Annotated in this window: 39 protein-coding genes, 1 tRNA gene and 1 riboswitch (1 of these 41 running past the window's edge); of the genes, 19 read left to right on the top strand and 21 right to left on the bottom strand. The window is 61.8% G+C overall.

Annotated elements, in window-relative coordinates; genetic code table 11:
- Nucleotides 1-1604, top strand: the 3' portion of a protein-coding gene (locus tag ACQ4WP_RS24205; protein WP_436525086.1) for a phosphoethanolamine transferase. 322 nt of this gene lie to the left of the window's left edge; only the last 1604 of its 1926 coding nucleotides appear in the window; its start codon lies beyond the left edge, outside the window; its stop codon occupies nucleotides 1602-1604.
- Nucleotides 1605-1614: 10 nt separating this feature from the next.
- Here the strand turns inward: ACQ4WP_RS24205 and ACQ4WP_RS24200 are convergent, their stop codons facing one another.
- The gene (locus tag ACQ4WP_RS24200) at nucleotides 1615-3180 is read right to left on the bottom strand and encodes a MutS-related protein (RefSeq protein ID WP_436525084.1); all 1566 of its coding nucleotides are present in this window, start codon (nucleotides 3178-3180) and stop codon (nucleotides 1615-1617) included.
- Between the two features lie 207 nt (nucleotides 3181-3387).
- On the opposite strand from ACQ4WP_RS24200, the gene ACQ4WP_RS24195 reads away from it, so the two are divergent.
- From ACQ4WP_RS24195 to ACQ4WP_RS24160, 8 genes are all read left to right on the top strand, one after another.
- Complete coding sequence (locus ACQ4WP_RS24195; protein ID WP_436525082.1) at nucleotides 3388-4653, top strand: efflux RND transporter periplasmic adaptor subunit; 1266 nt, start codon at nucleotides 3388-3390, stop codon at nucleotides 4651-4653.
- Between the two features lie 33 nt (nucleotides 4654-4686).
- Complete coding sequence (locus tag ACQ4WP_RS24190; RefSeq protein ID WP_426074964.1) at nucleotides 4687-5403, top strand: ABC transporter ATP-binding protein; 717 nt, start codon at nucleotides 4687-4689, stop codon at nucleotides 5401-5403.
- 9 nt (nucleotides 5404-5412) lie between these two features.
- Complete coding sequence (locus ACQ4WP_RS24185; RefSeq protein ID WP_436525079.1) at nucleotides 5413-6735, top strand: ABC transporter permease; 1323 nt, start codon at nucleotides 5413-5415, stop codon at nucleotides 6733-6735.
- 28 nt (nucleotides 6736-6763) lie between these two features.
- Complete coding sequence (locus ACQ4WP_RS24180) at nucleotides 6764-8002, top strand: ABC transporter permease (protein ID WP_436525077.1); 1239 nt, start codon at nucleotides 6764-6766, stop codon at nucleotides 8000-8002.
- 28 nt (nucleotides 8003-8030) lie between these two features.
- Nucleotides 8031-9383, top strand: coding sequence for a sigma-54-dependent transcriptional regulator (locus tag ACQ4WP_RS24175; protein ID WP_436525075.1), 1353 nt, complete (start codon nucleotides 8031-8033; stop codon nucleotides 9381-9383).
- Nucleotides 9384-9397: 14 nt separating this feature from the next.
- The gene (locus ACQ4WP_RS24170) at nucleotides 9398-10714 is read left to right on the top strand and encodes a sensor histidine kinase (protein ID WP_436525073.1); all 1317 of its coding nucleotides are present in this window, start codon (nucleotides 9398-9400) and stop codon (nucleotides 10712-10714) included.
- Between the two features lie 238 nt (nucleotides 10715-10952).
- Nucleotides 10953-11477, top strand: a complete 525-nt coding sequence (locus ACQ4WP_RS24165) for an FxDxF family PEP-CTERM protein (protein ID WP_436525071.1) — start codon at nucleotides 10953-10955, stop codon at nucleotides 11475-11477.
- Between the two features lie 58 nt (nucleotides 11478-11535).
- A complete protein-coding gene (locus ACQ4WP_RS24160; RefSeq protein WP_436525069.1) occupies nucleotides 11536-12315 on the top strand; it encodes a spermine/spermidine synthase domain-containing protein in 780 nt (259 codons plus the stop codon).
- An 11-nt stretch (nucleotides 12316-12326) separates the two neighbouring features.
- On the opposite strand, the gene ACQ4WP_RS24155 is transcribed toward ACQ4WP_RS24160, so the two are convergent.
- Nucleotides 12327-12932 carry an imm11 family protein gene (locus ACQ4WP_RS24155; protein ID WP_436525067.1) on the bottom strand — a complete coding sequence of 202 codons (606 nt, stop codon included), beginning with the start codon at nucleotides 12930-12932 and terminating at the stop codon, nucleotides 12327-12329.
- Nucleotides 12933-12963: 31 nt separating this feature from the next.
- Nucleotides 12964-14481 (bottom strand): MocR-like pyridoxine biosynthesis transcription factor PdxR, encoded by a 1518-nt coding sequence (gene pdxR, locus ACQ4WP_RS24150; RefSeq protein ID WP_436525065.1) that lies wholly within the window; start codon nucleotides 14479-14481, stop codon nucleotides 12964-12966.
- A gap of 104 nt (nucleotides 14482-14585) precedes the next feature.
- Here pdxR and ACQ4WP_RS24145 point away from each other — a divergent pair, with 104 nt between their 5' ends.
- Both ACQ4WP_RS24145 and ACQ4WP_RS24140 read left to right on the top strand, forming a co-directional pair.
- The gene (locus ACQ4WP_RS24145) at nucleotides 14586-15245 is read left to right on the top strand and encodes a pyridoxamine 5'-phosphate oxidase family protein (RefSeq protein ID WP_436525063.1); all 660 of its coding nucleotides are present in this window, start codon (nucleotides 14586-14588) and stop codon (nucleotides 15243-15245) included.
- A gap of 85 nt (nucleotides 15246-15330) precedes the next feature.
- Nucleotides 15331-16161 carry a class I SAM-dependent methyltransferase gene (locus ACQ4WP_RS24140; protein ID WP_436525061.1) on the top strand — a complete coding sequence of 277 codons (831 nt, stop codon included), beginning with the start codon at nucleotides 15331-15333 and terminating at the stop codon, nucleotides 16159-16161.
- A 41-nt stretch (nucleotides 16162-16202) separates the two neighbouring features.
- Here the strand turns inward: ACQ4WP_RS24140 and ACQ4WP_RS24135 are convergent, their stop codons facing one another.
- From ACQ4WP_RS24135 to ACQ4WP_RS24125, 3 genes are all read right to left on the bottom strand, one after another.
- On the bottom strand, nucleotides 16203-17840 hold the full coding sequence (locus ACQ4WP_RS24135; RefSeq protein WP_436525059.1) for a serine hydrolase: 1638 nt from the start codon (nucleotides 17838-17840) through the stop codon (nucleotides 16203-16205).
- A 22-nt stretch (nucleotides 17841-17862) separates the two neighbouring features.
- A complete protein-coding gene (locus ACQ4WP_RS24130) occupies nucleotides 17863-19722 on the bottom strand; it encodes a M1 family metallopeptidase (RefSeq protein WP_436525057.1) in 1860 nt (619 codons plus the stop codon).
- 116 nt (nucleotides 19723-19838) lie between these two features.
- Nucleotides 19839-22247 (bottom strand): M1 family aminopeptidase, encoded by a 2409-nt coding sequence (locus ACQ4WP_RS24125; protein WP_436525055.1) that lies wholly within the window; start codon nucleotides 22245-22247, stop codon nucleotides 19839-19841.
- 145 nt (nucleotides 22248-22392) lie between these two features.
- Nucleotides 22393-22575: riboswitch (yybP-ykoY riboswitch) on the top strand.
- An 8-nt stretch (nucleotides 22576-22583) separates the two neighbouring features.
- Here ACQ4WP_RS24125 and ACQ4WP_RS24120 point away from each other — a divergent pair.
- Together ACQ4WP_RS24120 and ACQ4WP_RS24115 are read left to right on the top strand one after the other, a co-directional pair.
- Nucleotides 22584-23159 (top strand): TMEM165/GDT1 family protein, encoded by a 576-nt coding sequence (locus ACQ4WP_RS24120; protein ID WP_100875287.1) that lies wholly within the window; start codon nucleotides 22584-22586, stop codon nucleotides 23157-23159.
- A 113-nt stretch (nucleotides 23160-23272) separates the two neighbouring features.
- Nucleotides 23273-23497: a hypothetical protein gene (locus ACQ4WP_RS24115; RefSeq protein WP_436525053.1), complete on the top strand. Its 225-nt coding sequence runs from the start codon at nucleotides 23273-23275 to the stop codon at nucleotides 23495-23497.
- Here ACQ4WP_RS24115 and ACQ4WP_RS24110 read toward each other — a convergent pair.
- Nucleotides 23494-32133, bottom strand: a complete 8640-nt coding sequence (locus ACQ4WP_RS24110) for a glycoside hydrolase family 94 protein (RefSeq protein ID WP_436525094.1) — start codon at nucleotides 32131-32133, stop codon at nucleotides 23494-23496. The genes ACQ4WP_RS24115 and ACQ4WP_RS24110 overlap by 4 nt on opposite strands.
- A 405-nt stretch (nucleotides 32134-32538) precedes the next feature.
- Nucleotides 32539-34575 carry an aminotransferase class V-fold PLP-dependent enzyme gene (locus ACQ4WP_RS24105; RefSeq protein ID WP_436525051.1) on the bottom strand — a complete coding sequence of 679 codons (2037 nt, stop codon included), beginning with the start codon at nucleotides 34573-34575 and terminating at the stop codon, nucleotides 32539-32541.
- Nucleotides 34576-34743: 168 nt separating this feature from the next.
- On the opposite strand from ACQ4WP_RS24105, the gene ACQ4WP_RS24100 reads away from it, so the two are divergent.
- Nucleotides 34744-35241, top strand: coding sequence for an Lrp/AsnC family transcriptional regulator (locus ACQ4WP_RS24100; RefSeq protein WP_034783259.1), 498 nt, complete (start codon nucleotides 34744-34746; stop codon nucleotides 35239-35241).
- Nucleotides 35242-35438: 197 nt separating this feature from the next.
- Nucleotides 35439-37445 (top strand): methyl-accepting chemotaxis protein, encoded by a 2007-nt coding sequence (locus ACQ4WP_RS24095; RefSeq protein WP_436525049.1) that lies wholly within the window; start codon nucleotides 35439-35441, stop codon nucleotides 37443-37445.
- Between the two features lie 5 nt (nucleotides 37446-37450).
- Here the strand turns inward: ACQ4WP_RS24095 and ACQ4WP_RS24090 are convergent, their stop codons facing one another.
- Nucleotides 37451-37963, bottom strand: coding sequence for a thioredoxin family protein (locus ACQ4WP_RS24090; RefSeq protein WP_436525047.1), 513 nt, complete (start codon nucleotides 37961-37963; stop codon nucleotides 37451-37453).
- A gap of 202 nt (nucleotides 37964-38165) precedes the next feature.
- Between ACQ4WP_RS24090 and ACQ4WP_RS24085 the strand changes: the two genes are divergently transcribed.
- The 4 genes from ACQ4WP_RS24085 to ACQ4WP_RS24070 all read left to right on the top strand — a co-directional run bounded on the left by ACQ4WP_RS24085 (nucleotide 38166) and on the right by ACQ4WP_RS24070 (nucleotide 42676).
- Nucleotides 38166-38387 carry a hypothetical protein gene (locus tag ACQ4WP_RS24085; protein ID WP_436525045.1) on the top strand — a complete coding sequence of 74 codons (222 nt, stop codon included), beginning with the start codon at nucleotides 38166-38168 and terminating at the stop codon, nucleotides 38385-38387.
- Between the two features lie 80 nt (nucleotides 38388-38467).
- A complete protein-coding gene (locus ACQ4WP_RS24080) occupies nucleotides 38468-39634 on the top strand; it encodes an HPP family protein (protein WP_436525043.1) in 1167 nt (388 codons plus the stop codon).
- Complete coding sequence (locus tag ACQ4WP_RS24075) at nucleotides 39631-40728, top strand: M48 family metallopeptidase (RefSeq protein ID WP_436525041.1); 1098 nt, start codon at nucleotides 39631-39633, stop codon at nucleotides 40726-40728. Before ACQ4WP_RS24080 ends, ACQ4WP_RS24075 begins: the two co-directional genes overlap by 4 nt.
- 136 nt (nucleotides 40729-40864) lie before the next feature.
- Entirely contained in the window at nucleotides 40865-42676 is a 1812-nt protein-coding gene (locus ACQ4WP_RS24070) for a DUF885 domain-containing protein (protein WP_436525039.1), read from the top strand.
- Nucleotides 42677-42748: 72 nt separating this feature from the next.
- On the opposite strand, the gene ACQ4WP_RS24065 is transcribed toward ACQ4WP_RS24070, so the two are convergent.
- The 12 genes from ACQ4WP_RS24065 to ACQ4WP_RS24010 all read right to left on the bottom strand — a co-directional run.
- Nucleotides 42749-43588, bottom strand: a complete 840-nt coding sequence (locus tag ACQ4WP_RS24065; protein ID WP_436525092.1) for an HDOD domain-containing protein — start codon at nucleotides 43586-43588, stop codon at nucleotides 42749-42751.
- Between the two features lie 76 nt (nucleotides 43589-43664).
- Entirely contained in the window at nucleotides 43665-44501 is an 837-nt protein-coding gene (locus ACQ4WP_RS24060) for an ArsR family transcriptional regulator (protein WP_436525037.1), read from the bottom strand.
- Nucleotides 44502-44981: 480 nt separating this feature from the next.
- On the bottom strand, nucleotides 44982-49223 hold the full coding sequence (gene rpoC, locus ACQ4WP_RS24055) for a DNA-directed RNA polymerase subunit beta' (RefSeq protein WP_436525035.1): 4242 nt from the start codon (nucleotides 49221-49223) through the stop codon (nucleotides 44982-44984).
- A 109-nt stretch (nucleotides 49224-49332) separates the two neighbouring features.
- Nucleotides 49333-53439: a DNA-directed RNA polymerase subunit beta gene (rpoB, locus tag ACQ4WP_RS24050; RefSeq protein ID WP_436525033.1), complete on the bottom strand. Its 4107-nt coding sequence runs from the start codon at nucleotides 53437-53439 to the stop codon at nucleotides 49333-49335.
- A gap of 244 nt (nucleotides 53440-53683) precedes the next feature.
- A complete protein-coding gene (gene rplL, locus ACQ4WP_RS24045) occupies nucleotides 53684-54055 on the bottom strand; it encodes a 50S ribosomal protein L7/L12 (protein WP_010394320.1) in 372 nt (123 codons plus the stop codon).
- A gap of 67 nt (nucleotides 54056-54122) precedes the next feature.
- Nucleotides 54123-54662: a 50S ribosomal protein L10 gene (gene rplJ, locus ACQ4WP_RS24040; protein ID WP_034753621.1), complete on the bottom strand. Its 540-nt coding sequence runs from the start codon at nucleotides 54660-54662 to the stop codon at nucleotides 54123-54125.
- 319 nt (nucleotides 54663-54981) lie between these two features.
- Nucleotides 54982-55677 carry a 50S ribosomal protein L1 gene (gene rplA / locus ACQ4WP_RS24035; protein ID WP_436525031.1) on the bottom strand — a complete coding sequence of 232 codons (696 nt, stop codon included), beginning with the start codon at nucleotides 55675-55677 and terminating at the stop codon, nucleotides 54982-54984.
- A complete protein-coding gene (rplK, locus tag ACQ4WP_RS24030) occupies nucleotides 55677-56111 on the bottom strand; it encodes a 50S ribosomal protein L11 (protein WP_034753131.1) in 435 nt (144 codons plus the stop codon). The genes rplA and rplK overlap by 1 nt, the downstream gene beginning before the upstream one ends.
- Nucleotides 56112-56225: 114 nt before the next feature.
- On the bottom strand, nucleotides 56226-56852 hold the full coding sequence (gene nusG, locus ACQ4WP_RS24025) for a transcription termination/antitermination protein NusG (protein ID WP_034753130.1): 627 nt from the start codon (nucleotides 56850-56852) through the stop codon (nucleotides 56226-56228).
- On the bottom strand, nucleotides 56852-57235 hold the full coding sequence (secE, locus tag ACQ4WP_RS24020; RefSeq protein WP_436525090.1) for a preprotein translocase subunit SecE: 384 nt from the start codon (nucleotides 57233-57235) through the stop codon (nucleotides 56852-56854). Before secE ends, nusG begins: the two co-directional genes overlap by 1 nt.
- 32 nt (nucleotides 57236-57267) lie before the next feature.
- Nucleotides 57268-57343: transfer RNA gene (locus ACQ4WP_RS24015), tRNA-Trp, on the bottom strand.
- A gap of 66 nt (nucleotides 57344-57409) precedes the next feature.
- A partial coding sequence (locus ACQ4WP_RS24010; RefSeq protein WP_495542766.1) for an EF-Tu C-terminal domain-related protein occupies nucleotides 57410-57671 on the bottom strand: 262 nt, incomplete at its 5' end.

The raw sequence follows: 57671 nt of genomic DNA, 5'->3' as shown, positions 1-57671 counted from the left end.
AAGTGTGGCTGATGGGCGCTGTCATGCTGGGCGTGATCGCCTGGTGTGCTGTCAGCTGGTTGGCGGCCACGCGCGCACGCGACCTGGACTGGCGTGGCAAGACGCGCCCGGCCGCCTTCCTGCTGCTGGTCCTGCTGGGTGGCTTCTGGCTGTATGGCTACGAATTCGGTTTCGAAGCCAAGGCCCTGCATCGCGCCGCCGCGCCGGCCAAAGCCAGCACGCCGGCGGCCAGCGGCAAGGCGGGCGCCTCCGGCTTCGGCGACGCCAGCTCGGCCGACGACGAGGCGACAGAGGAAGATGACGAGAGCAGTAAGCCGGAGAACGCCAGCATCGCCGGCGCCGATGAAACGGGCCTGGGCTGGCCCAGCCTGCCCCACTGGGCGCGCCTGCCCTACGCGTTCGACACCGTCAGCAATTCCTGGCCCTTCGGCCTGGCCGCGCGCGGCTTCGATTTCTACAAGGAACGCAAATACCTGGCCGAGCTGGGACAGAAAAGCAGCAGCTTCCGTTTCGGCGCGCACCAGCAACATCCCGATCCCCATCCGGAAGTGGTGGTCATGGTGATCGGCGAATCGTCGCGCTACGACCGCTGGAGCCTGAACGGTTACGAGCGCGACACCAATCCCCTGCTGAAACAGGAAAGCAACCTGGTGCCGCTGGCCGACGTCATCACGGCCGTCTCGGCCACGCGCCTGTCCGTGCCTGTCATCATCTCGCGCAAGCCGGCCACGCAAAGCCTCAAGGATGGCTTCTCGGAAAAATCCTTCCTCACCGCCTACAAGGAAGCGGGCTTCAAGACCTACTGGCTGTCGAACCAGATCTCGTTCGGCCAGTTCGACACGCCCGTGTCCGTGTTTGCCAAGGAAGCGGACGTGGTGCAATTCCTGAACCTGGGCGGCTTTACCAACAATTCGAATTTCGACCAGATCCTGTTCGATCCGTTCAAGAACGCGCTGGCCGACCCGGCACCGAAAAAACTCATCGTGCTGCACACCCTGGGCAGCCACTGGAACTACAGCCAGCGCTATCCCAAGCAATTCGACAAGTGGCAACCGTCGCTGTTCGGCGTCGACAAGCCCGTCTACACGGACACGGCCATCAAGCCGCAGCTGAACAACAGCTACGACAGTTCCATCCTGTACACGGACTGGTTCCTGTCGAACGTGATCGGCATGCTGAAGGACGATGGCCAGCGAACCGCCCTGCGCAGCTCGCTCGTCTACGTGGCCGATCACGGCCAGACCCTGTACGACGGCACCTGCCGCCTGGCCTTCCACGGCCACAACACGCAGTTCGAATTCCACGTGCCCGCCTTCGTCTGGTATTCACCGCAATTCCAGCAGCACTATCCGGACAAGGTAACGCAGCTGCAACGCCATCAAAAAGCACGCCTGTCGACGGAAAACATGTTCCATACCCTGCTCGACCTGGGCGACATCCGCTTTGCCGGCGAACAGCCCGAATGGAGCATCGCCAGCCCCCGCTTCAAGCAGCACAAGCGCTACGTCGACAGCTACGGCTGGACCAACTACGACAACGCCATCATCCGCGGCGATTGCCGCGAAGTGATCGACAAGAGCACGCCGGAAAAGCAGGAAAAGTAGCGCGCGGCCATCAGGCCCGTTCGAGCACGCCGCCGCAATCGGCCGGTTGTGCCATGTGCGTGCTGAGCCAGTCGAAGACGCGCCCGGCCTTGTCCGCGATACCGGCGTCAAAACCGCGCTGCGCCAGCAGGGCGATGCCATTCGTGGCCTGCAGCACGCCAGGCGCGAGCAGCAGCGCGCCAGCGTCGCTGCGACGCACGCACCACGGCGCCAGGCAGTCTTCCAGTAACGGTCCCAGCACCAGGTTGTGCGACGAGACGATCACCAGGTGGCGCGCGGCCAGGGAATGCAGCACGGCGGCGGCCGCCGCCACCGATTCGAGGTGGTTCGTGCCGCGGAAAATCTCATCGATCAGGAACAAGGCCGGCGCCCCCGCTTCGGCCAGCGCCAGCAATTCGCGCGCGCGCCGCAGCTCGGCGATATATAAACTCTCGCCGCCATCGAGCGAGTCTTCATTCTGCATGCTCGCATACACGGCCAGGCGCGGCACATCAGCGCTGTCCGCATGACAAAAGCCAAAGGCCCGCGCGCAGACCAGGTTCAAGCCGATGCAACGCAACAAAGTGCTCTTGCCGATACCGTTCTGGCCGGAGATGAAGACCCCCTTGCCATGCACGCCGAACGACAGCGGCGCGGCGTTCTCCAGCAAGGGATGCAGCATGCCCTGCAAGGCCAGCGCGCGCGGTGCCGCAGTGCCCGCCCAGCAAAACACGGGCGCCGCACGCAGCTGCCGCGCCAGTGCCAGGTCCGCCTCCAGCTGGGCCACCTGGGTAAAGCTGTCGCGCAGGAAGGCCAGCTGCTGCGCCACCAGCTGGCGCGTGCGGAAATAGCGCTTGACGTTTTTCAGCAGGAGCCAGTCGCCATACTCGACCAGCAGCGTATCGATGAAGGGCACGTAATGCATTAGCGAGCGCTCGATGGCGCGCGTCAGCTTCGCCGCCTGCGCGCCGCCGGCAGCCAATGGCAAGGCTGCCGGCACATCGAGCCGCACCAGCGCGACACGGGTTTTCAGCAGGTGACGCAAGGTATCGAGCGTACGTTCCCATAGCTTGGCACTTTCGTAAAAACGCACCTGCACGGTCATCAGCGCAACACAGGCAGCCAGCACGCCAAACAGCACTGGCCAACCCACCAGCCAGCTGGCGGCGATGGCCAGCAACAAGGCCAGCGGCACCAGCCATAGCCAGGCACTCCACCAGGGTGCCGATGCCAGCGCCGCACCGAACAGGGTCTCACTCACTTCCGTATCGGCCTGACGCAAGGGCAGGCAGGCGCGCTGCAGGCTGGCCGCCTGGGCCGGATCGGCCAGCAATCGCCGGACGCGCGCAATGGAGGCAGGATCGGCCTGACCACTGCTCAAGCGTCGGTGCAGCTCCTGCTGGCCGAAGATACTGGTCTCGCGCGCCAGCTGCGCCGCATACTGGTCGAGCAGCAGCTCGTTCCAGGTCTGGCCATCGAGCGATGGCGCCTCGCCCGTCAACCGCTGCAGCATCGCCACGTCGCTGCGCGCGAAAGGATAATCGAGCGGCGGCGCAGAGGCACGGGCAGGGAAAAGTTGCTGGAGGAATGGATGCATGGCGCCTGGGGATGAGTCAAAAAAGGAGTCGTCACAGCAGATGCAGGCGATTGTCAATTTATCAAGTGCAACCTGCGCGAACGGACATGCTGGACAGCGCGGACACGGCGGACAGCCGGACGCCAAAAATTTTTCCCATTCAAATCAACGGCTTAATAACTGGCACGGATCGTGCATTGGAAAAGGCATCCTTCACGAGACCTGACCATGATCCGCGATACCTCCTCCCAAGACGCCGTACTGTCCGCCCCGCCGGGCCAGCGCCACAAGCAGCGCGCCCTGTTGCTGGTCGGCGCCGTCATCGTCATCGGCACCGCCATCGCTGTCGTTGCCGGCTGGCGCAACAGCGAGCATTCCGTCAACAGCAGCCGCCTGCGCATCGCCGACGTCACGCGCGGCACCCTGATCCGCGACGCAGCCGTCACCGGCCGCGTGGTTGCCTCGATCAGCCCCACCCTGTATTCGACCACGGTGGCCACCGTCACGCTGAAAGCAAAGGCGGGCGACACCGTGAAGAAAGGCGACATCCTGGCCGTGCTGGAGTCGCCGGACCTGTCCGACGCCCTCAAGCGCGAACAATCGAGCGTGCAGCAGTTGGAGGCGGAAGTGGCGCGCCAGCAGATTTTGGCCAAGAAGCAGAAACTGCTGGCGCGCCGTGAAGCCGATACGGCCGAAATCGAGCGCCTGTCCGCACAGCGCACGCTCGAACGCTATGAAAGCGTGGCGCAGGTGGGCATCATCGCCAAGATCGATTACCAGAAGGCCAAGGATGCCTTGAATTCGGCCGATATCCGCAGCAAGCACGCTTCCCAGGCGGCGGGGCTGGAAAGCGAAGACGTGACCCTGGCCCTGAAAACAAAAAGCAATGAACTCGAACGCCAGCGCCTGGTGCGCGACAACGCCCAGCGCAGGGTGGATGAACTGACCGTGCGCGCGCCCGTCAACGGCTTTATCGGCACCCTGTCGGTGGCCAACCGCAGCGTGGTGCAAGCCAATACGGCGCTGATGACCCTGGTCGACCTGTCGCAGCTGGAAGTCGAGCTAGAGGTGCCGGAAACCTACGTCGCCGACATGGGCCTGGGAATGCGCGCCGAGATCGAAACGGGCGTCATCAGGGCGACCGGCAAGTTGTCGGCGCTGTCGCCCGAAGTGGTGAAAAACCAGGTGCTGGCGCGCGTGCGTTTCGATGGCGCGCAGCCGGCCGGCCTGCGCCAGAACCAGCGCGTGGCGGCGCGCCTCCTGATCGATGAAAAGCCGAATGTGCTAATGCTGGCGCGCGGCTCCTTCGTCGAAGCCGAAGGTGGCCGTTTCGCCTACGTCGTGCGCGACGGCGTGGCCATCCGCACGCCGATCAAACTGGGCGCGACCAGCGTCTCGGCCGTGGAAATCCTCGACGGCTTGAAACTGGGCGACAAGGTGGTGGTCGCCGGTACGGAAAACTTCGCGAACGCCGCCCGCGTCTCGCTCAACTGAATCTCCTTCATCTCACTCTACAAGAGGCCCTCCATGCTGCGCATGCAAAACCTGAGCAAAGTCTATCGCACCCACATGATCGAAACGCACGCGCTGCGCGGCTTCGACATCCATGTGCAACAAGGTGAATTCGTCACCGTCACGGGGCCGTCCGGTTCGGGCAAGACGAGTTTTCTGAACATCGCCGGCCTGCTCGAAGAATTCACCGACGGTGAATACATACTCGACGGCGTCAACGTCAGGGGCATGGACGACAATGCCCGTTCGCGCCTGCGCAATGAAAAACTCGGTTTCATCTTCCAGGGCTTCAATCTGATTCCCGACCTGTCGCTGTTCGACAATGTCGACGTACCGCTGCGCTACCGGGGCTTCAACCGCGCCGAACGCAAGGAACGCATCGAGGAGGCGCTGGCCAAGGTGGGCCTGGCGTCGCGCATGAAACACTATCCGGCCGAATTGTCGGGCGGCCAGCAACAGCGCGTGGCGATCGCGCGCGCGCTGGCCGGCTCGCCCAAGCTGCTGCTGGCCGATGAACCGACCGGCAATCTGGACACGCAGATGGCGCGCGGCGTGATGGAGCTGCTGGAAGAAATCAATGCGCAGGGCACCACCATCCTGATGGTCACGCACGATCCGGAACTGGCACTGCGCAGCCAGCGCAATGTACACATCATCGACGGCCAGGTGTCGGACCTGGTGCAACACGGCGCCACGCTGTCGGCCAGGCCGCAGCACGCCGTGACCGCGTAAGGAGAGAACATGTTCCGCTACTATTTCAAGCTGGGCCTGCGCAGCCTGCGCCGCAACCGCGCCCTGACCGCATTGATGATACTGACGCTGGCCGTCGGCGTCGCCGCCAGCGTCTCCACCGTCACCATCCTGCACGCCATGTCCGGCGATCCGCTGCCGCACAAAAGCGACCGCCTGTTCGTGCCGATGATCGACGTCGTCCCCTTAAAAAGTTATGTGCCGGGCGCCAAGCCCACCTTCGGCCAGGCGCAGCTGGCCTATACCGACGCGAAGAATTTCATGGCCAGCAACATGGGCGTGCGCCGCACCGTCATGTACGGCGTGGCCGGCCCGGTCGAGCCGGCACGCACGGATGTCGGCGCCTTCCAGGCCCAGGGCCTGGCGCCCACGCGCGATTTTTTCGCCATGTTCGAAGTCCCCTTTCTGTATGGTCAGCCATGGAGCGAAGCCGATGACGCCAGCGGCGCCGACGTCATCGTGCTGAGCCGATCGCTGGCGGAAAAACTGCTGGGTACGGTCAATCCCGTGGGACGGCGTGTGATGGTGCTGGGACAGCCATATCTGGTCAGCGGCGTGCTCGATCACTGGGATCCCGTGCCGCGCATACACCGCATCATCGGCAGCAAGGGCGCCTTTGGCACGGAAGATGAATTCTTCATTCCGTTTGCCAGCGCCATCCGCCATGAGACGCGGCATGACGGCGGTATGGCCTGCAGCGGCGTCGACCGCGGCCCCGGTTTCCAGGGCACCCTGGCCTCGGACTGCACCTGGCTGCAGTTCTGGTTCGAGATGGAAAGCGCCGACCAGCGTGGCGAGCTGCAGGCATATCTCGACAGCTATGCTGCCGAGCAGCGCAAGCTGGGCCGCATGCCGCGCCACGCGCCCAACGCGCTGTACAACGTCAAGGAATGGATGGTTTTCCTGAACGTGGTCGACAACGACAACAAGCTGGCGGCCTGGCTGGCCTTCGGCTTCCTGCTGCTATGCCTGGTCAATACCATCGGCCTGCTGCTGGCGAAATTTTCCGTACGCGCCAGTGAAGTGGGGATCCGCCGTGCGCTGGGCGCCACGCGGCGCGACATCTTTCGCCAGTTCCTGATCGAGACGGGCGTCATCGGCCTGGCCGGCGGCGTACTGGGCCTGCTGCTGGCGTATGCCGCGCTGGCCGTCGTGCGTTCGCAATCGAAGGAACTGGGCACCGTGGCGCACATGGATGTCCCGATGCTGCTGCTGACGTTTGCCGTCTCCGTGCTGGCCGCCCTGCTGGCGGGTTTGCTGCCCACCTGGCGCGCTTGCCAGGTGACGCCGGCGATACAGCTCAAATCCCAATGACATTCACCGTACCGCAATGAGGTTCAACATGGAAATCCGCCCCATCCTGTCGGCACTGATGCGCAGCAAAACCGGCGCCGTACTCGTCGCCGTGCAGGTCGCCATCAGCCTGGCCATCCTGGCCAATGCCCTGCATATCGTTAACCTGCGCCAGGCGATCGCCGCCCGCCCCACCGGCGTGGCCGCTGAAAACGACATTTTTTATGTCAATATCCAGAGCATGGACAAAGGTAGCCACCAGCGCCAGCTGGCCGACCAGAAACGCCAGGCCGCCTTGCTGCGCGGCCTGCCCGGCGTGCTCTCCGTGGCGCAGACCTCGCAGGCCGTGCTGTCGCGTTCCGGCAGCAGCACCAATGTCTCCATCAAGCGTGGACAGCCCACGGCCAGCGCCACCACGTCGATGTATTTCACGCCTGACTCGCTGGTCAAGACATACGGACTGAAGCTGGTGGAAGGCCGTGATTTCCATCCCGATGAGGTGCCGGAAATCGATGAAAACGTCGATGAAATCTTTCCCAAGGTGGTCATCGTGACGCTCGCAGCGGCGCAAAAGATCTGGCCTGGCGAAAGCAGCTTTGTCGGCAAGACCCTGCTCAACGGCACCGGTGACAATGACGACGAGATGCGCGTGATCGGCGTGGTGGAGCGGTTGCAGACACAGGTCGGCCAGGTCAGCGCGCAGGGCGAGCATTCGCTGATCCTGCCGGCGCGCCTGACGGGTTCGCGCGACTCGCTGCTGTACGCCGTGCGCGCCGAGCCTGGCCAGCGCGACCGCCTGATGAGGGAGGCCGAGCAAGCCATCCGCACTTCCACCAGCGAGCGCCTGCTGGTGCGCACCGATACGCTGGAAAAGCACCGCACGTCACGCTACCGGGCCGACCGTGGCCTGTCCTGGATGCTGATCGCCGTGTCGACCCTGCTGCTGCTGGTGACCGCCAGCGGCATCGTCGGCATTGCCAGCTTGTGGGTGACGCAGCGCAGGAAGCAGATCGGCGTACGCCGCGCACTGGGGGCGCGCCGCATCGACATCCTGCGCTACTTCCTGATGGAGAACTTCATGATCACCAGCGTCGGCGTGGCGTGCGGCGTGCTGCTGGCGCTGGGCTTGAATCAGCTGCTGGTGAGCCAGCTGGAAATGGCGCGCCTGCCGTTGCCCTACCTGCTGGCCGGCGCAAGCGTATTCTGGCTGCTGGGCCTGGGCGCCGTGTACGGCCCGGCATGGCGCGCGGCCAGCATTTCGCCGGCCACTGCCACCCGCAGTACCTGAGCCCGCACCTGAGTGATATGCTGCACGCATGCCTACCGTACTGATTATTGACGACAATGCCGCCGTGGCCATCGCGCTGGACGTGCTGTTCTCTCTGCATGAGATCGACGCCGTGCGCGCCGCCTCGCCCGAGGAAGGCCTGCACCTGCTCGAACGCCACGCCATCGACCTGGTGGTGCAGGACATGAACTTCACGGCCGACACCACTTCGGGCGAGGAAGGCAGCGCGCTGTTCCACGCCATCCGCGCGCGCTACCCCGACCTGCCCGTCATCCTGCTGACGGCATGGACACAGCTCGACGCTGCCGTCGAGCTAATCAAGTCCGGCGCGGCCGACTACCTGGCCAAGCCATGGGATGACCGGCGCCTGATCGCCAGCGTGCAGAACCTGCTGGAACTGGGACAGGCCAACCGTGCGCTGCGACAGCGCATGGTGGCCGAGCAGCGCCAGCGCCACGCCCTGGAACACGACTTCGACTTGCGCGGCATGGTGTGGCAAGACCCGGCCACGGAACGCGTCGTGCACCTGGCGTGCCAAGTGGCGCGGGCCGACGTGCCCGTGCTCATTTCCGGGCCGAACGGCAGCGGCAAGGAGCGCATCGCCGCCATCGTGCAAGCCAATTCGCAGGTCGCCAGCGGCCCCTTCGTCGTGCTCAATTGCGGCGCCGTGCCGGTCGAGCTGATCGAGGCGGAACTGTTCGGCGCCGAGGCGGGTGCCTATACCGGCATCACGCGCGCGCGCGATGGCAAGTTCGACGCGGCCGACGGCGGCACGCTGTTCCTCGACGAGATCGGCAACCTGCCGCTGGCCGGACAAATGAAACTGCTGCGCGTGCTGGAAACAGGACGCTTCGAGCGCCTCGGCTCGAACCGCGAGCGGCAAGTGAAAGTGCGCGTCATCAGCGCCAGCAACGCCGACCTGCCGGCAATGATCAAGGCGGGCACGTTTCGCGAAGACCTGTTCTACCGCTTGAACGTGATCGAACTGCGCCTGCCGCCGCTGGCCCAGCGCCCGCTTGACATTCTGGTCCTGGCGCGGCATTTCCTGGGCAGCGAAAAAACGCTGGATGCGCAGGCGCAGGCCACCCTGCTGGCGCACGGCTGGCCGGGCAATGTGCGCGAACTGAAAAACGTCATGCAGCGCGCCAGCCTGCTGACGGCAGGACCGGTAATCCACGCGCCGGAAACGGGCTTGCCACTGGCGGGTGCGCCATCGCTGCGCGCGCCGCAGGATGCCGCCGCGACGGAACCGGACCGCGACAGCGTCGTCGCCGCCCTGGCGCGCGCGCACGGCGTGGTGGCGCAGGCAGCGCAGGAACTGGGGCTGTCACGCCAGGCGCTGTACCGGCGCATGGAACGCCTGGGCATCGCGCGCGGCTGATGGCAGACCGCCCCATGCGCCTCTCCCTGCTCACGCGCTGGACGGCGCTGATCGTCACCTTGCTGGTGCTGGGCATAGTCATCGCCCTGCTGCTGGCGCATGTCCTGCCTGGCCAGCCGCTGCTGGTGCTGGCGGGTACCCTGCTGTGCGTGCTGCCGGTGGCCATCATTACCATCCGCGCGCAGCTGCAAGCGATGCTGTCGCTGTTTCGCGCCTTGAGCGGCACGGTCGCCAGCTACCAGGACGGCGACTTCGGCTTCAGCTTGCGCTGGCCGCAGAACGATGAACTGGCCGACTTGGTGGCGGCCCACAATGCGCTGGGCGACGTGCTGCGCAAGCAGCGCCTGGACCTGGTGCAGCGCGAACTGCTGCTCGACACCATGGTGCAAAACACGCCGGTGGCCATGCTGCTGGTGGCCGAGGGCAGCGCCATCGTGTACGCCAACCTGGCCGCGCGCCAGTTGCTGCACCACGGCCGCCGGCTCGAAGGACGCCACCTGGCAGACATCGTGCGCGAGGCGGCACCGGCCCTGGCCGAAGCGCTGGCGCGCCGCAACGACGGCTTGTTTACCAGCGGCGAGGGGGAACAGGAAGAGGTGTATCACCTGGCGCGGCGCAGCTTCAGCCTGAACGGGCGCAAGCACGAACTGCTGCTGTTGCGCCAACTGACCCTGGAACTACGGCGCCAGGAGGTGCAAACCTGGAAAAAAGTCATCCGCGTCATCAGCCATGAGCTCAACAACTCACTGGCGCCACTGGCCTCCCTGGCCCATTCCGGCGCCGAGCTGGTACGCCGCGGCCAGACCGAACGCCTGCCGCAAATCCTCGCTACCATCGAGGAGCGCACGCGTCACCTGGAAACCTTCATCCTCGGCTATGCGCGCTTTGCCAAGCTGCCCGCACCGCGCCTGACGCCGTGCGAGTGGCAACCCTTCCTCGCCAGCCTGGCCTCGCAAGCGACTTTCACGCTCGACGGCACGCCGCCCGCGCAGACGGCCGTGTTCGATGCGGCGCAAATGCAGCAAGCGCTGCTGAACCTGCTCAAGAATGCGCTGGAATCGGGCTCGCGGGAAGAGCATATCGGCCTGCACGTCAGCCAGGCGCAAGGGCAGCTGCGCATCGAAGTGCGCGACCGCGGGCCGGGCATGAGCGGTGCCGTGCTGGAAAACGCGCTGGTGCCGTTTTATTCCACCAAGCGCAGCGGTACCGGACTGGGCCTGGCCCTGGCACGCGAAATTGCCGAAGCGCATGGCGGGCGCATCACCCTGGCCAACCGCGAAGGCGGTGGACTGGCGGTGACCTTGATTCTTCCCTTGCTAGACAGAAATTAGTTCCTGATGTAACGATTTTTAGATCACATACCGCATGATTATTTTTCAGTAAAATATTGACAATTATAGTTTTCAATAATGCAACCATATGAGCGCCATGCCCGTATGTTAGAAATAAGCTATTTAAGTTTGCATAATGATATAAAAATAGCTGATTGACAATGAAATGTCTTGGCGATAATTTATCTGAGCGGCACGGTTTTTTTGAAACATTAATCGTTTTTTCGCGGGGATAAATATGAAACTGAAATCACTCATCGCAGCAGCGGTACTGGGCGCTGCAACCATCGGCAGCGCATATGCTGCGTCGTACACTATCAACCTGACCAACACCACCGGCAACCTGTGGACGGGAGGCTTCAACGCCACCCCCAGTCCCCTAGGCGCCTTTACCGATACGTTCACCTTCACCCCGGATGCAACCTTCGGTTCGACCGCGCAAGCCTTCCTTGCCAACCTGTCGGTCACGGGCAGCGACCCAGCTTCCATCAACTTCACCAGCGCCAATCTGAACGGTATCTCGCTGACCGGTTTTGGCGGCCCCACCGTCTTCGGTTATGCCCAGGGCGAAGTGCTGGCACCAACCACCCTGCTGTTCAACGGCCCGATGATCCTCACGGTCATGGGCAGCAGCAAAGGCGGCAGCTATGGTGGCACCTTCAACCTGAACCTGGCCCCGGTCCCCGAACCGGAAACGTATGGCATGCTGCTGGCCGGCCTGGGCATACTGGGCTTCCTGGCGCGACGCCGCAAACAATCTTGAGCGCACCACCAAAAAGACGCTACGGCGTCTTTTTTCATGCGGCTGCTACACTGGCGCCATGACGACCGATTTTATCTCCACCAGCAATACCGCTTTCAGCCATCCTGGCCATCCGCCGGCCACCACCACCGAACACCGCGGCATCCGCTACCTGCACCTGGGTACCAAGTGGGTGCAGGGCGCGATGCGCCTGGACAAGCCCGACGCCATCGAGCTCGAATACGTGCAGATGATGATGATGTGGATGCTGTTCAAGACGCAGCCCAAACGCATCGTGCAGTTGGGACTAGGCAGCGCTGCACTGACCAAATTCAGCTACCGCCGCTTCCCCGACGCCTCGGTCACGGCCATCGAACTCAATCCGAATGTGATCGCCATCTGCGGCGCCCAGTTTGCGCTGCCGCCGAACGACGCGCGCCTTGATGTACGCGAAATGAATGCGCTCGACTTCGTGCTCGATCCTGCCAACCATGGCACAGTCGACGCGTTGCAAGTGGATCTGTACGACCAGAACGCGCGCGGCCCCGTGCTCGACACGCCCGAGTTCTACCAGGCCTGCTTCGACTGCCTGGCAGACGACGGCATCATGTGCACGAATGTCTTCGGCGACTTTCCCAACTACGACAAGAATTTGCAGGCGATGGAACTGGTCTTCGACGCCGTCGTCTGGGTACCGGAAATGGAAGATGAAAACATCGTCGTGCTGGCCTTCAAAAAATCGCCATCGCTAGACTTCAGCGACTTGTACGAACGCGCCGCCACCATCAAGAAGCAGTTCAACCTGCCCGCCAAGAACTGGGTCAACGGCTTGAAGCAGTGGATGCTGGAGCAGCAGTAAGCCATGCGATCTCATTCCAGGACAGGCTGCCAATGTCCTGCGGCGCGATAAAACCCCAGGCTCTTGCCGCCGTTGAAGCACGCGGCCTTCATGAGGCCAGCCAACTCGCTGGAAATCAACAGGTCGCCCGACTGCGCATCTCTCGCGATATGCCTGGGCGCCAGTTCCTCGTCGCGCAAAAACGTCCGCGTGAAGTAAATGACATTGCCAGCATCATCGGTTTCCGCTTTTGAACGCTGCAGGTCGACCACCTGCACCTGGTGAGCCGCGTTCAGTATGTAAAACGGCTGCTCCAGCAACTGCCCACCGGCCATGATGCATGCGGGGGGGATCAGCTCGATATCCTGCCCGGTGGCGTCGGCGAGAAACCCGGCCAGGCGAGCCGAGACCAGCGGCACGTCCCCCAGCAGCCACAGGCAGTCATGCTTCAGGAGCTTTTCCCTGGTGCAGACGAAATACACGGGAGGCCTGTCCATGTCGGACGGATACGCTGTTCCCTGCAGCAGCGCCAGGTAGTCGAAATTCGATAGTGCCGCCTCATACGCGCCATGCTGCTTGTCGTAGGAGCCGGTCAGTTTGTCATTGTAATCAACGGGGGCTTTCCAGCTCAGTATCATGGGTAATCGTCTTCCTCGGCCAGGCAACGGCCTATTGTGCCCGCTTCGCCTGCCCAGCCGCGCCAGCTTGTGCAAGCAGCGCGCCCAGGCGGCGCGCCAGGCCATCCATGTTCTCGGCCGGCACCTGCGCATAACCGAGCAGGAAACCGTTCCAGCCTGCGCCTTCGCCCACCCTGTCGCCCGTGCCATGCGCCGACAGCGCCAGCGCCACGATGCTATCCTGCGCGGCGCTCCGGCTCAGCGCCAGGTCATCCCATGCGCCATCGTGAAAACGCAGCGCCAGGTGCATGCCGGCCGTGCCGCCATGGATGGCCGCGCCGCCACATGCATGGCGCTGCAAGGCCTCGCTCAAGGCATCGCGGCGCTGGCGATACAGGCGGCGCATGCGCCGCACATGGCGCGCAAACAGGCCACTGCGCAGGAATTCGGCCAGCGCCAGCTGCTCGGCCACGCGGCCCCGCGCGGCGCCCTGCGCCTGCATCTGCGCGAAGGCCCCGGCCAGCGCGGCCGGCACGACGATAAAGGCGATGCGCAAGGCGGGAAACATGGTCTTGCTGAAGGTACCCAGGTACACGACAGGCGCGTCTGCCACCAATCCCTGCATGGCAGCCAGGGGCGGCCCGCCATGGCGAAATTCACTGTCGTAATCGTCTTCGATGATCAGGGCGCCTGCGGCACGGGCGCGTTCGAGCAGCGCCATGCGGCGCGCGGGACTGAGCACGCTGCCGGTCGGATACTGGTGCGACGGCGTCGTGTAAATCAGGCGCGGCGGCGCCGCGTTCCAGTCGTCGTCTGTCGGGGCGATGCCATCCATGTCTACCGCAATACCCGTCACCTGCAGGCCGGCGCCACGGCCCGCCGCCAGCGCGCCGCCATAGCCGGGGTGCTCGATCCATAAGGTATCGCCCTGGTCGGCAAAGGCGCGCAAGCACACATCGAGGCTGCTCTGCGTGCCGTCCGTGATGAACACCTGGCCCGCATCGCACACGACGCCGCGCGCGGCGCGCAAATGGTCGGCAATGGCCATGCGCAACTGCGGCTCGCCGGCAGGGTCGCCGTAATTGAGCTGGCGCGGCGTCAGCGCGCGCCACGCGCGGTCCAGCATGCGCCGCCACTGCGCCAGCGGAAATTCGTCCAGCGCAGGCACGCCAGGCGCGAACGCGCCCATCGCGTCAGCAGGAAACACCACTGTCGCATTCACATCCTGTCCCGCCACGCCGCGCAAATGCCGGGCACGGTGCGACAAGCCATCCTTGCTGCCGGCCGCCGGCGCCGCCACCGGCACGCCGGCGCTGCCAGCGACCACGGTACCGCGCCGGTCCGGCAAGACAAAACCTTCGCTGGCCAGCTGCTCGTAGGCGTACAGCACGGTATTGCGCGCCAGTCCCAGTTCGGCCGCCAGCACGCGCGTGGCGGCCAGACGCGTGCCCGGAGCCAGCTGGCCGCCGCGGATCGCCGCGCGCAAGCATTCATGCAGCAGGCGCTGGCGCGGCCAGCCCCGCTCGCGGTGCGTGCGCTCGAACGCACCCAGCAGCAAAGAAAAATCCATACGCCTCCTTATGGCTCTACATTATTTGTCATCCCTGGATCTTTTTTCAGAGCCAGATGCCGATTATAGTGCGGCCTGCTTCTTCAACCAACCGGACTGCCACCATGACCGCTACCGCCCTGCCTCCCAGCCCCCGTACCCGCGTGCGCCGCGTCGCCGAATTGGCCAGCTACGAGCAAGCCACTCAGTACGACATCCTTGATGCCGCCTTCCTGTGCCATATCGCCTTCCGCGACGACAAGGGCAGCCATTGCATCCCGACAGCCTGCTGGCGCATCGGCAGCCACCTGTACATCCATGGTTCGAATGGCAGTCGCATGCTCAAGCAACTCGTCAACGACACCGACGTGTGCGTGACGGTGACCCATCTCGACGGCCTGGTACTGGCGCGCTCCGCCTTCAACCACACGATGAATTACCGCTCGGCGATGGTGTACGGGCAGTTTGAAAAAGTAAGCGATATCGGCCAGCAGCATGCGGCCATGGATGCGTTGATGGAAAAGCTGGCGTCGGGACGCCTGGCGCACGTGCGCGGCGGCAGCGCCAAGGAATACGCGGCCACCACCGTGCTGCGCATCGCGCTCGACGAATGCGCCGTCAAGCTGCGCAAAGGCGGCCCGCTTGACGACGCGGCCGACATGGCGCATGCCGTCTGGACGGGCGAACTGCCGTTTACGCACGGCCGTGGCGCGGCCCTCGCCGATGCGCTCAACACCAACGAAATGCCCGCGTATGCCGCCGCATGGAGTACGGAATCTGCTTGACCGGCCGGCGTGCTTGCCCGATGATCGGCATTGATGGCGATCGCCACCAACTCACCAACCGATCCAATCACGCATGGAGCATATGATGATGAAGCGAGTATCCCTGGCCTCGGCCCTGGCAGTCATGCTGGCCTGCGGCGGCAGCGGTGCGGCACTGGCCGCCGATGCAGGCGACGCAGCCCTGAAGGCAGCCATCGCCGGCAGTGCGCGCACGCCGGCCAACGCGCTACGCGACAGTGCCCGCCACCCGTATGAAACCCTGACGTTCTTCGGCATCAAGCCGGGCATGACGGTGGTCGAACTGGCGCCTGGCGGTGGCTGGTACACGGAGATCCTGGCGCCCTACCTGCGTGACAACGGCAAGCTGATCGCCGCCGGCAACGATCCGCAATCCGCCAGCGAAGGCGCACGCCGCGGCGCGGCGCGCTTCCAGCAAAAACTCGACGCCAATCCAGCCGCTTTCGACAAGGTGGAACTCGGCGCCTTCGCACCGCCCGCCACCTACCGCATCGCGCCCAAGGGCACAGCCGACATGGTGCTCACCTTCCGCAATATCCACAACTGGATACCCATCGGCGAAGCAGGCATGCAGACCCTGTTCAAGGAAGTGTATGACAGCCTGAAACCGGGCGGCGTGTTCGGCGTCGTCGAGCATCGCCTGCCAGCGAACAAGGCGCAGGATGCCACGGCCAGCAGCGGCTACATGCACGAAGCGTATGTGATCAAGCTGGCCGAAGGCGCAGGTTTCAAACTGGCGGCCAAGTCCGACATCAACGCCAATCCAAAAGACACGGCGGACCACCAGGGCGGCGTCTGGGCGCTGCCGCCGACCTACGCCAACAAGGATGTGGAGCGGGCCAAATACACGGCCATCGGCGAGAGCGACCGCATGACCTTGAAATTCGTCAAGCCATAGTGTGAAAAAGGCCATCTCGCGGTGGCCTTTTGATTCCTGTTTTACTTCTTACCCTCTTTCTGCTTCACCGGCACCAGGCTCAAATCCTGGAAGTCATAGCTGAAATCCGTCTCGGCCGACACGGGCGCCATCTTCACCCTGTCGATGCTGCCATCGGGATTGAGCGAGAACGTCACGTAGGCATCGGCGTTGAAATTGCGCTCTTTCCAGCGCACGATGAAGGTGTCATGCTGCCAGTGTTCCAGCTCGCCCGTCAGGTCCGGCGTGCGCGTGAAGCTGAGGATGTGTTTTTTCCCCTCCGGCTTGATCACGACCTTGCCATACCAGGCATCCTCGTACTCGCCGTCGTACGCGGCCAGCGGCAGCGACGGCTGCGATTTCGCCGCGCGCGCGCTCGACGCCTTGCCCTGCTTTTTCACTTCCTCGGCATGCTGGTCCTGCTCCACCTTGGCCACCAGCGCCAGCCAGTCCGACGGCGCCGCCTGCAGGTAATGATCGAGGATGCGCCATTGCAGCGCCGTCATCGAACCGCCATTTTCCGCATTGGTGAGAATGGCCACGCCCAGTTTTGCTTCCGGCACCATCACCACGCGCGAATAAAATCCCTGCAACGCGCCGCCGTGCATGGCCACTTTCATGCCCCTGTAATCGCGCAGCTGGAAGCCCAGGCCATATGCGCTGAAATTCGGCTTGGTCGCTGCCAGCGCCGGCTTCGGCTCGGGAATCTTGATCGGCGTTTGCGCCGTCCACATTTCGCGGCCCTGCTTTTCGCTGAACAGGCGCGCTTCCTTGCCATCCTTGTCCTGCACGCCAGCGATCTTGCCGCCATCGAGCAGCACCATCATCCACTTGGCGATATCCTCCGCATTCGTGTTGATACCGACGGCACCCACGGCATTCGGCACGGGCATGGACTTGACGGCGGCGATCTTGCCGTCGATCTTGCTGTGCGCACTGGCGACGTCGGGCTTGCCCGCGTTCTCAAGAAGGTTGGTGGTGGTGCCCGTCATGCCCAGTGGCGCCAGGATGCGTTCGTGCATGGCCTCGCCCCAGCTTTTCCCCGCCTTGTCGGCGATGATCTTGCCGGCCACGATATATAGCAGGTTATCGTAGGCATAGCTGTTGCGAAAACTCGTGGCCGGACGGATGTAGCGCAGCTTCTCGATAATTTCGTCGGTGCTGAACGTGGTGGTCGGCCACCACAGCAAATCGCCCGCGCCCAGGCCAAGGCCACTACGGTGCGTCAGCAGGTCGCGCACGGTCATGGCGCCCGTCACGTAGGAATCGTACATCTGGAAGCCGGGCAGGTGCTTGGTGACGGGATCGTCCCAGGCCACCTTGCCATCGTCAACCAGCATGGCCAACGCGGCGGCCGTGAAGCCTTTCGAGTTCGATGCCACTTCGAACAGGGTCTGCGCATCGACGGCCGCCGGTTCACCCAGCTTGCGTACGCCAAAGCCCCTGGCGGTGATAACCTTGCCATCCTTGACGATGGCGATCGCCATGCCGGGCACGTCGAACACTTTCAGGGCGGTGGCGACGTCGCGGTCAAGATCAAAGGCAGGCGCGGGCGCCGGCGCGGCAGCAACGACGGGGGCGGCGTCAAAGGCCAGCGCCGGCATGGTGATGCTGGAAAACGCCAGCACGATGGCGGCGGCGAGGCGGTTCATGGTATGCATGGTCAGAATGTCCAAAGAAGATTCAATGCGCTTGCGCGGCCATCAATTTATCGACGCTTTCCTGCGTCACCGGGTGGTAGCGTGCGCGCGCCTGCGCATACACGTCCTTGGCCCAGGCATGGCCTTGCGGCGTTTTCATCAAGGCGCTGTACAGGGGCACGACGAACTTCTGGCGGCCCACGCTCATCAGGAATGCCTGCAGCGGCGGCTGCACGTCGTAGCCGGCGTTGACGGCAGCGAGGTAGAAGCGGTAAGCCACTTCATTGTTGCCGCTCTTGCCCACGCTGTAGACCTGGTCCAGTTCGCGCAACTGCGCTGCGCTGGCCTTGTTGTTGATGTCGTTCAGGAAGTGCATCGATTCGATGGCGACCCACTTTTCCATGCCCAGCTCTTTCGTCGCCAGCTCACCCTTGAGCCAGGCGTCGCGGTGCTGGTCCAGCAACGCCAGGCGCGGCGAGACGACGCGTTGCGCGCTGGCCGGCACGCCGGTGCCATACAGCCATTCATCGAGTTCCGTTTCCGGCATCACCTCCGGATGCTGCGCCAGCAGGTTCTTGCGCAGGTAGGCGATGAACTGCTCCGTCGTCACGCTCTGGAACGCATGCTGGTCGAACCAGCCGCGCAGGAAAGGATCGAACACGGCACGACCGGCACGGCGCTCCATGGTAGCCAGGAACCAGGCGCCTTTCGGGTAGATGATGCCGTCGTCCGTGTACGTTTCCGCGGGATTGGCATCCGCATCGCGCGTGATCAACGCCGTTTTCGCCGCTGGCAATTCCTTGATCGACGCGGCCAGTTCTTCCTGGTCGACCTGCACGCCCATCTGCGCCACTTCGCTGCCATACAGCTGCTCGACGATGCGCGTGGTGACGTAGGTGGTGAAACCTTCGTTGAGCCACATGTGCTTCCACGACGCGTTGGTGACCAGGTTGCCCGACCACGAGTGGGCCAGTTCATGCGCGATCAGGTCGACCAGGCTGCGATCGCCCGCGATCATGGTCGGCGTGAGGAAGGTCAGGCGCGGGTTTTCCATGCCACCGTAGGGGAACGATGGCGGCAGCACGATCATGTCGTAGCGTCCCCAGCCATACGGACCATACAGCGCCTCGGCGGCCTGGATCATCTTTTCCGTGTCGGCCAGCTCGTATTCGGCCGCCTTGATGCGCGGCGGTTCCGCATACACGGCGGAGCGGGGACCGAGTTTTCGCACGTCCAGTTCGCCGATGGCGATCGCCAGCAGGTACGATGGAATCGGCTGCGGCATCCTGAATTTCCAGCCGCCCTTGCCCGTCGCCTTTTCGTCATTCTCGGCGCTCATCACGACGCGCATGCCTGCTGGTGCATCGATGCGCGCACTGTAGGTAAAGCGCACGGCCGGCGTATCCTGCGACGGCACCCACGAGCGGGCGTTGATGCTTTGCGACTGGCTGAACATGAAAGGCAGCTTGCCCGACATGGTCTGCTGCGGCGTGAGCCACTGCAGCGCGATGGCGTTGGGCGCCGTGTGATAGTAGACGCGCACCTTGCCCGGCTGGCCCGTGGTAGTGATGCTCAGCGCCTGGCCCTTTTCCGGGTCGGCCTTGTCCAGTTGATACGGCGCCATCTGCCATGCGCCGCGCTTGTCCTGCACCTGCACTTTCGCGATCGACAAATCGCGCGTATCGAGCACCAGGGTGCGCGCCGCCGGGTCGATCCAGTTCAAGGACAGCTCGGCATAGCCGGAGAGGGTCTTTTGCTTGAAATCGGCTTTCAGGTCCAGCTGCAGGTCGCGCGTGCGCACCTGGTCGTAGCGCGCGTAGCTGAGGGGGTCGGCGTGCGCAGCCAGGGTTACCTGGCAAAGTAGCGCACAGCCCAGGGTGCGCAGGAAGGTCAAAGTTTGCATGGTCGTCTTTTGAATGATTTGCGAAAGCCCCGGTCCGTGTGCGCCGAGGCGTCGCGCAGAATAGCACTTCCGGCGCAGGCCGGCAGAAAAAAAGCGCCGGACTGGCCGGCGCTGTTTCACTGCGTCGTTTCTGGCCGGGCTTCGGGCTTGGTCCCGGCCTTGGCCTCGGACGCCTTGAGCAGCGTATTAAAATCCTTCATCAGGTTATTCTTGTCGCGGTCCAGTTTGAACAGTTCCAGGCGCGATGGCGTGATTTTTCTCGGCCAGGCATTGTTGCTGGTGTCGATGTCGGCCGTCTCCCAGTACGGGTCCTGCACCAGCCCCACCATCGGCTCGTCGGTGACGATCACCTTGCTGATCTTGTGCGGCGCATAGCGCCACACTTCGGCCGGCACGCGCTCGATGATCTTCTTGCCGCTTTTTAGTTCGATCTCCAGGATCAGCGGCATCACCAGGCCGCCGAGATTCGAAAAGTCGACCAGGTACAGATGCTTGCCCAGGTTATGCTGTTCAAGCAGTTTCCGCTCCCACGGCTCCAGCGCTTCCTGCTCCTCCGCATAGCTGTTGCGGTCCTTGTTGGTGACCGTGAATTCATCATGCCGGTTATAGAAGTCCTTCAGTGCGGGGTCCAGATCGACCTTCTTTGGCAACGCCTTGTTGCGCTGGTCCGAGATCGAGATGGGTTGCGCGGCCTTCTGCGCCTTCTTCCACGCCTTTTCCGTTTCTGGATTTCTCGTGCTCACGCCATATTCGCTGATGCCGTCGATGCTGATATCAACTGCGTCAGTGGTATAAAACCAGCCGCGCCAGAACCAGTCCAGGTCCGTACCGGACGCGTCTTCCATGGTGCGGAAAAAGTCGGCCGGCGTGGGCCGCTTGAACTTCCAGCGCAAGGCATACTGCTTGAAGGCGAAGTCAAACAGTTCGCGCCCGAGGATGGTCTCGCGCAGGATGTTGAGGGCCGTGGCCGGCTTGTCGTAGGCATTCGCCGTAAACTGCAGCAAAGACTCGGAATTGGTCATGATGGGTACCTGGCCCTGGCTGCGCATGTAGTCGACGATCTTGCGCGGCTCGCCATTCCAGGAGGGGAAATGCTCTTCCCACGCCTGCTCGGCCAGGTATTGCAGGAAGGAATTGAGGCCCTCGTCCATCCACGTCCATTGACGCTCGTCCGAGTTGACGATCATGGGGAAATAATTGTGGCCCACTTCATGGATGATCACACCGATCAGATCATACTTCGCCGTCTTCGAATACGTCAGCTCGCCCGTCTTCTTGTCCTTCACGGGACGCCCGCCATTGAACGAAATCATCGGATACTCCATGCCGCCCACGGCGCCATTGACAGAAATGGCGTTCGGATACGGATAGTCGAAACTGTACTTGTTGTACTGCTCGATGGCGTGCACGACGGCGCGCGTGCTGTACTGCTGCCACAGCGGATTGCCCTCGTTAGGATAATACGACATGGCCATCACGCGCTTGCCGCCGCTATTCAAACCCTGCGCATCCCAGATGAACTTGCGGCTCGACGCCCATGCCACGTCGCGCACATTGGCCGCCTTGAAGTGCCAGGTTTTCATCCCCGCCGCCCGGCCCTTTTCCGCCGCCAGCGCTTCGGCGGGCGTGATCACCAGCAGCGGCGTATTGCTGTTTTTCGCCCGCGCCAGGCGCTCGCGCTGCACCGCGCTCAACACGCTCGCAGGATTTTGCAGCTCACCCGTGGCGGCCACCACGTGATCGGCCGGCACAGTCAGATACAGTTCGTAGTCGCCAAACTCCAGGGTAAACTCACCGGAGCCGAGGAACTGCTTGTGCTGCCAGCCGGCGGCGTCGTAATACGCGGCCATGCGCGGAAACCACTGCGCAATCTGGAAAATCGTGTTCTTGTCGTCTTCAAAATACTCGTAGCCGGACCGCTCAACCAGCACCTTCTGGTCATTGATTTTGTAGGACCAGTCGATGCCAAAGCTGATGCTCTGGCCGGGCGCCAGCGCCACCGGCAAATCGATGCGCAGCATGGTCTGATTGACGACATACGGCAGCGGCTTGCCGCTGGCCGCTTTCACGGCGGTGAGCTTGATGCCGCCGTCAAATTCGCGGCCCGCGTGGATGGCGCGCAAGTCCTCGAATTTCAGCGCTTCCTCTTCAGTGCCGCTGAGCCAGGCCTGGCGCGACGGCGCGCTCAGGACGCGGCGCTGGTCGGCATCCTGGCGCAAGCCATTCTGGTCCAGCTGCAGCCACAGATACGCAAGGCTGTCAGGCGAGCGGTTGTGGTAGGTGATCTGTTCGCTGGCCGTGATTTCGCGGCGCGCTTCGTCCAGCGTGGCGCGGATCACGTAATCGGCCCGCTGCTGCCAGTAGGCGTGGCCCGGCGCGCCGGACGCGGTGCGGTAGGCGTTGGGCGTGGGCAGCAACTCTTCGAGCTGGCGGAACTTGTCGTCGAAGGGCGCCGCGGCGCACAGGCCTGGCAAGGGGGCAAACAAGGTCAGGCACAAGGCAAGCAAGCGGACAAGGACCGGCATGGCGCATTCCATCTGGGAGTCGTGAACAGACTGCATTCTAAGTCGAGTCTGTTTGCAAATCGCTCATTGTTGTGGAAGTCCCACACACAAGCCCGCGCCGCGCCGCGGCGGCACTGGCGCGGACGCGGCCATTGGCGTATGATGCGCCTCGAACATTGGGGAGTAGTCGTCCCGCGGTCCTGCCGCGGGAACCTGTATCAACATGATTGGCCCGCAGGCCATGGTGCAGGTGGTTGAAGAACTTGACGAGACCATTGATCCAGGGCGGCCGCATGGGCCGGAGTCGCCCGTGGATCATTGGTTAATTCGTCCGGCCCGCGTACCTCTTGCAATCTCATGGAAGCATTCCTCATCTCCACCGGCATCGTCGGTCTCGCTGAAATCGGCGACAAAACCCAACTCCTGGCCTTTTTGCTGGCTGCCAAATTCCGCAAACCCTTGCCCATCGTGCTGGCGATTTTCGTCGCCACCATCGCCAACCACGCATTCGCCGCCGCCGTCGGCGCCTGGATCACCAGCATGCTGGGACCCGACGTGCTGCGCTGGGTACTGGGCGTATCCTTTTTGGCCATGGCCGCCTGGACCCTGATCCCCGACAAGCTCGATGAAGACGAGACGAAGCTGGCCAAGTATGGCGTCTTCCTGACCACCCTGATCGCCTTCTTCATGGCGGAAATGGGAGATAAAACGCAGGTGGCAACCGTGGCGCTGGCAGCGCGCTACCACGACATTGTTTCAGTCGTGCTGGGCACCACCTTCGGCATGATGCTGGCCAACGTGCCGGCCGTGTACCTGGGTGACAAGATCGCCAACCGCGTGTCGCTGCGCCTGGTGCACGGCATCGCGGCGCTGGTCTTTGCCGTGCTGGGCGTGGCAACCCTGCTGGGCGCGGGCGCAGCCCTGGGGTTTTGATACACCGGAAAACAATTTCTCATTTGCAATACCAATGCTCATAATTGCAATGTCGCGAACATGAACACCGGCGCGGTGCGACCGAAGGGCAGCCGCGCTTTCTTGAGGAATGTATGTATTTGAATGGAAAGATGGCGGCGCTGTGCCTGGCCGCTTGTGCAAGCCAGGCCGGCGCCGCGGCGGCCCATACGCAGTGCCAGGCGGCGGCTACGCACACCGCCTACCCTTCCCACCCCGACACGAATGAAGTATCCACGCGCGACCTGCTGCTGTTGGGCGCAGGCGTAATCGTGCTGCTGGCACGGCGCCGGCCCGAACACGACACATGGCAAGATTAAAGCAACAGTAGCACTGCATACTCGCGGCCCTCGTCACGCAGGGCGATGCTGGTGCCATCCTGCGCCACGCCATCGAGCGACAATCCTGCAGGCCGCCCTTGTGCCTTTTCCACCGTGATGGCATAGCTGCTGGCACCGAAGCGGTAATGCAGCTTGAAGCGGTCCCATTCGGCCGGCATGGTAGGCGCCACGCGCAGCACATTCGCTTCGCGCGTCAAGCCGAGCAGGGATTCGACGATCAACCGGTACAGCCAGCCCGACGATCCCGTGTACCAGCTCCAGCCGCCGCGCCCCACGTGCGGCGCCACGGCATACACGTCAGCCGTCACCACATACGGCTCCACCTTGTAGCGCGCCACCGCCTGCGCATCAACGCCATGGCGCACGGGGTTGATCATGCGCAGCAGTTCCCACGCCTTTTCGCCATCGCCCATGTGGGCAAACGCCATCGCTGTCCAGATGGCCGCATGCGTGTACTGACCGCCGTTCTCGCGCACGCCCGGCACATAACCGCGGATATAGCCGGGATTGAGGCTGGATTTGTCGAACGGCGGATCGAGCAGCTGGATCACGCCGAGGTTTGTGCCAGGCCAGCGCCGCACCAGGCGCGCATCGACCTGGCGCATGGCGCCGGCGACGCGCTCCTTGTTGGCCGCGCCCGACAGCACACCCCAGCTTTGCGAAATCGAATCAATCTGGCATTCCTCGTTCGTATGCGATCCCAATGGCGTGCCATCGTCGAAGTAGGCGCGCCGGTACCACTCGCCATCCCATGCATGTTCCTCGACGCTGGCCGCCAGCTTCACCGCTTCGTCGCGGCAGAACTGGGCAAACGTCGCGTCGCCGCGCAGCATGGCCACCTCGGCGAAGCGCTGCAGCACCTCGTACAGGAAGAAGGCCAGCCAGACGCTCTCGCCCTTGCCGTGTTCGCCCACCTTGTCCATGCCGTCATTCCAGTCGCAGGAGCCCATCAGCGGCAAGCCATGCACGCCCAGGCGCAAGCCATGGCGGATGGCGCGCACGCAGTGCTCGTACAGGTCGGCCGACTCGCCAGAGCGTACTGGCAGGTCGTAGTACGAGTCCTCCTCCGGCTTGACAGCGCGCCCTTCGATAAAGGGGACCACTTCCGACAGCACGTTGACGTCGCCCGTGGCAATCACATAGCGACAAGCGGCCAGCGGCAGCCACAGGTAATCGTCGGAGCAATGCGTGCGCACGCCCCGGTCCGATGGCGGATGCCACCAGTGCTGCACGTCGCCTTCGACAAACTGGTGCGCCGCGCACAGCAGCAAGTGGCTGCGCAGCAGATGCGGCGCCGTGTGGATCATGGCCATCGCATCTTGCAGCTGGTCGCGGAAACCATACGCGCCGCCCGACTGGTAATAGCCGCTACGCGCCCACAGCCGGCAGGCGATGGTCTGGTACATCAGCCAGCCATTGGCGATCACGTCCAGCGACGGGTCGGGTGTTTCGATGCGCACGGCGCCCAGGGTGCTTTCCCAGTGTGCGCGTACCGCGTCGAGCGCCATGCGGGCTGCATCCTTGCCCGCATGGCGCTGCACCATGGTACTGGCGTCGGCATTGCGGCGCCCGCCCACGCCGAGGAGGAAGACGATTTCGCGCTCCTGCCCCGGCTGCAGTTCAAACGGCACCTGGATCGCTGCGCACGGGTCCAACCCCGTGCCCGCCTTGCCGGACAGGCGCACGCGGCGCAAGGCCGCCGGCCGTGCCAGGCTGCCGTTGCGGCCGATGAATTCATTGCGGTCGCAGGTGATGGAACGGATGCTGGCATCGGTGTTGAAAAAACCGACCCTGCCCGAAAACTCCGTGTTGTAGTTATTGCGCGCAAACAGCGCTCCGCTGATCGTGTCGACTTCGGTCGCCACGTGCATGCCGGACTTGGCGCGCAGGTCGGCCAGCACCCATTCCACGTAGCCCGTGACGGACAGGCGGCGCGGCACGCCGCTGTCGTTGCGTACCTTGATCACCGAATATTTGACGGCTGCATCCAGCGCCACATAGGTGCACAATTCGGTGACGATGCCACCTTCGCTGTGTTCAAAAATGCTGTAGCCAAAGCCGTGGCGCGTCACGTAGTCGCCGCTGCCGCGCGCCGGCAGGGCGGAGGGCGACCAGAACTGGCCACTCTGCTCGTCGCGCACGTAAAACGCTTCGCCGGACAAGTCGGACACGGGGTCGTTCTGCCATGGCGTCAAACGGAATTCATGCGCATTCTCGCTCCAGGTATACGCCTGGCCGGCTTCCGACACCACCGTGCCAAATTGCGCATTGGCCAGTACGTTCGACCATGGCGCCGGCGTCTGCTTGCCTTCGCCCGTGGTGATCACGTATTCGCGCCCGTCGGGCGTAAAGCCGCCCAGGCCATTTTCCAGGATCAGTTCGCGCTTTGGCGCGCGGTGCGGCACGCCGCCATGTTCGCGGGCCGGGTCCTGCAGCAGCGGCGGCATGCGCAGCACGGGGCTGGGCGGGCGCTTGACCTGCTCTGCCAGGGTGCCGCGCAAGTCGCTGATGATGGCGCGCGCCACCGATTGCAGCAAGATGCGGTCTTCATTGGCAATCTGCTCGGCCAGGCGCACGAAGATACCGCCCGGGCGATCGATCGCCTGCGCATCGATGCCCGAGGCGATCAGGCCCATGATCTGGTCGTGCAGCAGCTGGCGGTAGCCCGACTGCTCCTCGTACCAGATCACCAGGTCCACCACCAGCCCTTTCAGGCGCCAGTAGGCATGCGCCTGCACCATCTGGCGCGCCAGTTCGATATTGGCCGCGTCGCGTATCTGCAGCAGCACGATGGGCAGGTCGCCCGAAATGGCATACGCCCACAGGCCGGACTGGCCGCGCTGGTTCTTGATCAGGATGCCGGCCTCGGCGCGCAAGGCCGCATTCGGATAGATCACGGCATTGGCCAGGCGCGCATACAGCTGCGCATCGGCTTCGCTGGCATTCAACTGGCGCAGCACCACCTGGCTATGCGTCCAGGCCAGTTCGAAGACGCGATCGGCCAGGTGGCGGTCCTGGTATTTGTCGATCAGGTGCAGCGCCGCCTCGCGCTGCTCGGCCATGCCGGTGACGCTATCGACCGTCACGGCCTGGTCGGGTTCGAGTGTGATGACGTAGCGGATGGCCACGATGGGGTCGAGCACGGAACCGTGGCCGCCACCGAGCGGACCACTCTCCTGCAGCGCCTGCGGCAGCTGCGCCGTGTTGCCGCGGCCGATGAAACGGGCGCGGTCCGTCTCGAACGACACGGCATAGTGCTCGATATCGTGCACGGTCATCACATGCAGCAGCCACGGCATCTGCTCGTCCTTCGAGCGGGGCCGGCGCGTGCACAGGATCGCATTTTCATGCGCCAGGATTTCCGTCTGCACGAACAGCTTGCTGAACGCGGGATGCGCCGCGTCAGCCGCCGCCGGCGCCATCACCACTTCGGCAAAGCTGGTGATCTCGATGCGCCGCTGGCGGTTCGAATTATTACTGATACGCGTGCGCCGGATTTCGATGTCGTCCTCGGGCGAGACGACGATTTCCGTGTACAGGTCCAGGCCATGGTCGGCACGGCGAAATTCCGCGCGGCCCTCGGAAAAAATCACCTCGTATTTCTTCGGTTCGGCCAAGGTCGGCTGATATGTGGTGGACCAGACGGCACCGTCGTCGAGGTCGCGCAGGTAGCAAAAGTTGCCCCAGTTGTCGCGCGTGCTGTCCTCGCGCCAGCGCGTCACGGACAGGTCTTTCCAGCGACTGTAGCTGCCGCCCGCATTGCTCACCATGACGTGGTAGCGGCCATTCGACAGCAGCTGCGTTTCAGGCACGGCGCTGTTGGCCTGCGTGAGGATGCGCATCGGCATGGCCTGTTCGGGCGCACCGCTGCGCAGCACTGCCAGTTCGGCCGTGTTCGAGTAAAACGCACCTGCCTGCGGCGTACGTTCCTGCAGCACCAACAAGGCCGATTGCAGCAGCGGATCGGACTCGAAGCGGCGCTGCATCGGACGGTCGTGCAGCAGGTAGCTGAGGGCCAAAAAGCCCATGCCCTGGTGATGCACCATGAACGAGCGGATGACGGCGCTGCCCTGCCCGCGCGGCAGGCGTGCCGTAGTGAAGTCGATGGCCTCAAAAAACCCGTAGCGGCCCATGTAACCGGCCGCCTGCATGCGCTGCAGGTTCTGGCACGACGCCTCCGGCTGCACCATCAGGCCCATCATGCTGGCGTACGGCGCCACCACCAGGTCGTCGGCCAGGCCCCGCTTCAGGCCCAGCCCCGGCACGCCAAACGCGCGGTACTGGTAATTCAGGCTGGCATCGACCGTGTTGTAGCCGGATTCGGAAATCCCCCACGGTACATCGCGCTGGCGGCCATAATCGATCTGCGCCTCAATGACGGAGTGATACGTCTGGTCGAGCAGGGTGTTGGGATAATTCGGCATCACCAGCAGCGGCATCAGGTACTCGAACATCGAGCCGCTCCACGACAGCAGCACGGGCTGGCCGGCCACCATGCACAGCTGGCGTCCCAGCGCAAACCAGTGCTCCTGCGGCAGCTGGCCCTGGGCGATGGCGATGAAGCTGGCCAGGCGCACTTCGGAAGCGAGCAAGTCGTAGCAGCTGGGGTCGAGCCGCCGTTCGCTGACGTTGTAGCCGATGGCCAGCAGTTTGGTCGACGGGTTGTACAGGAAGCCGTATTCGATCTGCGCGAAGTCGCGCGCCTGGCCTGCGGCATGGGCGATGTCGCGCATGTGGCGGCCCGCCTGCTCGCGGCCCTGCGCCAGCATGGCGGCCAGCTCCGGCGGGGTGCCTTCCGGGGCTTCCAGGTTGGCCAGTTCGCGCAGGGTCGGCACGCGCAGCCACGCCGCATCGAGGTCCGCCTGCGCCGCCCACGGCGCCAGTTGCAGCAACTCGGCCAGCGCCGCGCGGCACTGGCGCGCCAGCGCACCGCTCCACATGGACAGCTCGCCATCCTCGCGTTGCAAGGTCAGCGATAACAGCGCGTCGGCCGCGCCATTCGCGGCACTCAGGTAGGCATGCCATTCGGGCAGGCTGGCTGGCGCGGCCGGCATCTGCAGCAGGCTCATGCTGTCGCGCATGGCCTTGCCTTCGCCTTCGGCGGCGATGAATTCCTGCAGCACCTGCGCCGTCGTGCCAATGCCCTGCACCACCTGCGCGCCGATGATGGGCGCGTCATACAGTTCCACCAGTCCCGGCTGCAAGGTCAGCAGATGGCCGGCCAGGTTGCCGCTGTCGACCGTCGAGATATACATCGGCTGCAGCGCCTTGAGCGTTTGCGTGTCGTACCAGTTGTAGAAATGACCCTGGAAGCGCTCCAGCTCCCCCATGCTGTGCAAGGTGGCGCGGCTACGCTCGATCAACTGGCCCAGGGTGAGATAGCCGAAGTCGTAGGCCGTCAGGTTGGCCAGCAGCGCCAGGCCGATATTCGTCGGCGAGGTGCGGTGCGCCACCACCAGGTTCGGATGCTCCTGCATGTTATCGGGAGGCAGCCAGTGATCGTCCGGTCCAACGAAGGTCTCGAAATACGCCCAGGTCTTGCGCGCCACGCCATGCAGGAAACGCCCCTGCTCGGCCGACAGGCGCGCCACGGCCCGTTCGATGGGGCGGCTGATCCACCAGGCGATGGCGGGCGCGGCCAGCCATAGCAGCAGCACCACGGCGGCGGCCGGCAACGCTGCCGGACGCCAGTGCAGCAAGGCAGCAAAGGCGGCCAGCGCCAGCGCCGGCGAGCACCACATGGCGCGCCAGCTGTCTGTCTGCGAACCGGAAGACGTGTGCAGGTTCGAGGCACGCCAGTCGAGCAAATGCTTGTGCGACACGCCCAGGCGCCACAGGGTACGCACAATGGCGTCCAGGCTGATCCAGGCCTCATAGGGCAGGAAGACGAGGGTCAGCATGGCATGCGAAAACTGCACGCCGCAGCGCCGCTCGAACGCGGCCAGATGCTGGCGCCACAGGGTGTCGCGCGGTTTGCGCAACAGATCGTACAGTGCGGAAAAGACGGGCGGCAGGAAGATGATGGCCAGCACCGCCACGCTCCAGAAAACCACGTGCGGCAGGAAACCCCATACCAGCAGCAGGGACAAGGTGGTAGCCGGCGCCACGACGCTGCGGCGCAGGTTGTCGAACAGCTTCCAGCGCGACAGCATCGACAGGGGATTGCGTTCGCGCTTGCCGGCGCGGCCCGGCACGCGGCCCAGCAACCAGCCGATCAGCTGCCAGTCGCCGCGTATCCAGCGCTGGCGGCGGCTAACGTCAGCGTCATAGCGGGCAGGATATTCTTCATACAGTTGCGAGTCGCTGAGCAAGCCGGCGCGCAGGTAGCAGCCTTCCAGCAGGTCGTGGCTGAGGATTTTATTGTCGGGCAGGCGCTGCCCCAGCACGCGTTCGAACATGTCGAGGTCATAGATGCCCTTGCCGATGAAGGAGCCCTCGTAAAACACATCCTGGTACAGGTCGGAGACGGTGCGCGTGTAGGGATCGATGCCCGGTTCGCCGCCGCACAGCAGCTCGTAGCGTGAAGCGTTTGCGCTGGGCAGCGCCACGGCCACGCGCGGCTGCAAGATGCCGTAGCCGGCTATCACGCGCGTGCCGGCCGCGTCGAGCACGGGTCGGTTCAGCGGGTGCATCATGGTGGCGATGAAGTCGCGCGCCGCGTCGCGCGGCAGCTGCGTATCCGTGTCGAGCGTGATCACATATCTGATGGTGCGCAGGCCGCGCAACTCGCCTTCCACCAGCGAGAATTTGTCGCGCGCGCCGCCGCGCAGAAAGGCATGCAGGTCGGACAATTTACCGCGCTTGCGCTCCTGCCCCATCCAGGCATTTTGCTGCGAATTCCACAGGCGCGGGCGGTGCAGCAGCAGGAACGGCCCCATATGGCCCAACTCTTCGCGTTCGGCCGGGTCGCCGTTTTCCTTGAACTCGCTGCCCTCGACGCGGTACTTATCGTTCAAGCCACGGATAGTGTCCTGCGCCTGGCGCAGCAAGGCTACGTCGCCGGGCATCGTTTGTGCATCCGCGTCGACAAAGTCGGTCAGTAGGCAGAAACGCAGGTTCGGATCGCGGTTGGCCAGGTAGCGCACTTCCAGCGCCTCGCACAGGGTGGCCACGTTTTCCTCGCTGTAGATCAGGGTCGGCACCACCACGATGCCGCGCCCGTCCGACGGAATGCCGGCCTGGTAATCCATGCGCGGCAGCGGATGCGGCGACGTCATCAGGGTCGCCAGCCAGTTCACCACGGCCACGGCCAGCTGGCTGCTGCCCAGCAGCGCCAGCGCACCCAGCGCCACCAGTGGCCAACCCTGCACGCCATGGCGCACGGCGCGCTCGAGCAGCAGCGCGCTCGTCGCCAGGCTCAGGAAGCAGATCGCGCCGAGGTAGACGGCCAGCGGCGCGGCGCGCGCCGTATGCTGCAGCGCCTCGATGAAGGGCAGCTTCGCGCCGGCCTGCTTTTCCAGCACCAGCACGCCGCGCCCCACCAGGTAAAAGCCGATATGGCCACGGCGCGCATCATTGCCGTTGCCGTGCGTGTGCGCCAGTTGCACCACCATCTCGGCCACTTCCACTTCGCTGCGCGCGCTGCGCCTGGCGATGCGTTCGATGACGTGGCGATAGCTGTCGCGCGTGGCGAAATCCATCAAGCCATAGGTGCCGGCCGGGTCCAGCCGCAAGGTCTGCTCGACGACGCTCATGGTCTCGACAAATTCCTGCCAATCCATGGTGCCCAGAAAACGCAGGCTGCCGATACTGTTGGCGATCGACACCTGGTCGGCCGCCTGCTGCCCGATCTCGGACTGGATCTGCTGCTCGATGGTGAGACCCGATTCGGCCAGCTTGTGCGTCAGCCACGACAGGGCCAGGGTCAGCGACGAACTCTGTCCCTGCAGGCGGCGCGACAATTCGGCCACGAAGGCGCTGGTCATCGGCGGATTCGAGCGCGCCATGTCGGCTACCAGCAGGATCAAGCCGCTGGGATTGCGCTCGGCGATGTCCGTCATCTGGTCGGCCCAGGTATTGGCCAGGTCGCGCTGCATGCGGTCATCGGCCACGCGCACGGCCACGCGGCGCAGGTTTTCGATCAGGGCCAGACGCAGCATGATGGGCACGGCCCACAATTCGCCCAGGGTCAGGGTGGCGACATCCTGGTAGGCCTCGATGAAATGGCACAGGTTTTCCAGGTCGACCCGGCCATCGCCATGCGAGATGATTTCCAACGCAATTTTATACACACGCGGGCAGCCCGCGTCCACGCCCGACGTCAGCCGCGGCAATTCCTTGCTGTAATTCTTCGGCAAATGGCGCCGCGTGGTGCGGATCTGCTCTTCGATCAGGTAAAAATTATCCAGCAGCCACTCCGAGGCGGGCGTGACCTGGCGCCCGCTCTTGACGGTGGCCGTCAGTTCATTGACGGTGGCCGTGATCAGCGCCGCATTGTCGGCCAGGCGTGCCAGCAGGCGGTCACGGCCATGATGCCGTCCCACCGCATGGCCGAGGGCCACATGCTTGCCGTGGGCGGCCATCTGCATGGCGCTGAATAACTCGGAGCGCAGGGGCAAGGCATCGTCGCGCGCAGCGTCGAAACTGTCCGGTGCAAGGGGATGGTCGCGGAAGATTTCCTTGAATTTGGAAATCTGTTCCTTGATCTGCTGCGTGACTACTGCGGTGTACTCTTTCAACTTGGCCTCGCTAGGTGCGCGCAGGCAGCCGGCGGCCACCGTCACGCCAGCCCAGTCTGGAAGAACATGATCGGACACTGGCGAAGACGGAAAGCGAAGCGCCGGAGCGTTGCGACGAATCTCAGGGTATAGGGAGATTTTCTGAACTTCATCGTAGGTGCGCCCTGCCCGCAAGACCGTGCGCTAGCGTACATACCCGAGGTTTTAGGGACGTGCAGGCAAAGAAATCAGCCCGTGCAGGGGAGAAAAATGCCTGTAGGAAATGAACAGGAGGAATTCAACGACCAGCACCGTGCCAATGATGGCACGATGCAATATTCCAGAGGAGAAACCTCAACCCCGTCAAGCCGCGATGGCCAGTGGGTGATGCGTCGCTTCCGCCATCGCCATGCCGCCATTGAGTTGCCATGCAGCAGCATGGCCCAGGCGGCGCAGACAGGCGGCGGCACGCGCGCTGCGATTGCCGCTGCGGCAGAAAAAGACCAGGGGGCGCTGTGGCTGCTGCAGCCATGCGGCCACCTGTCCTGCCAGGCGGCTCAGCGGTACGCTGTGCACTGCGCAGCCCTCGAACACCGTGCCGGCGCAAGCCGCGTGTTCATACGCTTCACGCACGTCGACGAGGATGGCGTCGGGATGCTGGCGCAGGAAGGCGGGCAGGCCGGCCGCATCGAGCTGCAGTTCGGCGGCAGGCACGAGGCCGTCCTGCACCGTGCGCACGGTGCTGCAGATGCTGCCGTCGTCGCATGCGGCGCACAGCACGGTGTCCGGCGTCACCAGCGCCGCATCCAGCAAGGGCATCAGCGCCTCGGGCGCCAGGCTGCCGATGAAGGCGAAATGCTGCCCCAGCAGGTACACGTGGGCGGCGTGATCTTGGCCGCACTCGATCCGCCGCAGGCGCTGCTGGCCCAGCTCCAGCTCACCGTCGATATCGATGCGACCCACCTGTTCGATAGCGAGTTCCTGCAGCAACGCCAGGCGCGCCGCGCCATGGTCGGCGGGCGCTGCCGTGTGCACGATGGCGCGCAAGGCCAGGTGCTGGCAGCGGATGAAGGCGGCCAGGCGCGGCACGAGCGCGGCGGCGGGATCGATGACGACACAACTGGCGCTGGCAGCGTCGCTGAGCAGCCAGGTGCACTGGCCATCCACGCTCAGCTGGATCACGCCGTCCTGCGGCGATGGCGCCAGCGCCGACGGCAGCAAACAGCTGCTGCGCAAGGCCTCGCCGCAACGCTCGATGCGCGCGCAGGCGGCGGCTATCGTCGCTGCGTCAATCAGGGGGCCGAACGACAGACGGATGGCCGAGCTGGCGCGCCATTGCGGCACGTGCATGGCTTCCAGCACATAGCTGGGCAGGGCCTTGGCGGCGGAACAGGCGCTGCCCGAGCTGACGCGCACACGCGCCGCATCGAACAGGTCCAGCAGCTCTTTCGAGGACAGGCCGGGCACGGAAAAATTGAGCGTGGTCGGTAGCGACAACGCGAATGGCATATTGAAAACGATGCCGGGGAAAGCGCGCTCCAGGCTGGCCACCAGTTGTTCGCGGAAAATGGCTAGGTCGGCGTGGCTGCGGAAGGTCTTGCCATCCTCCAGTGCCGCCAGCACGGCGCCCAGGGCGGCGATGCCGGCCATGTTCTCCGTGCCCGAGCGCAGGCCAGCTTCCTGGCCGCCGCCCATCATCAGGGGGGTAAACGGCGCGCCGGCGCGCACGTACAGCATGCCGATGCCCTTGGGCGCATACAGCTTGTGGCCGGAAAACGGCGCGTAATCGATGCGCGTGGCAGCCAGGTTGAGTTTCAGCTTGCCCAGCGCCTGCACGCAATCGACCATCCAGTACGCATCGGCACCGCGTTCCTGCAGCAGCTGGGCGATGGCGGACAAATCGCTGATGACGCCCGTTTCATTGTTCGCCGCCATCGTGCACAGCATGGCCGCGTCGCCGATCAGCGCATCGAGTGCCTGCAGATCGTGGCGCCCCTGCGCATCGACAGGCAGCTTGTGCACTTCCAGGTTCAGGCCCAATAAACGGTTCCAGTGCGCCAGACTTTCCGGCACGGCCTTATGCTCGGTCGCGCCATACAGCAGCAGGCTGCCGATGCGCTTGCCCGCAACGCGCCGCTCGCGCAGCGCGCACAGGGCCGACAGCACGGCCGTCTGGATGCCTTCGGTAGCGCCGCTATTGAACATCAATCGGCCATCGCCCACGCCCAGCAAGCGGCTGGCGCGCTGGCGTACGCCATCCATCATGGCCTTGGCCTGCAATCCCGTGGCGTGCGTGCTGCTGGGATTGCCATAGCCCTGCTCCATCGCTTGCCGGGCGGCGGCAACGGCGGCGGGCAGCACACAAGTGGTGGCATTGCTGTCGAGGTAGATTTCTTTCATGATGGCCGTCTGAGTATTCTATAAAAAGGGCGCAGCTAAAAAGGACGCAGCGCAGGCGGCTGGAACGTATGGATAGTTTACCGGCACGCTGCCGTGAAGATATGCCAAAAGACACTGCAAACGCGTTAATATGTAGCATATGTATGCCACAAAACACAAAATAACGAAATGAATTCACCAAACACATCGCTCGACAAATTTGATTGCGCCATCCTCGCCGCCCTGCAGCAGGATGGCACCCTGTCGATCGCCGCCCTCAGCGAGAAGATCGGCTTGTCCAGCACGCCCTGCTGGAAGCGCGTCAAGCGCCTGGAGGAAGAGGGCTATATCGAGAGTCGCGTGGCCATCGTCAACCGGCAAAAAGTGGGCTTGCCCGTGACCGTATTCGTCAGCGTGCGCACGGGACAGCACGATGAAAAATGGCTGCGCCGCTTTGCCGCCGCCGTCATTGTCTTGCCCGAGGTACAGGAATTTCACCGTATGAGCGGCGACATCGACTACCTGCTGAAAGTCGTCACCACCGACATCAAGGGTTACGATACCTTCTATAAAAAGCTCATCAAGGCCGTGCAACTGACAGGCGTGTCGTCCGCCTTTTCCATGGAGCAAATCAAGTGCAGCACGGAATTGCCGCTGGAATTGATCGCCCACGGCTTGCCTGCCTGAACATTTTTCCACCTGGCACGGATGCGCATGAAAAATGCGCATGTTGATGCATCGTGGTCGTTGCCATATGGCAACACGTCTGCATTAAATACGCCATATCATCCCTATATACCTCCTATCGGTCGCTATACTGCGCACTTGCCTGTGCATGTCCGGCAACCTCTGCCAGTCGCGCAGGCCCGTTCCCAGGGTCGTCCATGCATCTGCTTCGCCACCTCTCCATCCAGAAAAAATTGATGTTCAGCATGGGTTTATGCCTGCTGCTTTTCATGGGAATTTCATCCTTCCTCAGCGTGCGCATGAGCAGCGATTATGTGCGCGAGCGCGTCGTCGGCCAGGAACTGCCAGCCCAGGTGGGCGAAATCCGCAACGATGTGCTGCGCCAGATCAACCAACCGCTGTCGGTGGTGCAAACGATGGCCAATGATGTCTTTCTGCAAGACTGGGAAGACGCGGACCTGGCGGAAAACGGCTTGGCCACGTTCCAGCGCTACGCCAAAATGCTCAAGGAAAAAAACAAGGCGGCCGTCGTCAGCTGGAGTTCGCAAACTGCCTCCAGATACATGACCGATGCGGGCCTGATCCGCACACTGGACAAGCAACAGCCAGCCGATCATTGGTTCTTCAGCATGCTCGACGAAAACAAACAGCACACGATCAACCTGGACCGCGATCCAGCCTCGGGCAGTTTCATGCTATTTCTGAATGCGCGGGGCCAGACGGCGGGTGGCAAGGCCGTCATTGCAGGCATGGGCTTGAGCGTCGAGGCCATGGCCGACACCATCCGCAGCTACAAGATCGGCCAGACCGGTCATGTCTACCTGGTGCGCGCCGACGGCAGCCTCTTGATCCACCGCGACCCGACCCTGGCCGACGGCAAGCATCAACTCAAGGACTTGCCCGGCTTTAGCGATACCCTGAGCAAGAGCCTGCTGACGGGCAACAAATACGCGTACGCCATCTACGATGCGCCTGCGGGACGCCAGTTCGTCGCCGCCTCCTTCGTGCCGGAACTCAAGCTGTATGTGATGGCTGAAGTGCCGGAAACGGAAGTGCTGGGCAATATCATGCGTTCAGCCTTGATCGCCGCCTTGATCGCCGGCCTGGTCGGTGGCGGCATCGCCCTGTGCATCATTTACGTCATCAGCCGCGCCATCGCCGCCCCCGTCGCACGCGCGGCGGACATGCTCAGCGAGATCGCCAGCGGGAACGGCGACCTGAGCCGCCGCATGCCGGTCGAATCGGAAGACGAGGTCGGTGCATTGGCCACCGCCTTCAATCGCTTCGTCGCCTCGCTGAACGTGACGATACGCGAAGTTCGCGACAGTACCGGGGCCATAGCCAGCGCATCGAGCCAGATCGCCTCGGGCAACCTGGACCTGTCGGCCCGCACGGAAACCCAGGCGTCGAGCCTGGAAGAGACGGCTGCGGCCATGGAAGAGCTGACGTCGACCGTGAAACAGAACGCGGATAATGCGCGCCAGGCGAACCAGTTGGTAGTGTCGGCCTCGAGCCACGCTGTCAAGGGAGGCCAAGTGGTGGACCAGGTGGTGCAGACGATGGGCGCGATTACGGAAAGTTCGCGCAAGATCGCGGACATTATCGGCGTGATTGACGGCATTGCCTTTCAAACCAATATCCTCGCCCTGAACGCGGCAGTCGAGGCGGCGCGCGCGGGCGAACAGGGCCGCGGCTTTGCCGTGGTGGCGACAGAAGTGCGCAACCTGGCGCAACGCTCGGCAGCGGCGGCCAGGGAAATCAAGGACTTGATCGTCGATTCGGGCAGCAAGGTGGAAGCAGGCAGCAAGCTGGTCGACTCCGCCGGCGCCACCATGCAAGACATCGTCGTGTCGGTCCAGAGGGTCGCAGACCTGATGGGAGAGATCGCTTCAGCCAGCCAGGAGCAAAGCCAGGGCATCGCGCAAGTCAATGCCACGGTCACGCAGATGGATGATGCGACCCAGCAAAATGCAGCCCTGGTGGAAGAAGCGGCAGCAGCAGCCCAATCCTTGCAAGATCAGGCTGGCAGGCTGGCGCAGGTGGTCAGCGTCTTCAAGCTGGAAGAAGCTGGCCACGCTGCGGCGGCGCAGCAGCCGACCTACAAGCCCGCCCGGCCCAAGCCGTCCCGCCCGGCAACGGCCAAAGCAGTGATCCCCGCCGCGCGCCCGAAAGCGCCGGCCAGCGATGCGTGGGAAGAGTTTTAAAGGGGTTACATCGCCGGTGCTTTCACGCTCGCCGCTTGCTTGAAGAAATCATAAATGCCGCTCTCGCTCATGCGGCGCGCATTCGCCAGTTCGCCGCCCTTGGTGGCGTACAGCACCTGATTGTTGTCGCTCGATACGAGCACGGCAGCGGGAATGCCCTTCTTGAGCGGATTGCCATAGGCGTGCGCCACGTCCAGGTTATGGTCGAAGTTGCCCACATCGACCTTGACGACCTTGAACTGCTGTTGCATCAGCTCGGCGTTCTTGCCTTCCTTCAAGGCCTTGTCGAGCGCGCGGCAATCCTCGCACCAGTTGGCGCCAAAGATCAGCAAGACAGGCACGTGGGCCGCCTTGGCCTCGGCCAGCGCGAGGGCCACGTCGGCCTTGGCGTCGGCTGCCGCGTTGTACGCCAAATGCGGCGTGGCGACAGGGGTGCTCGGCGTTGGGGCAGCGGCAATGGCGGTGCCGGCAAGCAGCAGGCTGGCAAGGAAAAGGGAAACGCAAAGGGAAAGGCGCATGCAGGGCTCCTGAGAGAAATCGTGAGGCCAGCTGGCCTATTGCCAGCGGGCGTGACTGTCTAGAATATGCCTGCTTGTGGGAAATATCCACCATTTAATTGCACTGTGCTTATGCGGAAAACGTATAAGCACATATAAGAGCGCCACCAAGGAGAAGCAGCTTGAGCATGCAAAATACCTTGCCCCAACGCTGTCCTGCAGCATGCCCGACACGGCATATCGGGCCATATTGAGCCTGCTGTATGAACACTTTTCCGACCGCAACCTGAGCGAGCTGATGGTCACCGTCACGCACAAGGATGCGGCGACGATCCTCAATGACATCCATGCCTGCGCCTGCAGCAAGCGGGAGCCTTCCGCCATCGAGGCCACCAGGCGCCTGCTGCAGCGGCACGGCTTGCAGGCGGTCTGTGCCGAGGATTAATGCCCGCCGGCAGCGAAATGGAACGCATGGGATAATATCGGGCTCACACTGAGCAACGCGGCCCGAACGCGCCCTCCCCCATGACGACTTCTTTCCTGGCACGCTGGCTGCCGCAACCGAACAACGGCAGCCGCCGTGAACAATTGCGCGCCTGCGCGGGTGCCATCTGCGGTTTGCTGCTCACTGGTCTCATCTGCCACTTCCTGCTGGCCCCCGATAGCGCCAGCGTCTACCTGATCGCGCCCATGGGCGCCTCGGCCGTGCTGCTGTTTTGCCTGCCGGCCAGCCCGCTGGCGCAACCGTGGTCCGTGGTGGGCGGCAACGTCGTCTCCGGCATGGTGGGCATGGCTTGCGTGAAATGGCTGGGGCCCAGCGTGGGCGTGGCGGCGCTGGCGGCCTGTCTGGCCATCGGCGCCATGTTTGCCCTGCGCTGTTTGCATCCGCCGGGCGGCGCCGTGGCCTTGACCACCGTGGTCGGCGGCGCCAGCGTGCATGCGGCCGGCTTTGAATTCGTCTTCATCACCGTGCTGTTCAATTCAGCCGTACTGGTCGCCTGCGCCGTGCTGTACAACAACCTGACGGGACGCCGCTACCCGCATACCCAGCAACTGGTCGCACCGCATCCGCACGCCACGAAGGATGACATTCCCAGCACCCGCCTGGGATTTTCGCCGGATGACCTCGATGCCGTCTTGCGCCAGCACAGCGAAGTGCTCGACATCAGCCGCGACGATTTGCAGGCGATCTTCCTGCAAACGGAAATGCGCGCCTACCAGCGCCGCTTCGGCGTCGTCACCTGCGCCGACATCATGTCGAAGGACGTGCTCAGCGTGGAATTCGGCACGCCGCTCGATGTTGCCTGGCGCACCATGCGCGAGCACGATGTGGGCGCCCTGCCCGTCATCAACCGGGCGCGCCGGGTCATCGGCATCATCACGCAGACGGATTTTCTGCGCCATGGCGGCCTCGACGATTACCAGGGCATGCGCCAGCGCCTGCGCGGCCTGCTGCAGCGCAGCGGCCTCAGCCACAGCGACAAGCCCGAAGTGGTGGGCCAGTTGATGACGCCGTCGCCACACACGGCCCGCCTGGGCACGCCCATCATCGACCTCGTGCCCCTGATGGCCGACGCCGGCTATCACCATATTCCCATCCTCGACGGTGAAGAGCGCCTGGCTGGCATCATCAGCCAGTCCGACCTGATGGCGGCCTTATATGAAAGCCGTTTTGCCGAGGCGGCTGCATGACGCCATTCCAGGCACGGCTGACTGGCCCCGATGGCGGCGCCGCCGGCACGCCCGTCAGCGCGCATTTCTTCGGCGCGCAGCTGGCCATCGATGCGCCCGGCTCCACAGTCGATGTGGCGCAACTGGTCGTCAGCGTGGGCGGTGTCGATGGGCCGGAACTGTTCCTGAACTGGCTCGACGCACAAGGCCGGCAAGCGTCGCTCAAGCCGTTGACAGCGGGCGACATCGCCATCGTCTTGCACGAAGCGCCGGCCGCGCTGCAGCCGCAACTGCAGCGCCTGTGGGGGGAGCGCCAGCGCAACCGACGGCAAGTGTCGGGCTGGCTGGCCGGTTTGACGGGCACAGCCGTCGTTGCGGCTGCCCTGCTGTGGTGGCAAGGCGGCCATGCCATCGGCGCGCTGGCGGGATTGATCCCCTTGTCGACGGAAAAGCAGCTGGGCGAACTGGCCCTGTCGCAAGTGCGCGCACAGGGCGGCATCCATGACAGCGGCGCGGTGCAACAAACGGTGCAGGAGATCGGCCGCAAGCTGACGGCCGGTTCGCGCTACCAGTACCGCTGGCTGGTCAAGCAGGACGACACCGTCAACGCGTTTGCCATGCCAGGCGGCATCATCGTCGTGCATACGGGCTTGCTGCGCCAGGCGGGCGACCCGGGCGAGCTGGCCGGCGTGCTGGCGCATGAAGTGCAGCATGTGGAACAGCGCCATTCGCTGCGGCAAATGATCAGCAGCCTGGGCTGGGGCGCCCTGGTGGGCGTGACCATCGGCGACATCAGCGCCGTGGCCGCCATGCTGGCGCACCAGGCCGGCACCCTGTATTTCAGCCGCGATATGGAAGAGGAAGCGGACCGGCTCGGTTTGCTTGCCTTGCAGCGCGCACACATCCGTCCCGACGGCATGCTGCGCTTTTTCCAGAAGCTTGATGACAAGGACAAAGAGGCGACGCCGGGCTGGATTTCCTCGCACCCGCAAACGGCGGCGCGCGCCCAGCAAATCCGCAGCCTGATCGCCGCCACGCCCTGCCCCGCCTGCATCCCATTGACCAGCAAGCACTGGCAGGCCATGAAAGCGGCCCTGCCGCCTACGGCGAAATAGCAACATTCCCTCCTTACAATTTATCCAAACGCACTGGACAATGGCGTATGCTTACGCCCCGGCTGTTCCTTCGCGAGCGGCCACCCCGACCTCGCTACGCCTCCGTTCATTCTCCTCCTTACAAAGGACATCGCGCATGAAGCATCGTTTTGCCGCCGGCACCCTCGGCACCCTGGCCATCTCCCTGTTGCTCACCCATGCCCCCATGGCGCAAGCGGCCCAGCCCGCAGCCAAAACCGTGGCCGTCAGCGCGCCGCAAGCCAAGCAGCGATTGCAGGTCGTGGCCGATCAGTACTACGATGCGCTGGCACGTTTCGAGCCGATCAATGCCACCGAGAGCGGCGACAACCGTTTTGACGACCAGCTCGGTTCAGCCATCGTCCCCGCCGCGCGCGCAAAACAGTTCGCCCTGTACCGCCAGTACCAGAAGACCCTGCGCAGCATTGGCCGCCAGCAGCTGTCGCACCAGGACCAGATCAACTACGATATCCTCGACTATGAACTGAGCACGGCACTGAGCTTCGAGCGCTTCCCCGACTACCTGCTGCCACTGAACCAGATGGACAGCATGCCCGTCACCCTGGCCAATTATGCGGGTGGCGAGGCATCGCAACCTTTGACCACGGTCAAGGAGTACGACGCCTACCTGAGCCGTATCGGCCAGTTGCCGGGCTGGATAGACCAGGCCATCGCCAACATGAAAGTCGGCATGCAAAAGGGCATCGTGCTGCCGAAGGCGCTGACGGAATCGGCCTTGCCGCAATTCAAAAAGCTCGTCAGCGCCACGCCGCAGGACAGCGTTTACTACACGCCCATCAAGAACCTGCCGGCCAGCTTTTCCGACGCGGACAAGGCGCGCCTGACGCAAACCTACACCGTCATCATCGAGGCCAAGCTGATGCCCGCGCTGCAGCGCCTGTCCACCTTCATGGAAAGCGATTACCTGCCGGCCGGTCGCACGAGCAGCGGCTGGAGCGCCCTGCCCGATGGCGCTGCCTGGTACCAGGCGCGCGTGGCCAGCAGCACCACCACGGACTTGAAACCGGAGCAAATCCACGCCATCGGCTTGAAGGAAGTGGCGCGCATCCAGGAACAGTACGCGATCGTCGGTCCGAAGATGGGCTACAACGGCCCGGCCGCCGGCTTGCCCGTGTGGGTCTCGGAACAGGCGAAATATCGCCCGTTCAAGACGGAACAGGAAGTGCTCGACGTCTACCGCAAGTTGAACGTGCTGCTGGACAGCAAATTGCCCGCCCTGTTCACCCTGGTGCCGAAGGCACCGCTGGACTTGCGCCTGGAGCCTGAACTGAGCCGCGACACGGCCGCCGACCACTACACGGCGCCGGCCGCGGACGGTTCGCGCCCCGGCGTGTTCTGGTCCGTCGTCACCGATCCGAAACTGTATGGCGACACGGGCATGACCACCTTGTTCCTGCACGAAGGCAAGCCTGGCCACCATTTCCACCTGGCGCTGGTGCAAGAGATGGACTTGCCGAACTTCCGCCGTTTCGGCGGCAACAATGCCTTCACGGAAGGCTGGGCGCTGTATGCGGAAACGCTGGGCAAGGAAATGGGCCTGTTCGACGATACGGCCCAGTATTTCGGCCACTTGAACGACGAGATGCTGCGCGCCGTACGTCTGGTGGTCGATACGGGACTGCACACCAAAGGCTGGACGCGTGAGCAGACGATCAAGTACATGCGCGACACCCTCGGCTATGACGCCGTGGCGAAAAGCGAAACGGAACGCTACATGGCCTGGCCGGGCCAGGCGTTGGGCTACAAGATCGGTTCGCTGAAGATCGTCGAATTGCGCCAGCGCGCGCAACAGGCGCTGGGCGACAAGTTCAGCCTGCCGAAATTCCATGAAGTCGTGCTCAACGACGGTACCCTGCCCCTGAAACTGCTGGAAGCCAAGGTCGACCGGTGGATCGCGCAGCAACAGTAAAACGCAGCACCTGAAGGCAAAACGGCAGCACCTCGATGGCGCTGCCGTTTTTTTTGCCGGTAGCGTTTTCGGCTACACCAGCAGTGCCGCACTCATCGAGCGCACTTCTTCGGCCGATTCGGCGAGGATGCTTTGCAGGGTTTCGTTATCGATAATGAAATCGATGACGGAGTCGGAGGGCGTGAGCATTTCCACATACGTCACTTGCAACGGCGACGGCACGGGCGATAGTTGCTTGGCCAACAATAAGGTGTCGAGCAGGGAGTCGGGCGGGATCGACAGCAAGCCATCGCGCAAGCCTTCGATGGCTACACTCACGGCCAGCGGGATCAGCAGCTTCTTCATGACTTCACGGGAAATGATTTCTTCGGCGGACTCCATCCAGTGATCCGCATCGTCGTCGAGCAGGCCCGGGAATTCATCGGCGCGCGATAACAAGTAAAAGCCGCCCACCTCATGCACGATACCGGCGAACAGCGCCGTGTCGGCATCGACGTGCGTGACGCGGCGGGCTAGCACGTGCGCCAGCGCCGCCACGTGCGCCGTGTGCTCCCACAGCTGTGTCGCCTTCTGGCGCAGGACGGGGTCGATGATCTTGCTGCCGAACTGGCGCACCACCATCGCCGCCACCAGCGCATACAGATTGCGGTAACCCATGCGCATGACGGCGGCGCGCACGCTGGTCACGGGCGCCGCATCGCCGCGGCTATACACGGCCGAGTTGGCCAACGCGACCGTGCGCGCCGCCAGCAAGGGCTCGGCCAGTACCAACTTGATCGCATGGTCGATATGGCAGTCCGGTTCGGCCAAAGCCAATTGCAATTGCAGCGCAGAATTAACACTAGTGGGGAAAATTAATTCTCCGCGCACTGCCTGGGAAACAATTAAACCGAAAGCCTGTAGTTTATTCATCATACGATCAATCCGCCTCAGATATTTTTCTAGCCAACAATTTCATACATCAGAAATTGAATGCCAGACCCGGCCTTTAGAATACAGATGGCGTGTCATTCGCTTGCATTGCAGAATCTGGCAATGCCAGCGCATGCAATAGCGATTCATCGCCGATGACAAACAATTTCGGTTGCTGTAATACCTGCAGCAGAAATGGCTGGCCTTCACGCAGACGCCGGCGATAATCGGCCAGCGTATATAAGTTGGGATTGATTTTACGCCGCAAGGTTCGCTCGGCCGGGGCCAATCCCGTCAACAGATCGCCATAATTGGCTTCCTCACCCACCAGCAGCAGATCGATGGCGCTGCCAGGCATATCCTGTCCCTTCGCCGTGGCACCCGACACGAATGCCAGGTGCAGCTGGCCACGCAAGGGCGCCAGGGTCGCGCTGAGCACGCCGACAATGCCGAAGGTTTTCTGCACCAGTCCACTCAGCTCGGGATACACGAGGCTTTCCTTGTTGGGCCAGAAGCGCCGCACATTGCCGATCCGCTCCGAGGTGATCAGGCCGGATTCATGCAGGCGCCGCAGTTCCCGTTGCGCCGACGCGCTGCCCAGCCCCGTCAAACGCATGATCTCGTTCAAATGAAAGCCTTCATTCACGCGGACAAAGAGCAACCCCAGCAGTTTCTGCTGGGCTGGAGTAAACAGGGCTTGGGCAATCATGCGCCAAATCTTAGCATGAATAAACTGGAAACTGGCGTGGCGGGGGTAATACTGCGTGACAGCACAACAAGGCGACGATGCGCCGTCACAGGCAATTGGGCTAACACATGCGCAGCGACGTGGTGATGACACCATCGCGGGCAGTTGGCAGTTGGCAGTTGGCAGTTGGCAGTTGGCAGTTGGCAGTTGGCAGTTGGCAGTCAAGCATCCTTCTGAGCGCTCACTTCAGATTCGCGCGCGCGACGACCAGATGTTCCAGTCCGCCACATCCGCCAGTCTTGCACCAACTGCATCACCAGAGTTTTAGCCTATCAACTCAAGCATTCCTGATGCGACAGTAACTCGCCATATTGATATGCAAACCGATGAATGGAGGCGTAGCGATTTAATTGTTAATCTCGGCCATGAATAGGAGTAAGACTTGGCAGGACTCTCAACGCATCGTTCGTCTTCCATTGATCCATACTGCCAATACAACATGACAGGCGTGAATCAGCAATAGCCGAAGTGGCATTCTTTTTAATGCAGTGCAAATCACGTTTTGCAATGGTGATACTGCTGGATATACATGGGCCACCGTGATTTGCCGCGTTCCACGCTGTTTTGTCCGCATGTTTTGGAGAAGTGCGCAGGCGTAAAAAAACGGCACCCGAAGATGCCGTTCTTGTCAGCTAACAGCGTAGATTACGCTTCGTCGCCGTGGTGTTGCTGGGTTTCGATATCTTGCAGCGCTTCGGCAGCTTCGCCGGCCATCGAGGCTTTCTCGGCCAGCAGCAGTGCTTGACGCTCTTCCACTTCCCACGCTTCTTTTTCTTTGCGTGCGCGGTGGAAGGCCAGACCCGTACCGCCAGGTATCAGGCGACCGACGATGACGTTCTCTTTCAGGCCACGCAGACCATCGCGCTTGCCCATGATCGCCGCTTCCGTCAGCACGCGGGTGGTTTCCTGGAACGATGCGGCCGAGATGAACGAATCGGTCGACAAGGAAGCCTTGGTAATACCCAGCAGAACGTTTTCGTAGGTTGCAGGAATTTTGTTTCCGGCTTCCATCAAGTCGTTCTGATCCAGCAGTTCCGAACGCTCTACCTGCTCGCCAACGATGTAGTTGGTGTCGCCGGCATTGACGATCTGAACACGGCGCAGCATCTGACGCACGATCACTTCGATGTGCTTGTCATTGATCTTCACGCCTTGCAGACGGTACACGTCTTGCACTTCGTCAACGATGTAACGTGCCAGCGCTTCGATACCCAGCAGGCGCAGGATGTCTTGCGGATCGGCCGGGCCGTCCACGATCATCTCGCCCTTGTTCACGACTTGGCCGTCATGCACCAGCACTTGTTTGTCCTTGGTAATCAAGAACTCATGCTTGTTGCCGTCCATGTCCGTGATTTCCAGACGCTGCTTGCCCTTGGTTTCTTTACCGAACGCAACCGTACCCGTGACTTCCGCCAGCATGCCGGCATCTTTCGGCGAGCGCGCTTCGAACAGTTCCGCAACGCGTGGCAGACCACCGGTAATATCGCGCGTTTTCTGCGATTCAGTAGGAATACGCGCCAGCACTTCACCGACCGACACCGACTGGCCGTCTTTCACCATGATCAGCGCGCCGACCTGGAAGCCGATCGCCACCGAGTGTTCGGTGCCGGCGATCTTGACTTCTTCGTTCGCGTCGTTGATCAGCTTGACTTGCGGACGCAGGGTCTTGGTCAGCGAACCGCGACGTTTCGCATCGATCGCCACCAGGGTGGACAGACCGGTCACTTCGTCGACCTGACGGGCAACGGTGACGCCTTCTTCGACGTTCTCGAAACGCACCAGACCGGCGTATTCGGTAATGATCGGGCGGGTCAGCGGATCCCAGGTTGCCAGGGCCGTGCCGGCCTTGATGACCAGGCCATCCTTGACGATCAGGGTCGCGCCGTACGGCACTTTATGACGCTCACGCTCGCGACCGTGGTCATCGGTGATCAGCACTTCGCCGGAACGGGAAATGACGATTTGCGCGCCCTTGCCGTTCGTCACGTAACGCATGGTTGCCGTGAAGCGGATGGTACCGTTCGACTTGGCTTCCACCGACGATGCCACTGCCGCACGCGATGCCGCACCACCAATGTGGAAGGTACGCATGGTCAGCTGGGTACCCGGCTCACCAATCGACTGTGCCGCCACCACGCCGACGGCTTCGCCGGCGTTGACCATCGAACCGCGGCCCAGGTCGCGGCCATAGCACTTGGCGCACAGGCCGAAGCGCGTGTCGCAAGTCAGTGGCGTGCGCACCTTGACTTCATCGATGGACAGACGCTCGATCTCTTCGACCATGTCTTCGTCCAGCAGCGAACCGGCTTCGTACAGTGTTTCCTGGGTTTCAGGATGGACGACATCGTGCACGGTAACGCGGCCGAGGATACGATCGCGCAGCGCTTCGATGACTTCACCACCTTCGACCAGCGCCTTCATCAGCGCGCCGTTCATGGTGCCGCAATCGTCTTCGATGACGACCAGATCTTGCGTCACGTCGACCAGACGACGCGTCAGGTAACCGGAGTTCGCCGTTTTCAGCGCCGTATCGGCCAGACCTTTACGCGCACCGTGGGTCGAAATGAAGTACTGCAAAACGTTCAGACCTTCGCGGAAGTTCGCGGTAATCGGCGTTTCGATAATCGAGCCATCCGGTTTCGCCATCAGACCACGCATACCGGCCAACTGACGAATCTGGGCTGCGGAACCGCGCGCGCCGGAGTCGGCCATCATGTAAATGGCATTGAACGATTCTTGCGTCGACTTGGTGCCGTCGCGGCGGATCACGTCTTCGACTTTGAGCTGGTCCATCATGGCCTTGCCGACTTCATCCGAGGTTTTGCCCCAGATATCGACCACCTTGTTGTAACGCTCGCCGGCGGTCACGAGACCCGAGGCGTATTGCTGTTCGATCTGCTTGACTTCCGATTCGGCCGCCGCGATCAGCGTGACTTTTTGCGGCGGTACCAGCATGTCGTCGACGCAGATCGAGATACCGGCGCGTGTCGCCAGGCGGAAACCCGATTGCATCAGTTTGTCTGCGAACACCACGGTGGCGCGCAGGCCGCACTTGCGGAACGACGTGTTGATCAGCTTGGAAATTTCTTTCTTTTTCAGCGCGCGGTTCAGTACGGAGAACGGCAAGCCTTTAGGCAGAATTTCCGACAGGATCGCACGACCGATCGTCGTTTCGTAACGCGTTACCGTTTTCTCGAATTCGCCCGTTTCGGCGTTTTTCGGGTATTCGGTAATACGCACGGTCACGCGGGTCGTCAGTTCGACTTCCTTGTTGTCGTAGGCGCGGATCACTTCCGAGACGTCAGGGAACATCATCCCTTCGTTCTTCGCATTGATCGCTTCGCGGGTCGCGTAGTACAGACCCAGCACGATATCCTGCGACGGCACGATCGACGGTTCGCCGTTCGATGGGAACAGGATGTTGTTCGACGCCAGCATCAGGGTGCGTGCTTCCATCTGCGCTTCGATCGACAGAGGAACGTGGACCGCCATTTGGTCACCGTCAAAGTCGGCATTGAATGCCGCGCAGACGAGTGGGTGCAACTGGATGGCCTTGCCTTCAATCAGGACTGGCTCGAACGCCTGGATACCCAGACGGTGCAAGGTCGGTGCGCGGTTCAACATGATCGGATGTTCACGGATCACGTCTTCCAGGATGTCCCACACGACCGGCTCTTGAATCTCGACCAGCTTTTTCGCTGCCTTGATCGTGGTCGCCAGACCCATCAGTTCCAGTTTATTGAAAATGAATGGCTTGAACAGTTCCAGCGCCATCAGTTTCGGCAAGCCGCACTGATGCAGTTTCAATTGCGGGCCCACGACGATGACCGAACGACCGGAGTAATCGACGCGTTTGCCCAACAAGTTTTGACGGAAACGGCCGCCCTTGCCCTTGATCATCTCGGCCAAGGACTTCAGCGGACGCTTGTTGGCGCCGGTCATCGCTTTGCCGCGACGGCCATTGTCCAGCAGCGAATCGACTGCTTCTTGCAGCATGCGCTTTTCGTTGCGCGTGATGATCTCTGGAGCGCGCAGCTCCATCAGGCGTTTCAGACGGTTGTTACGATTGATAACGCGGCGATACAGATCGTTCAGATCCGAGGTCGCGAAACGGCCACCATCGAGCGGTACCAGCGGACGCAGTTCCGGCGGCAGCACTGGCAGCACTTCCATGATCATCCAGTCAGGCTTGATGCCCGAACGTTGGAACGCTTCTAACACCTTAAGGCGTTTGGCGTATTTCTTGATCTTGGCTTCGGATTTCGATTCCTTCAGTTCCACGCGCAGGGTTTCGGCATCGCGGTGGATGTCGATCGAGCGCAGCAGTTCACGGATACCTTCGGCGCCCATAAAGGCGGTGAAGTCGTCGCCGTACTCTTCGTACTTGGCGGCGTAGTCATCTTCCGACATGATCTGGCACTTCTTCAGCGGGGTCATGCCTGGATCGGTCACGACGTATGCTTCAAAGTACAGCACGCGTTCGATGTCCCGCAGGGTCATGTCCAGGACCATGCCCAGACGCGACGGCAGCGATTTCAGGAACCAGATGTGCGCGGTCGGCGAGGCCAGTTCGATGTGGCCCATGCGCTCACGGCGCACTTTGGCCAGGGTGACTTCGACGCCGCACTTTTCGCAGATCACGCCGCGGTGTTTCAGGCGCTTGTACTTGCCGCACAGGCATTCGTAATCCTTGATCGGGCCAAAGATCTTGGCGCAGAACAGGCCATCGCGCTCAGGCTTGAAGGTACGGTAGTTGATGGTTTCCGGCTTCTTGACTTCGCCGTAGGACCACGAACGGATTTTCTCAGGCGAAGCGAGACCGATCTTGATTGCATCGAAGGTCTCGTTGGTCTGTACTTGCTTGAATAGATCGAGCAGTGCTTTCATGTATCACTCCAGAGGTGATTAAATTTCTATATTCCTGAGACTACATTGCCCGGCATGGTTTCCCAGCCGGGCTTTGTGTTTCCCAAACCAAATGACAGGTGGCTGTCTTTTAGTTGCGTTCGAGGTCGATATCGATACCCAGCGAACGGATTTCCTTGACCAGCACGTTGAACGATTCAGGCATGCCGGCGTCGATCACGTGGTCGCCCTTGACCAGGTTTTCGTACACTTTGGTACGGCCGTTCACGTCATCGGACTTGACGGTCAACATCTCTTGCAAGACATACGACGCGCCATACGCTTCCAGTGCCCAGACTTCCATCTCACCGAAACGCTGACCACCGAACTGGGCTTTACCACCCAGCGGCTGCTGCGTTACCAGCGAGTAAGGACCGGTCGAACGCGCATGCATCTTGTCATCGACCAAGTGATGCAGTTTCAGCATGTGCATGACGCCGACAGTAACCTTGCGCTCGAACGCTTCACCGGTGCGACCGTCATACATGGTCACCTGGTTTTTCGAAGCGGTCATGCCCAGGTTCTTGGCGATGTCGTCCGGATACGCCAGGTCCAGCATGCGGCGGATCTCTTCTTCGTTCGCGCCGTCAAACACTGGCGTGGCGAATGGCACACCTTTTTTCAGGTTTTCGGCCAGTTTCATGATCTCTTCATCATCAAACTTGTCCAGATCTTCCGCGCGGCCATTGTCGTTGTAGATCGTCGTCAGGTACTTGCGCACTTGCTCGACCTTGGTTTGCGCCTTCAGCATTTCGCCGATGCGGATACCCAGGCCCTTGGCAGCCCAGCCCAAGTGAGTCTCGAGAATCTGACCAACGTTCATCCGCGAAGGAACGCCCAGCGGGTTCAGCACAACGTCGGCTGGCGTGCCGTCGGCCATGTATGGCATGTCTTCCACAGGAACAATACGGGAAACCACACCCTTGTTACCGTGGCGACCGGCCATCTTGTCGCCCGACTGCAGGCGGCGTTTCACGGCCAGGTATACCTTGACCATTTTTTGCACGCCTGGTTGCAGCTCATCGCCTTGCGTCAGTTTCTTGCGCTTCTCTTCGAAGGCCAGATCGAACTGGTGACGCTTCTCGTTGATCGATTCCTTGATCGCTTCGAGCGCTACCGCTGCATCGTCGTCCGCAGGGCGGATGTCGAACCAGTGGTATTTATCCAGATCGTCCAGGTATTCCTTGGTGATCTTGGCGCCTTTGGCCAGCTTTTTAGGGCCGCCGTTGACAACTTTGCCGATCAGCATTTTTTCCAGACGCTGGAAGGCATCGCCTTCAACGATACGCATCTGGTCATTCAAATCCAGACGGAAGCGTTTCAGTTCGTCATCGATAATTTGCTGGGCACGCTTGTCGCGCACGATGCCTTCACGGGTGAAGACTTGCACGTCGATCACGGTACCGATCATGCCCGAAGGCACGCGCAGCGAGGTATCTTTCACATCCGACGCTTTTTCGCCGAAAATCGCGCGCAGCAGCTTCTCTTCCGGGGTCAGCTGGGTTTCGCCTTTAGGCGTCACTTTACCGACCAGGGTGTCGCCGGCTTGTACTTCAGCGCCGATGTAGACGATACCGGACTCATCCAGACGAGCCAGCTGATTTTCAGCCAGGTTCGAGATGTCGCGCGTAATTTCTTCCGCGCCCAGTTTCGTGTCACGCGCAACCACCGACAGCTCTTCGATGTGAATCGAGGTGTAGCGGTCGTCCTTGACGACGTTTTCCGAGATCAGGATCGAATCTTCGAAGTTCAGACCATTCCATGGCATGAAGGCCACGGTCATGTTCTGGCCCAGCGCCAATTCACCCAGGTCGGTCGATGCGCCATCGGCGATCACGTCGCGCTTGGCAACACGGTCGCCCACTTGCACGATAGGACGCTGGTTGATGTTGGTGTTCTGGTTCGAACGGGTGTACTTGATCAGGTTGTAGATGTCGACGCCCACTTCACCAGCGGTGGCTTCGTCATCGTTGACGCGAATCACGACACGGCCCGCATCGATGTAATCGACGATACCGCCACGCAAGGCTTGCACGGTGGTGCCCGAGTCGACCGCAACGGTGCGTTCGATACCGGTACCGACCAGCGCTTTTTCAGGACGCAAGCAAGGCACAGCCTGGCGTTGCATGTTGGCGCCCATCAATGCACGGTTTGCATCATCGTGTTCGAGGAACGGAATCAGCGAGGCAGCGACGGAAACGATCTGGCCTGGCGCCACGTCCATGTACTGGATGCGCTCCGGGGATACCAGGATGGTTTCGCCGGCTTCACGGGCCGACACCAGTTCATCGGACAAAGTACCTTCATCGCTGATGGTCGCATTCGCCTGGGCGATGATGTAGCGGCCTTCTTCGATGGCGGACAGGTAGTCGATCTGGTCGGTGATCTTGGAGCCTTCGACCTTGCGGTACGGGGTTTCCAGGAAGCCGTATTCATTCAGGCGGGCATACAGAGCCAGCGAGTTGATCAGACCAATGTTCGGACCTTCCGGTGTCTCGATCGGGCAGACGCGGCCGTAGTGGGTCGGATGCACGTCGCGCACTTCAAAGCCGGCGCGTTCGCGTGTCAGACCGCCGGGTCCCAGAGCCGATACGCGGCGCTTGTGGGTAATTTCCGACAGAGGATTGGTTTGGTCCATGAACTGCGACAACTGGGACGAACCAAAGAACTCGCGAATCGCAGCCGAAATCGGCTTCGAGTTGATCAGGTCGTGCGGCATCAGGTTGTCCGCTTCGGCTTGGCCGAGGCGTTCCTTGACGGCACGCTCAACACGCACCAGGCCGGCGCGGAATTGATTCTCGGCCAGTTCGCCCACGCAACGTACGCGACGGTTACCCAGGTGATCGATATCGTCGACTTCGCCGCGGCCATTGCGCAGTTCCACCAGGATCTTGATCACGGCCAGCACGTCTTCGTTCGACAGGGTCATGGCGCCGGTCAGTTCATCGCGGCCAATGCGGCGGTTGAACTTCATGCGGCCCACGGCCGACAGGTCGTAGCGGTCCGAGTTGTAGAACAGGCCATTGAACAGCGCTTCAACGGAATCTTCCGTTGGCGGTTCGCCTGGACGCATCATGCGGTAGATCGCCACTTTCGCAGCCATCTGGTCGGCGGTGTCGTCGATACGCAGGGTTTGCGAGATGTAGGCGCCTTGATCCAGGTCGTTGGTGTACAAGGTCTGGATTTCGGAAATGTTGGCATCGCGCAAGCGGCCCAGCAAGTCTTCCGTCAGCTCATCGTTCGCGGAGGCGACGACTTCACCAGTGTCGCCATCGACGATGTTCTTCGCCAATACGCGGCCCAGCAGGTAGTCTTCCGGTACGGAAATGTGCTTGATGCCGGCAGCTTCGATATCACGCACGTGCTTGGCGTTGATACGCTTGTCTTTCAGCACCAGAGTCTTGCCCGACTTGTCGACGATGTCAAAGCGCGCCACTTCGCCGCGCAGACGTTCGGCGACGAATTCCATTTCCGCGCCTTCGGAGCGCAGGTTGAAATTGTCGAAGACAAAGAAATTGGCCAGGATTTGCTCGTGCGACATGCCGATGGCTTTGAGCAGGATCGTTACTGGCATCTTGCGGCGGCGGTCGACGCGGAAGAACAGGATGTCTTTCGGGTCGAACTCGAAGTCCAGCCACGAACCGCGGTAAGGAATGATACGCGCGGAGAACAGCAGTTTACCGGACGAGTGAGTCTTGCCGCGGTCGTGCTCGAAGAACACGCCAGGCGAACGGTGCAGCTGGGAAACGATAACCCGCTCCGTGCCGTTGATCACGAACGAACCGGTGGTCGTCATGAGCGGCAATTCGCCCATGTAGACTTCCTGTTCTTTCATTTCCTTGACGACAGGCTTGGTTGGCGATTCCTTGTCCAGGATCACCAGGCGCACTTTCGCGCGCAGCGGCGACGCGAACGTCAGGCCACGTTGTTGACATTCTTTGACGTCAAAGGCAGGATCGCCCAGAACGTACGACAAGAATTCGAGACGCGCAAAACCATTGTGCGAAACGATAGGGAAAATCGAAGTGAAAGCCGACTGCAGGCCATCATTCTTGCGGCCGGACGGTGCTATGTCCTCTTGCAAGAAGCTATGATAAGACTCGAGCTGGGTCGCCAGCAGGAACGGAACGTGGTGAACGTTGGCGCGCTTCGCGAATGATTTGCGAATGCGTTTCTTCTCAGTAAATGAGTAGTGCATGGACACTCCGTGAGTGACAGAAAGGATAGAAAATTCAGGTTTTGCAAGTGTTCGTTTGCACCGCTGCGTGTGACACAGACGAAACCTCAAGGCTCTGCTTTCCGGCTTGAATCGAATAAAAACTGCTGCTACAACTACATGACAAATACGATGCAGACGACAAAGGAGCCAAAGTCGGATTTCCCCCCTTGCGAGGGGAAACCTCAGACTTTGACTCGGGCGCTAACTGCCGCCGGTACAGATATTACTTGATCGAAGCGGTTGCGCCGGCTTCTACCAGTTTCTTCTGTGCTGCTTCAGCGTCAGCTTTCGACACTGCTTCTTTCACAGTTTTTGGTGCGCCATCGACCAGGTCTTTAGCTTCTTTCAAGCCCAGGCCGGTGATTTCGCGAACTGCTTTAATGACGCCAACTTTGTTTGCGCCGAAGCTGTCCAGGATGACGTTGAATTCGGTTTGCTCTTCAGCAGCTGCTGCTGGGCCTGCTGCAGGACCGGCCGAAGCCATTGCTGCTGCGGACACGCCGAATTTTTCTTCGAATGCTTTAACCAGGTCGTTCAGGTCCATTACGGACATGGCGCTAACTGCTTCCAGGATATCGTCTTTGCTAATTGCCATTTTGAAACTCCTAAATTTATTACGTTAGTTACATCAGATTGGTACTGAGAGAAAAAAGCGCGCGCAATTAAGCGGCTGCTGGGGCTTCTTCTGCTGCTGCTTCTGCAGGAGCTTCGGCGCCTTCGCCTTTTTTCGCTGCCAGGGCAGCCAGACCACGTGCAAAGCCCGAAACCGGAGCCAGCATAACGCCCAACAACTGCGAAATGAGAACTTCACGGCTAGGAATGCTCGCCAACGCGGTGACAGCAGCTGTATCCAGCGGCTTGCCTGCGTAGTTACCTGCTTTGATGACCAGTTTATCGTTGGTTTTAGCGAAGTCAGCGATGACTTTAGCTGCTGCAACGGCATCGGCCGAGATCGAGTAGATCAACGGGCCGGTCATGGCATCTGCCAGGCTGGCGAATGCGGTACCTTCAACGGAGCGACGAGCCAGAGTGTTTTTCAACACACGCAGGTACACGCCTTGGGCACGCGCTTTAGCACGCAGTTGCGTCAAGTGACCAACCTGGATGCCACGATATTCGGCCACGACGATCGTTTGCGCATTTGCTACTTGTGCGGAAACTTCGGCAACGACGGCCTTTTTGTCATTCAGATTGAGACTCACGGTCAACCTCCTTAAATGATGTTCGGCAATCACAACCGAGTGGTTGAGCGCCTTGCATCGGTTCGAACACGGCGTCCGAAGTCAAGAAGTACTAAACTGAGCGGATGGATTCACGCAGCATGAGGACTACAAAACTTGTTCGGGTACACCATCTGCGTTGGGCACTTGCCGTTGCCGGCAAGCCTATTAACCTTCTGCATGTGCGATCGCAGTCGGCCCAACGGTCTTTGATTGCCTGCCTGCCTGGTGCGAACACCGGACAGACAGCCCAAAGATGCGCCCGCAGCGCCCGAAGGCGCCACAGGACTTGATTCTTTACTTAAGCTGCCAGGCTAGCCTGGTCAACACGGACGCCAGCGCCCATGGTCGACGACAGCGAAACTTTGCGCAGGTACACGCCTTTGCTCGATGCTGGCTTGGCTTTGTTCAGTGCGTCGATCAGTGCGACCAGATTCGATTTCAGATCTGCGTCAGCGAACGATTTACGGCCGATGGTAGCGTGGATGATACCGGATTTGTCGGTACGGTACTGAACTTGACCGGCTTTCGCGTTTTTCACGGCGGTAGCGACGTCAGCAGTAACAGTGCCAACTTTCGGGTTAGGCATCAGGCCGCGTGGACCCAGGATCTGACCCAGGGTACCAACGATACGCATGGTATCTGGCGAAGCGATAACGATATCGAAAGGCATGTTACCGGCTTTGATCGATTCAGCCAGGTCTTCCATACCAACGATGTCGGCGCCAGCTGCTTTGGCAGCTTCTGCTTTTTCGCCCGACGCGAAGACAGCCACGCGTACGGTTTTGCCGGTACCAGCTGGCAGCACGACGGAGCCGCGCACCACTTGGTCGGATTTCTTAGGATCGACGCCCAGTTGTACCGATACGTCGATCGATTCATTGAACTTGGCCGTTGCGCACTCTTTGATCAGAACGACAGCGCTGTCGAAAGCGTACACTTTGGTACGGTCGACTTTGGCTTTCAAAGCCTTGATACGTTTGGATAACTTAGCCATTATACAACACCTTCCACCGTGATACCAATCGAACGAGCGGAACCAGCGATGGTGCGTACAGCAGCATCCATGTCGGCAGCGGTCAGATCAGGGGTTTTCAATTTAGCGATTTCTTCAGCTTGTGCGCGGGTCAGCGTACCGACTTTGTCGGTATGTGGCTTCGGCGAACCTTTGGTGATCGCAGCAGCTTTTTTGATCAGGTAGGTTGCTGGAGGCGTCTTCATCACGAACGTGAAGGACTTGTCCGCAAACGCGGTGATCACGACTGGAATCGGCATGCCTGGCTCCAGACCTTGGGTCTGTGCATTGAAGGCTTTGCAGAATTCCATGATGTTCAGACCACGTTGACCCAGAGCTGGACCGATTGGTGGGGATGGGTTTGCTTTACCAGCTGGCACTTGCAGCTTGATAAAACCAATGATTTTCTTTGCCATGATGGCTCCTATCTTGGATTGAGTAGTAGCGCCCCGCCGATCCTACCCTGGCGGGGCTCCTCTGACCGGATTTCGCTGAGACTGCCGCGGCGCTCCTGGTGGCGCTGATACAACTTAAACTTTTTCGACCTGGCCGAATTCGAGTTCCACCGGAGTAGCGCGGCCGAAAATGGTAACCGAAACGCGCACTTTGGATTTCTCGTAATTGACTTCTTCGACATTGCCGTTGAAATCGGTGAACGGACCGTCCTTGATGCGTACCTGCTCGCCCACCTCGTACAAGGTTTTAGGACGGGGCTTCTCGACACCCTCTTGCATCTGCTTCATGATGCCGTCGATTTCGCGCGCGGAGATCGGCGTCGGCTTGTTCGACTTGCCACCAATAAAGCCGGTAACCTTGCTGGTGTTCTTCACCAAGTGCCAGCTCTCGTCCGTCATTTCCATTTCAACCAGCACATAGCCAGGATAGAAACGACGTTCGGTGACGGACTTTACGCCATTCTTGACTTCGACTACTTCTTCGATCGGCACCAGGATCTGACCGAACTGGTCTTGCATGCCCGCGCGCTCGATGCGCTCGGTCAGTGCGCGCATGACGCTTTTTTCCATGCCGGAATAAGCATGCACGACATACCAGCGCTTGCTGCTCACTGGCACGCTCAGCGCTGCACCAGTATCCGCTACCGGAGCGTCGCCCGGAACGGACTCGTCCGCCGCTTCATCATGCACATTTTCGCTCATTATTTTTTCCAACCCAGAATTACGTCATACAACAAAAACTCGAGCAATTTATCCGTGCCCCACAGGAAAATCGCCATGACCAGCACAAAGGCAAACACGATCGCAGTAATCTGCGTGGCTTCTTTGCGGGTAGGCCAAACGACTTTCTTGGTTTCGCGCACAGCTTCTTTGGCGAAATTGAGAAATTCACGGCCGGTCGTCGAGACATACAAGAACGCAACAGCAATAACCAAACCAGCCACAAGCGCGCTTGCACGCACCAGAGCTGGTTGGCCTGCCAGGTAATAAAACCCGACTACTCCTGCAATCGCAGCTACTATTGCCAGCGCGACTTTTATCTTGTCACTCGACGTGCTAACGGTTTGCACGGATTGATTTGACATTTTTCTACTTTCGGTGCCCTGCACCTTGACGGTGGCAGGGACGGAGGGCATCGAACCCCCAACCTTCGGTTTTGGAGACCGACGCTCTGCCAATTGAGCTACGTCCCTACGTAAAACTTTCGAGGAGTGCTATTCTACCACCCAAGACGTCCCGGGTGGTAGCATAACATTTCCTTATGCGAGGATTTTTGCAACCACGCCGGCGCCGACGGTACGGCCGCCTTCACGGATAGCGAAGCGCAGACCTTCTTCCATCGCGATCGGGTTGATCAGCTTGACGGTGATCGACACGTTATCGCCTGGCATGACCATTTCTTTATCTGCTGGCAACTCGATCGAACCAGTCACGTCCGTCGTGCGGAAGTAGAACTGTGGACGATAGTTGTTGAAGAATGGCGTATGACGGCCGCCTTCGTCTTTCGACAGAACATAGATC

Origin of the sequence: Janthinobacterium lyxosi, from assembly GCF_051380665.1 — a bacterium.
GTDB lineage: Bacteria > Pseudomonadota > Gammaproteobacteria > Burkholderiales > Burkholderiaceae_D > Janthinobacterium.
Note: the sequence above shows the minus strand (reverse complement) of the source record. Positions and strands in the feature narration are given on the sequence as shown.

Bases quoted from the DNA above. Each gene is read 5' to 3' on its own strand.
- ACQ4WP_RS24200 (WP_436525084.1), bottom strand. From the start codon at position 3,180: ATGCATCCATTCCTCCAGCAACTTTTCCCTGCCCGTGCCTCTGCGCCG.
- ACQ4WP_RS24195 (WP_436525082.1), top strand. From the start codon at position 3,388: ATGATCCGCGATACCTCCTCCCAAGACGCCGTACTGTCCGCCCCGCCG.
- ACQ4WP_RS24190 (WP_426074964.1), top strand. From the start codon at position 4,687: ATGCTGCGCATGCAAAACCTGAGCAAAGTCTATCGCACCCACATGATC.
- ACQ4WP_RS24185 (WP_436525079.1), top strand. From the start codon at position 5,413: ATGTTCCGCTACTATTTCAAGCTGGGCCTGCGCAGCCTGCGCCGCAAC.
- ACQ4WP_RS24180 (WP_436525077.1), top strand. From the start codon at position 6,764: ATGGAAATCCGCCCCATCCTGTCGGCACTGATGCGCAGCAAAACCGGC.
- ACQ4WP_RS24175 (WP_436525075.1), top strand. From the start codon at position 8,031: ATGCCTACCGTACTGATTATTGACGACAATGCCGCCGTGGCCATCGCG.
- ACQ4WP_RS24170 (WP_436525073.1), top strand. From the start codon at position 9,398: ATGCGCCTCTCCCTGCTCACGCGCTGGACGGCGCTGATCGTCACCTTG.
- ACQ4WP_RS24165 (WP_436525071.1), top strand. From the start codon at position 10,953: ATGAAACTGAAATCACTCATCGCAGCAGCGGTACTGGGCGCTGCAACC.
- ACQ4WP_RS24160 (WP_436525069.1), top strand. From the start codon at position 11,536: ATGACGACCGATTTTATCTCCACCAGCAATACCGCTTTCAGCCATCCT.
- ACQ4WP_RS24155 (WP_436525067.1), bottom strand. From the start codon at position 12,932: ATGATACTGAGCTGGAAAGCCCCCGTTGATTACAATGACAAACTGACC.
- pdxR (WP_436525065.1), bottom strand. From the start codon at position 14,481: ATGGATTTTTCTTTGCTGCTGGGTGCGTTCGAGCGCACGCACCGCGAG.
- ACQ4WP_RS24145 (WP_436525063.1), top strand. From the start codon at position 14,586: ATGACCGCTACCGCCCTGCCTCCCAGCCCCCGTACCCGCGTGCGCCGC.
- ACQ4WP_RS24140 (WP_436525061.1), top strand. From the start codon at position 15,331: ATGATGAAGCGAGTATCCCTGGCCTCGGCCCTGGCAGTCATGCTGGCC.
- ACQ4WP_RS24135 (WP_436525059.1), bottom strand. From the start codon at position 17,840: ATGCATACCATGAACCGCCTCGCCGCCGCCATCGTGCTGGCGTTTTCC.
- ACQ4WP_RS24130 (WP_436525057.1), bottom strand. From the start codon at position 19,722: ATGCAAACTTTGACCTTCCTGCGCACCCTGGGCTGTGCGCTACTTTGC.
- ACQ4WP_RS24125 (WP_436525055.1), bottom strand. From the start codon at position 22,247: ATGCCGGTCCTTGTCCGCTTGCTTGCCTTGTGCCTGACCTTGTTTGCC.
- ACQ4WP_RS24120 (WP_100875287.1), top strand. From the start codon at position 22,584: ATGGAAGCATTCCTCATCTCCACCGGCATCGTCGGTCTCGCTGAAATC.
- ACQ4WP_RS24115 (WP_436525053.1), top strand. From the start codon at position 23,273: ATGTATTTGAATGGAAAGATGGCGGCGCTGTGCCTGGCCGCTTGTGCA.
- ACQ4WP_RS24105 (WP_436525051.1), bottom strand. From the start codon at position 34,575: ATGAAAGAAATCTACCTCGACAGCAATGCCACCACTTGTGTGCTGCCC.
- ACQ4WP_RS24100 (WP_034783259.1), top strand. From the start codon at position 34,744: ATGAATTCACCAAACACATCGCTCGACAAATTTGATTGCGCCATCCTC.
- ACQ4WP_RS24095 (WP_436525049.1), top strand. From the start codon at position 35,439: ATGCATCTGCTTCGCCACCTCTCCATCCAGAAAAAATTGATGTTCAGC.
- ACQ4WP_RS24090 (WP_436525047.1), bottom strand. From the start codon at position 37,963: ATGCGCCTTTCCCTTTGCGTTTCCCTTTTCCTTGCCAGCCTGCTGCTT.
- ACQ4WP_RS24085 (WP_436525045.1), top strand. From the start codon at position 38,166: ATGCCCGACACGGCATATCGGGCCATATTGAGCCTGCTGTATGAACAC.
- ACQ4WP_RS24080 (WP_436525043.1), top strand. From the start codon at position 38,468: ATGACGACTTCTTTCCTGGCACGCTGGCTGCCGCAACCGAACAACGGC.
- ACQ4WP_RS24075 (WP_436525041.1), top strand. From the start codon at position 39,631: ATGACGCCATTCCAGGCACGGCTGACTGGCCCCGATGGCGGCGCCGCC.
- ACQ4WP_RS24070 (WP_436525039.1), top strand. From the start codon at position 40,865: ATGAAGCATCGTTTTGCCGCCGGCACCCTCGGCACCCTGGCCATCTCC.
- ACQ4WP_RS24065 (WP_436525092.1), bottom strand. From the start codon at position 43,588: ATGAATAAACTACAGGCTTTCGGTTTAATTGTTTCCCAGGCAGTGCGC.
- rpoC (WP_436525035.1), bottom strand. From the start codon at position 49,223: ATGAAAGCACTGCTCGATCTATTCAAGCAAGTACAGACCAACGAGACC.
- rpoB (WP_436525033.1), bottom strand. From the start codon at position 53,439: ATGCACTACTCATTTACTGAGAAGAAACGCATTCGCAAATCATTCGCG.
- rplL (WP_010394320.1), bottom strand. From the start codon at position 54,055: ATGGCAATTAGCAAAGACGATATCCTGGAAGCAGTTAGCGCCATGTCC.
- rplA (WP_436525031.1), bottom strand. From the start codon at position 55,677: ATGGCTAAGTTATCCAAACGTATCAAGGCTTTGAAAGCCAAAGTCGAC.
- rplK (WP_034753131.1), bottom strand. From the start codon at position 56,111: ATGGCAAAGAAAATCATTGGTTTTATCAAGCTGCAAGTGCCAGCTGGT.
- nusG (WP_034753130.1), bottom strand. From the start codon at position 56,852: ATGAGCGAAAATGTGCATGATGAAGCGGCGGACGAGTCCGTTCCGGGC.
- secE (WP_436525090.1), bottom strand. From the start codon at position 57,235: ATGTCAAATCAATCCGTGCAAACCGTTAGCACGTCGAGTGACAAGATA.